Origin of the sequence: Rhodococcus sp. I2R, assembly GCF_020889545.1 — a bacterium.
GTDB lineage: Bacteria > Actinomycetota > Actinomycetes > Mycobacteriales > Mycobacteriaceae > Rhodococcoides.
The window spans coordinates 1-54,662 of sequence record NZ_JAHUTG010000027.1 but is presented as its reverse complement, the minus strand read 5'-3'; the positions used below and the strand labels follow the sequence as shown (position 1 = coordinate 54,662).

Annotated in this window: 27 protein-coding genes and 3 pseudogenes; 15 read left to right on the top strand and 15 right to left on the bottom strand. The window is 63.8% G+C overall.

Translation table 11 applies throughout. The features are described from left to right. Positions 1 to 323 precede the first annotated feature (323 nt). From KVY23_RS21625 to KVY23_RS21615, 3 genes are read right to left on the bottom strand one after another with little or no spacing between them, the layout of a single operon-like run. Positions 324 to 1,685, bottom strand: a complete 1,362-nt coding sequence (locus KVY23_RS21625) for a TldD/PmbA family protein (protein ID WP_230558202.1) — start codon at positions 1,683 to 1,685, stop codon at positions 324 to 326. Then, positions 1,682 to 3,220, bottom strand: a complete 1,539-nt coding sequence (locus KVY23_RS21620) for a TldD/PmbA family protein (protein WP_230558201.1) — start codon at positions 3,218 to 3,220, stop codon at positions 1,682 to 1,684. The genes KVY23_RS21625 and KVY23_RS21620 overlap by 4 nt, the downstream gene beginning before the upstream one ends. Continuing rightward, a complete protein-coding gene (locus KVY23_RS21615) occupies positions 3,220 to 3,987 on the bottom strand; it encodes a TSUP family transporter (RefSeq protein WP_206511626.1) in 768 nt (255 codons plus the stop codon). The genes KVY23_RS21620 and KVY23_RS21615 overlap by 1 nt, the downstream gene beginning before the upstream one ends. A 17-nt stretch (positions 3,988 to 4,004) precedes the next feature. Between KVY23_RS21615 and KVY23_RS21610 the strand changes: the two genes are divergently transcribed. From KVY23_RS21610 to KVY23_RS21580, 7 genes are all read left to right on the top strand, one after another. Then, the gene (locus tag KVY23_RS21610; RefSeq protein WP_230558200.1) at positions 4,005 to 5,180 is read left to right on the top strand and encodes a sensor histidine kinase; all 1,176 of its coding nucleotides are present in this window, start codon (positions 4,005 to 4,007) and stop codon (positions 5,178 to 5,180) included. A gap of 15 nt (positions 5,181 to 5,195) precedes the next feature. Continuing rightward, positions 5,196 to 5,855: a response regulator transcription factor gene (locus KVY23_RS21605; RefSeq protein ID WP_230558199.1), complete on the top strand. Its 660-nt coding sequence runs from the start codon at positions 5,196 to 5,198 to the stop codon at positions 5,853 to 5,855. A gap of 81 nt (positions 5,856 to 5,936) precedes the next feature. Further along, a complete protein-coding gene (locus KVY23_RS21600; protein WP_230558198.1) occupies positions 5,937 to 6,434 on the top strand; it encodes an FxsA family protein in 498 nt (165 codons plus the stop codon). A gap of 17 nt (positions 6,435 to 6,451) precedes the next feature. Beyond that, on the top strand, positions 6,452 to 8,065 hold the full coding sequence (locus tag KVY23_RS21595; protein WP_230558197.1) for an amidohydrolase: 1,614 nt from the start codon (positions 6,452 to 6,454) through the stop codon (positions 8,063 to 8,065). Then, on the top strand, positions 8,055 to 9,650 hold the full coding sequence (gene lnt, locus KVY23_RS21590; protein ID WP_230558196.1) for an apolipoprotein N-acyltransferase: 1,596 nt from the start codon (positions 8,055 to 8,057) through the stop codon (positions 9,648 to 9,650). Before KVY23_RS21595 ends, lnt begins: the two co-directional genes overlap by 11 nt. A gap of 567 nt (positions 9,651 to 10,217) precedes the next feature. Beyond that, the gene (locus KVY23_RS21585) at positions 10,218 to 36,977 is read left to right on the top strand and encodes a non-ribosomal peptide synthase/polyketide synthase (protein WP_230558195.1); all 26,760 of its coding nucleotides are present in this window, start codon (positions 10,218 to 10,220) and stop codon (positions 36,975 to 36,977) included. A 94-nt stretch (positions 36,978 to 37,071) separates the two neighbouring features. After that, positions 37,072 to 37,671, top strand: a complete 600-nt coding sequence (locus tag KVY23_RS21580; protein ID WP_230558194.1) for a hypothetical protein — start codon at positions 37,072 to 37,074, stop codon at positions 37,669 to 37,671. A gap of 82 nt (positions 37,672 to 37,753) precedes the next feature. Here KVY23_RS21580 and pabB read toward each other — a convergent pair whose 3' ends face one another. From pabB to KVY23_RS21565, 3 genes are all read right to left on the bottom strand, one after another. After that, entirely contained in the window at positions 37,754 to 39,814 is a 2,061-nt protein-coding gene (pabB, locus tag KVY23_RS21575; protein WP_230558193.1) for an aminodeoxychorismate synthase component I, read from the bottom strand. Positions 39,815 to 39,823: 9 nt separating this feature from the next. After that, positions 39,824 to 40,138 (bottom strand): chorismate mutase, encoded by a 315-nt coding sequence (locus KVY23_RS21570; RefSeq protein ID WP_075839937.1) that lies wholly within the window; start codon positions 40,136 to 40,138, stop codon positions 39,824 to 39,826. A gap of 289 nt (positions 40,139 to 40,427) precedes the next feature. After that, positions 40,428 to 40,766 (bottom strand): RNA polymerase-binding protein RbpA, encoded by a 339-nt coding sequence (locus KVY23_RS21565; protein WP_075839938.1) that lies wholly within the window; start codon positions 40,764 to 40,766, stop codon positions 40,428 to 40,430. A 233-nt stretch (positions 40,767 to 40,999) separates the two neighbouring features. Between KVY23_RS21565 and KVY23_RS21560 the strand changes: the two genes are divergently transcribed. Then, positions 41,000 to 41,323 carry a hypothetical protein gene (locus KVY23_RS21560; protein WP_187346787.1) on the top strand — a complete coding sequence of 108 codons (324 nt, stop codon included), beginning with the start codon at positions 41,000 to 41,002 and terminating at the stop codon, positions 41,321 to 41,323. A gap of 27 nt (positions 41,324 to 41,350) precedes the next feature. On the opposite strand, the gene KVY23_RS25195 is transcribed toward KVY23_RS21560, so the two are convergent. Further along, complete coding sequence (locus KVY23_RS25195) at positions 41,351 to 41,611, bottom strand: DapH/DapD/GlmU-related protein (RefSeq protein WP_308071108.1); 261 nt, start codon at positions 41,609 to 41,611, stop codon at positions 41,351 to 41,353. Between KVY23_RS25195 and KVY23_RS25190 the strand changes: the two genes are divergently transcribed. Beyond that, a complete protein-coding gene (locus KVY23_RS25190; protein ID WP_308071109.1) occupies positions 41,597 to 41,845 on the top strand; it encodes a hypothetical protein in 249 nt (82 codons plus the stop codon). The two genes, KVY23_RS25195 and KVY23_RS25190, sit on opposite strands and share 15 nt — an antisense overlap. Here KVY23_RS25190 and KVY23_RS25185 read toward each other — a convergent pair. The 3 genes and pseudogenes from KVY23_RS25185 to KVY23_RS21545 form a co-directional block, all read right to left on the bottom strand. Continuing rightward, positions 41,825 to 41,941: pseudogene (locus KVY23_RS25185) on the bottom strand (maltose acetyltransferase domain-containing protein); the annotation flags it as partial. The gene KVY23_RS25190 and the pseudogene KVY23_RS25185 overlap by 21 nt on opposite strands. Continuing rightward, complete coding sequence (locus tag KVY23_RS21550; RefSeq protein WP_230558191.1) at positions 41,938 to 42,966, bottom strand: linear amide C-N hydrolase; 1,029 nt, start codon at positions 42,964 to 42,966, stop codon at positions 41,938 to 41,940. The pseudogene KVY23_RS25185 and the gene KVY23_RS21550, both read right to left, overlap by 4 nt. A gap of 448 nt (positions 42,967 to 43,414) precedes the next feature. After that, positions 43,415 to 44,398, bottom strand: coding sequence for a diguanylate cyclase (locus KVY23_RS21545; RefSeq protein ID WP_230558190.1), 984 nt, complete (start codon positions 44,396 to 44,398; stop codon positions 43,415 to 43,417). A gap of 406 nt (positions 44,399 to 44,804) precedes the next feature. Between KVY23_RS21545 and KVY23_RS25180 the strand changes: the two genes are divergently transcribed. Next, positions 44,805 to 45,950 (top strand): sensor histidine kinase, encoded by a 1,146-nt coding sequence (locus KVY23_RS25180; RefSeq protein WP_230558189.1) that lies wholly within the window; start codon positions 44,805 to 44,807, stop codon positions 45,948 to 45,950. Continuing rightward, on the top strand, positions 45,947 to 46,603 hold the full coding sequence (locus tag KVY23_RS21535; RefSeq protein ID WP_230558188.1) for a response regulator transcription factor: 657 nt from the start codon (positions 45,947 to 45,949) through the stop codon (positions 46,601 to 46,603). Before KVY23_RS25180 ends, KVY23_RS21535 begins: the two co-directional genes overlap by 4 nt. A 102-nt stretch (positions 46,604 to 46,705) precedes the next feature. Here the strand turns inward: KVY23_RS21535 and KVY23_RS21530 are convergent, their stop codons facing one another. The 3 genes from KVY23_RS21530 to KVY23_RS21520 all read right to left on the bottom strand — a co-directional run bounded on the left by KVY23_RS21530 (position 46,706) and on the right by KVY23_RS21520 (position 49,271). Then, the gene (locus tag KVY23_RS21530; protein WP_230558187.1) at positions 46,706 to 47,509 is read right to left on the bottom strand and encodes an ABC transporter permease; all 804 of its coding nucleotides are present in this window, start codon (positions 47,507 to 47,509) and stop codon (positions 46,706 to 46,708) included. Next, entirely contained in the window at positions 47,506 to 48,405 is a 900-nt protein-coding gene (locus tag KVY23_RS21525; protein WP_230558186.1) for an ABC transporter ATP-binding protein, read from the bottom strand. The genes KVY23_RS21530 and KVY23_RS21525 overlap by 4 nt, the downstream gene beginning before the upstream one ends. A 323-nt stretch (positions 48,406 to 48,728) precedes the next feature. Next, positions 48,729 to 49,271 (bottom strand): CGNR zinc finger domain-containing protein, encoded by a 543-nt coding sequence (locus tag KVY23_RS21520; RefSeq protein ID WP_230558185.1) that lies wholly within the window; start codon positions 49,269 to 49,271, stop codon positions 48,729 to 48,731. A gap of 194 nt (positions 49,272 to 49,465) precedes the next feature. Between KVY23_RS21520 and KVY23_RS21515 the strand changes: the two genes are divergently transcribed. From KVY23_RS21515 to KVY23_RS25175, 4 genes and pseudogenes are all read left to right on the top strand, one after another. Next, positions 49,466 to 50,209, top strand: a complete 744-nt coding sequence (locus KVY23_RS21515; protein WP_230558184.1) for a 3-keto-5-aminohexanoate cleavage protein — start codon at positions 49,466 to 49,468, stop codon at positions 50,207 to 50,209. Positions 50,210 to 50,540: 331 nt separating this feature from the next. Beyond that, a pseudogene (locus KVY23_RS21510) lies at positions 50,541 to 50,759 on the top strand (tyrosine-type recombinase/integrase); the annotation flags it as partial. Continuing rightward, a pseudogene (locus KVY23_RS21505) lies at positions 50,756 to 51,092 on the top strand (helix-turn-helix domain-containing protein). The pseudogenes KVY23_RS21510 and KVY23_RS21505, both read left to right, overlap by 4 nt. Positions 51,093 to 51,381: 289 nt before the next feature. Then, positions 51,382 to 51,915: a hypothetical protein gene (locus KVY23_RS25175; protein WP_308071107.1), complete on the top strand. Its 534-nt coding sequence runs from the start codon at positions 51,382 to 51,384 to the stop codon at positions 51,913 to 51,915. Positions 51,916 to 52,429: 514 nt separating this feature from the next. Here KVY23_RS25175 and KVY23_RS21495 read toward each other — a convergent pair. Continuing rightward, positions 52,430 to 53,725 (bottom strand): hypothetical protein, encoded by a 1,296-nt coding sequence (locus KVY23_RS21495; RefSeq protein WP_230558183.1) that lies wholly within the window; start codon positions 53,723 to 53,725, stop codon positions 52,430 to 52,432. Between the two features lie 576 nt (positions 53,726 to 54,301). Continuing rightward, positions 54,302 to 54,662 (bottom strand): ATP-binding protein (locus KVY23_RS21485; protein WP_230558182.1); only part of this gene is annotated, 361 nt, incomplete at its 5' end.

Genomic DNA, 54,662 nt, shown 5'->3' with positions numbered 1-54,662 from the left:
ATCAACGCCCGAGGCTACGGCCACCATTCTGCCGCATCGCTGAAAGCAATGATCTATCTCAACCTCGGCGGAATCGAGGTCAAGCTACCCACACAAAGGTAAGGAGGGGCACGTATGTTCGATTACCGTAAACGGTAGAGCACCCCACCGACAGAAACCTGACGCCGGTTCAGACTGCGCACAGCCGAGAAGTCCGTTGCCTGTGCTGAGGATCCTCGACGAAAACCCCTCGAAGAATGCGACGGCAAAGTGCCTATGCAGCGTCCGACTATCACCCTGCGTAGTTGTCTGCCAGAGACTTGAACTCCTGCCCAAGCGAACAGCTACTGCGCAGCACTCACCGAGGACATGTGAAAGTCCGGAATACGTAGCGGAGGCATGGCCGTTCGGGTGAACCAGTCCTTCCATTCGCGTGGCAGCGTAGGAATCGTTGCCCCGGCCTCGGTCGCACGACGGAGCAGGTCCAGCGGACTCTCGTTGAATCGGAAGTTGTTGACGGCTCCGGTGACCTTCCCGTTTTCGATGAGATAGACACCGTCGCGGGTCAAGCCGGTCAGCAGCAGGGTTGCCGGGTCCACTTCGCGGATGTACCACAGTGTCGTCAACAACAATCCACGTTCGGTGCGGGCAACCATGTCGTGGATATCGGCGTCGCTGCCACCGGTGAGCACGAGATTGTCTCCGGGCACGGTGACTGGGGCGCCGTACTTCTCGGCGGCGAATCGGGGATACGCGAGTGCGTTGACGACCCCATCGCGAATCCAGTCCACCCGGGACGTCTCCAGACCGTTGTCGAACAGAGATACAGAGTTGTTCGAGGAGGCAGTTGTCAGGAAGGGCGAATACTCCAGCCCGGGGTGGGCCGGATCGGAGAAGAGGGTGAGCGGCAACGCGCCGAGCTTCTCGCCGATGCGGGTGCCACCGGGACGGGACAGGGCGGTGTGTCCCTCCTGCGCCCCTCGTCCCTCCATGGTCCACATCAGGTAGATCATAAGGTCGGCAGCTGCGGACGACGGGAGGATCGTCTCGTATTTCCCCGCGGGAAGTTCGACGGTTTTCGACGCCCAATCCAGGCGTGTCGAAAGCTCGGCCAGTAGTCCGTGCACGGAGACGTCGTCGAAGTACTTCGTTCCGGCACCGACCCATGCGCTGGCGTCGCCGCGTTTGCCGTTGATCTCCACCGATCCAGTCGGCTGGGTGAAGCGTCGGCGTACCCCGGTGGAGGTGCCGAGCCACACGGTCTCGACCTGGTGGTGCGCGAAGCCGTACAACCGGTCGGCGCCATCGAACCCGGTCGACAGATCGCTCGACAGGTGAGCGAAAACGTCGATGCTCGTCCGTTCCGATTCCAGATCCCAGTCGACGGATGGGTCGGTCGCCGAGACGAGAGGCATAGCGTCCTCGGCTGGTTCGGCCTCGCGGGCGTCTGCTTCACACTTTCGGACGATCGACTCGAACTCGGCCGGATCGATCGACGTCGACGACGCGGTGGCGACACGCGCACCGGCGGAGCCTCGCACGATCGATGCGACCGCCCACCTTCTCGATGTCGATATCCCGTTAGTTGTCATCGAGTTTCCTGCCCACCGGAGTGAAGCCTCGCTCGCATCGGTGACGATGACGATGGTCTCGTCGGCGGTGGCGAGTGCCAGCACACGCTCGACCACTTCGTATCCGGGTATCACTGGCCCGCCTCCGATCGCGTGTTCAGTACGTTGACACCACGGAACAGTGCAGCGGGGCAGCCGTGGCTGACCGCCGCGACCTGACCGGGTTGTGCTTTGCCGCAATTGAATGCGCCGCCCAGTCTGCGTGTGGACGCGCCGCCGACGAGTTCCATCGACCCCCAGAAGTCGGTCGTGGTCGCCTGATACGCAACGTCGCGCACCTGGCCCTCCAACCGGCCGTTGCGAATTCTGAAGAACCTCTGCCCGGTGAACTGAAAGTTGTAGCGCTGCATATCGATCGACCACGATCTGTCGCCGACTACATAGATGCCGTCGTCCACCGCTGCGATGAGGTCGTCGACACTGCGGTCCACGACTGGATCGGGTTCGAGAGAGACGTTGGCCATGCGCTGGATGGGAACGTGATGCGGAGAGTCCGCGTACGAGCATCCGTTGGACCGCTCGAGACCCATTCTCGGCGCGAAAACGCGGTCGAGCTGGTACCCGACCAGAATGCCGTCGCGGACGAGATCCCACTTCTGGGCCGCGACACCGTCGTCGTCGTAGCCGACGGTGGCAAGCCCGTGTCGCTCCGTCCGATCTGCCGTCACATGCATCGCGGGGTTGCCGTACTGCAACGTCCCCAGTTTGTCCGGGGTCGCGAACGACGTGCCCGCGTATGCCGCCTCGTAGCCGATGGCTCGATCGTATTCTGTTGCGTGACCGATCGACTCGTGGATCGTGAGCCAGAGATTCGTCGGGTCGATGACGAGGTCCGTAGGACCCGGCTCGACCGAGGGCGACTTGATCTTCTCCGCGAGCCAGTGCGGAATCTGCGCAAGTTCGTCGTCCCAGTTCCAGGTGCTGTTCGCTTCGAGATACTCCCAACCACGACTGACCGGGGGAGCGAGGGTCCGCATGCTTTCGAAGACGCCGGCGGACTGATCGACAGCCGTACCCTCGAGCTGCGGATGCACTCGTACGCGCTGCTGAGTGATCGAGCTCCCGGCGAGGTCCTGATAGAAGGTCTGCTCCTTGACCTGCATTACGGACGCAGTCACGTGATCTACCCCGTCGGCGGAGAGTAGGCGGGAGGAGTACTCACCGAGCACTTCCACCTTCTCCTGCGTCGGCACCGCAAAGGGGTCCTTGTCGTAAGCCGACACCCAGGTGGCATCACGGTAGATCGGTTCTGGGGCCAGTTGCACCACCTCACGGTTCAACTCCCGCAGGGCCTTTGCCACGGTCACTGCAGTGCGAGCGGCTTCGGCAGCTGATTCAATGGTGAGTGCCGAGTGCGAGGCGAAACCCCACGTCCCGTCGACAACCACGCGGACGGCTATCCCGATCTCGGAACCGTCGACGACGGATTGGACCGATCCGTCTCGCATGTTCAGGGACTGGGAGAAAAGACGGTGCACACGGAAGTCTGCGTGAGACGCGCCACCGCGCTGTGCAGCGTCGAGCGCCGAATCGGCCAACTCGCGGAGCGGCAGCGCCAGAAATTCCGGGTCGACATGTCGATCTGACAGCTGGGTCACAGCACACGACATTAGCCGAATTGTTGCCAACCGAGCCGAATGACCATGCCGATGACGACGAAGAGCAGGACCACCCGAACGAAGCCCGAGCCCCGCGACAGCGCCGTCCTCGAACCGAGGAGCGCGCCGATGACGTTGCATACCGCCATGACTGCTCCGAGCTGCCACAGCACATGGCCGGTAACGGCGAAGAACACGAGTGCACCGATGTTGGAACCGAGGTTGAGAACCTTGGCCATCGCCGCACTTCGAACGAATTCCGTTCCGAGCAGCGTCGCGAACGCGATGATGAAGAATGTTCCGGTGCCGGGACCGAGAATGCCGTCGTAGAAGCCGAACCCACCTGCGGCGAGAAAAACCACCAGCACGAACTTCGACCGCGTGGGCGGGCGATCCGCTGCGATCGTCCCGATCGTGGGGCGCGCGGTCACCAGAACGGCCACGCCGATCAGAACCACCATGATGATCGGAATGAACAGGTCCCGGTCGATCAGCGACACGGCCGCAGCGCCGCACGCCGACGCAATCGCTGCCGTTGCCCCGGCCGGCGCCATCACACGCCAGTCGAGCGGGATCCTGCGCGCGAACGTGACCACCGCCGCACCCGTTCCGAATACCGCTGTCATCTTGTTCGTCGCCAGTGCGGCCTGGGCACTGAGCTGGGGGGCGACGACCAGGATCGCAGGCAGCAAGATCAAGCCGCCCCCGCCGACGACCGCGTCGACCCACCCTGCCGCGAACGCAGCAACCATCAACAATCCCCAGTCTGCCGCCGCCATACGGCAGACTCAACCACATGCGAAGGTTCAGTCTCTGGCTCAGGGGTAAGCCCTTCGTGGCCGACTCGTTGCTGGCCGTAGCGCTGTTCATCGCGGACGCAATTGCATTCGTGAGCAACTCGTCGATGCACAGTTGGCTGCTTTTCGTCGTGGTATCGATCGCGGTGTGTGTGCCGGTTGCGTGGCGTCGCCGACATCCGCGCATCGTCGCGGTGTCGGTGCTGTCGGCCTCGCTGTTCAGTACGTTCGGCGGAATCGCGGTGGGGGAGACCGAGAATCTGCACCTGTCACTGATTGCGCTACCGATCATGCTGTATACCCTCGTGGCCTACGTCGGACGACGCGATGCGGCGATCTTCCTCGTCGCGGTGACAGTCGACAGCGCGTTGGCACTCTCGCTGTACGCCCAGGAGCCGATCTCGACCGTTCTGTTCACGGTCATGATGTATGCGCTCGCCTGGATCGCAGCAGAGTTCATCGGTGCACGCCGCGCCTACGACGAGGAGGTCGAAGCGCGACTCGCGGTGGCCGAGTACGACCGCGACAGGCGCGCGGAGGAAGCCGTCGCGATGGAACGCACCCGCATAGCTCGCGAACTTCACGACGTCATCGCCCACAGTGTAAGCGTCATGGTGGTGCAAGCGGACGGCGCGTCCTACGCAATTCGCAAGGATCCTGCCCGCGCCGAGCAGGCGGTGGCCAACATCTCGGCGACCGGAAGGCAGGCGCTCGCGGAACTGCGAAGAACCGTCGCTCTGCTGCGCACCACCCCGAACGCCGACGAAGTACCGCTGTACGGAACTGCGGGTCTGGCGAAGGTCGTCGACATGATGTCGAGAGCTGGATTGAATGTCGAGCTCGAGCAGACGGGCAATCTCGACGATATCGGCCCGGCCATCAGCTTGGGCATCCACCGGCTGGTGCAGGAGTCGTTGACCAACGTTCTTCGCCACGGTGGGCATGCACCCAAGGCGAAGGTTGTAGTGGTCCGTCGAGAGGAGGACGTACTGGTCGAGATCGTCAACACCGGTACGACGCCGGCCGAGGCAGGCGGCAACGGCAGCGCAGTCGAGGGAACTGGAAACGGGCTTCTCGGTATGCGCGAGCGAGTGGCAGTGCTTCAAGGTTCACTCGAGGCGGGACGAGTCGACGACGGCCAATGGCGGGTGCGGGCGGAATTACCCCTCGATTGACGTTAGGTTGAACCGGTGCCGATCACCGTACTCATCGTCGACGACCAAGAGCTGATGCGCATGGGCTTGACGATGGTCCTCGATGCCCAGGACGACATCACAGTTGTCGGCGAGGCCGCCGACGGCGAATCGGCCGTGCGGGCCGTGAACGATCACTCGCCCGACGTCGTTCTCATGGATGTCCGGATGCCAGGTCTCGACGGAGTAGCTGCTACCGCAGAGATCACCTCGTCGGAAGCCGGTTCGCGCGTGCTCGTGATGACGACCTTCGACCTAGACGAGCACGTTGTCGGCGCGATTCGAGCGGGGGCCAGCGGGTTTCTGCTCAAGGACACCCCTCCGGACGATTTGGTTTCGGCGATTCGGAGCGTCGCCGCCGGAGATGCCGTGGTCTCACCCAAGGTCACCAAGCGGCTGTTGGCCCGGTTTCTCACCGACAACACCTCGCCGGCCCAGGACCCTCAGCGTCTCGACGCACTCACCGATCGTGAGCGTCAGGTTCTCGAACTGCTCGCCACCGGGCTGTCCAACGCCGAAATCGCAGCTGCGTTGGTGCTGTCCGAGGCCACGATCAAGACCCACGTCGGACGAGTCCTGACCAAACTGGGCCTGCGGGACCGGGTGCAGGCAGTGGTCCTGGCGTACGAGACGGGTCTGGTGCGGCCCGGTATCTGAAATCGTTACCGAAATCGGCCGGTGACGGGAGCAATTGCGCTGCCCCGTTCGTTGTACGTGCAGGCAACGAAAGGAACCACAGTGTTTGCGCTTTTCATTCTCTACGTCGTGGTCGAGGTCGCAGCCCTGATCGCGGTCGGCAGCGCGATCGGCGTCATGTGGACCGTCCTGCTGCTCGTCGCAGGTTCGATCTTCGGTCTCGTCCTGGTTCGTTCGCAGGGCAAGCGAATCATGGAAGGGCTCCGCGCCGCGAGTCGAGGTGAACGTTCTCCTGGCGTCGCAGTGGCAGACGGAGCGCTCTTCGCCATAGGTTCTGTGGCCATGTTCGCGCCCGGACTGGTCTCCTCGCTCTTCGGCATTTTGCTCCTGCTGCCCTTCACCCGATGGGCGCTGAGGCCGCTCGTCATGATCGTGGCTGCGCGGTGGATGCCAACCGTTGTCACCGCAACCTCGAGAATGCGACCCACCGTCATCGACGGGGAAGTCGTTCCGGAGCAGGCCGGCCCGCCTACGAGAGGTGGCGCGTCGAACCTCGTGCTCGAGATGGACGGACGGGATTTCGATAAGCCGACCCGCTGAGGGCAGACTTGTCTCCCGTGCGTACCCAACTTCTTCTCGGCGGGCGGATTTACACCCCGTCTTCTCCTGATGCAACTGCGATGGCCGTCACCGACGGCATCGTCTCCTGGACGGGAGAGGACCGAACAGGGCGAGCCCTGCACCCGGGCGCTGAGGAGATCGACCTTGCCGGCGCGTTCGTCGCCCCGGCGTTCGTCGATACCCACGTCCATACGACGGCTTTGGGCCTCGCTCTCACCGGTCTGGATCTCGGTGGGTGCTCGTCCCGAGTCGAATGCTTGCACCGGATTCGCTCCTTCGCCGCGCAGTCCACGGACGCCGTCATCTGGGGGCAAGGCTGGGACGACGCCGCATGGGCGGACGGAGGCCCGCTATGCACCGCCGACCTCGACGAGGCTGCCCCGGGTCGGAACGTGTACCTCACACGCATCGATTCGCATTCCGCGGCCTGTTCGACGGCTCTGCGGCGCGCCAGTGACCTGTCGGAATCAGCTCGCGGTTTCCATCCGCAACACCCGCTCACCGCCGACGCCCATCACGCTGTGCGCTCCACGGCACGCTCACTTCTGACCGTCGCCGACCGTTCTGCGGCACATCGATCGGCGCTGGACTTGGCGGCCTCTCGCGGTGTGTGCGCGGTACACGAGTGCGGTGGCCCCGACATCGCGGGACTCGATGATTTTCGCGAACTCCTGGCCTTCGAACACGGTGTGCAGGTTCGCGGCTACTGGGGGCAAGCGGTCGAGACGGCTCAAGAGGCACGTCAACTGCTGGCCGCGACAGGCGCGCACGCCCTCGGTGGAGACCTGTTCGTCGACGGTTCGATCGGTTCACACACCGCGTGGTTGACGCAGCCGTACTCCGACGCCCTGGGCACGGGGGACGACCCGGGCACCGGAATCGCGTACCTGGGACCGGATGCGATCTCGGCGCACCTACTCGCATGCACCGAGGCCGGCATCCAAACAGGATTTCACGCGATCGGCGACGGCGCGGTAGGCGCTGTCGTCGAGGCACTGGAGCAGACCGCATCGCTGATGGGTGGCCCAGCTCTCGCCTCGCGCGGTCACCGAATCGAACACCTGGAAATGGTGTCGGCAGCGCAGGCGGACACACTTGCGTCCTGGGGCGTCATCGCAAGCATGCAACCCGCATTCGACGCACTGTGGGGAGGCGAGAGTGGCTCCTACGCCACGCGCTTGGGAACGCAGCGCGCAGCCGGTCTGAACCCGCTCGCACGGCTCGCATCAGCCGGCGTCTCGCTCGCCTTCGGTTCGGACGCGCCGGTGACTCCCGTGGATCCCTGGGCCATGCTGCGAGCCGCTGTCAACCATCGGACAGCCGGCAGCGGCATCTCACCCAGGGCCGCATTCGCAGCGGCGACGCGCGGCGCCTGGCGGGCCGGCGGCGTGCGCGACGGACTCGCCGGCACTCTGGTCGCAGGCGCGCCGGCAAGCTACGCGGTGTGGGACACCACCGAACTCGTCGTCCGTGCCCCCGCCGACACCGTGGCACGGTGGTCGACAGATCCGCGGGCCGGCGTCCCGGCGCTCCCTGCGCTCGAACCGGAATCGACGAGTCCTCGCTGTCTACGCACAGTTCACCGTGGTCGTGTGATCCATGAAGCGTGAGGGCGCCGCAGCACGCTCGAGCAGTGCTGCTGTAGTCGCGCTGCGCAGCGCAGCTGCGGTGGCATCGGGGTTGCTGCTGTTCGCAAGCTTCCCGCCGCGTCAACTCTGGTTCCTCGCACCGATCGGCATCGCCCTGCTGGTTCTGGTGTTGACCGGCGTCGGCGGGCGAACTCCATCGAAGAAGAGCGGGTTCGGCTACGGCTACCTGGCCGGGTTGGGCTTCTTCGTTCCATTGCTTCCGTGGATCGGCGTCTACGTGGGTCCACTCCCGTGGCTTGCGCTCGCCGCAGCAGAATCGGTGTTCATCGGCTTGTTCGGCGTGCTGGCAATTGTCTTGTCGCCGTCACGGTGGTGGCCGCTGTCGATCGCACTGGCCTGGAGTCTGACCGAATGGGCACGATCGACATTTCCGTTCGGCGGGTTTCCGTGGGGTCGACTCGCCTTCGGTCAGCCCGACGGTTGGCTGCTGCCGCTCGCGAGCCTCGGCGGCGCACCGCTGCTGAGTTTCGGCGTGGCGCTCACCGGTTGCGGCATCGCAGCCCTGGTCCACGCTGGGTTGCGCGATCGAACACCCCGGCGATGGCTGGCGGCCGTTGCCGTCACGCTCGCCGCGTCCGTAGTCGCGCTCGCGCTTCTACCGACGCTGGCGTCGAACACTGCTCGGCCGGGCGAGGAAACTGTGACAGTTGCCGCGATCCAGGGGAGTGTGCCGCGGCTCGGTCTCGACTTCAACGCGCAACGCAGAGCTGTGCTGGACAACCATGTCCGCGAGACGCTGCGACTCGCGGACGACGTTGCTGCCGGTCGTCAGCCCGCGCCGGATGTGGTGATCTGGCCCGAGAACGCATCGGACATCGATCCGCTACGCAACCCCGATGCTGCTGCGCTGATCACCGAGGCATCCGAGACGATCGGGGCACCGATTCTCGTCGGGGCGGTGCTGGTCAACGACGATCGCACGACAACCAACTCGGCAATCGTGTGGGACGGTGCGGCGGGACCGGGGGAGCGCCACGACAAGAAGATCATCCAGCCTTTCGGCGAGTACCTTCCGTTTCGGAGCTTCTTTCGTCTGTTCTCCGAATATGCCGATCGTGCGGGATATTTCGTACCGGGCAGCGGCGACGGCGTCGTCCATGCAGCTTCGATCGCCGTGGGTGTGGCCACCTGCTACGAGGTTGCCTTCGATCGTGCTCTGACGGAGTCGGTGCGCTCGGGAGCTCAACTGCTTGCCATACCGACCAACAACGCTACGTTCGGCGATACCGAGATGACATATCAGCAACTTGCGATGTCGCGTGTCCGTGCAGTCGAGCACGGTCGATCGGCGGTGGTGGCCGCGACGAGTGGGATCAGCGCGATCGTCTCTCCACAGGGTGACATTATCGAGCAGTCCGAGCTGTTCGAGCCGGATGCGCTGGTCGATCGAGTTGTGCTCCGTGACGACAGAACAGTGGCGACCGATCTGGGTGGAATTCCGGAGATCCTGCTGTGTGTCGGTGCAGCTGTCTTCCTCGTATCCAAAGTTGCACGCCGCGAAAAAACATTCCCCGAGAATGTTTCTTCGGCAAGAAAGCAACCTTAGTTCCAGCGACGAGCCGGTTTTTACTACTGCCACCTAAAGGTGGTCATTCAGGTGAAGCAATCGACGCCTGGTATTTCAAGTGCGTGCGATTTGTAACGGTCGGTGACGTAAAGTCGATTCCTGCAATAGTGAACTTTATGCTTGTGAACCCGCACTCACAGGTTGGCCGACCTGGTTTCGCAGAAAGCTGCACGGCCAGGAATGTGCGCTACCTGAAAGTTCAGTGGGAGGGGGCGATGCCGAACACCTTGCCCGGCAAACGGGACAGCCACCTGCACCTGAAAACCGGGACCGAGTCCAATTGAAAGCCCGAAACATACGGTCGGTCGGTTAGCGGTTGCGGTGCGCGGCCAATCCACATTGCGTCGCGTAACGAACCATTCGGGTAAGCGCGTTGCAGGCTGCTGGCATACCAGCGGCAGGTTCACGCGGCAGACCACACTCAGCACCGATGACGCACGAACGAGAACGGATTCAACATTGATCGCTTCTGCCATGAAACCTCTGGGAAGAACGGCACCGCGATCGATCGCTGCGTCACCGAATTCGATTCAGAAAGGCTTCTGAATGCGAGCCGCGGTCTCAGGCGATTCTCGAAGCACCCCTTCCCAGGGTCTCGATGCGTCCAAAGCCTTCCCACTGTCTTCGGCTCAGCGCGGAATGTGGTTCGCTCAGCAGCTGGCACCAGAGGTGCCGGTATGCATTGCGCAGTACGTCGATCTGCGCGGCGACCTCGACCTCGAGCTTCTACGCAAAGCAACCCGGCAGGCAGGCCACGAGTTCCAGTCGGCGTTCATCCGCTTGTTGGAGGTCGACGGCGAGCCGATGCAGGTCATCGATCACGACATCGACGACTCGGTCGACTACATGGACCTCCGCGCGGAGTCCGATCCGATGGGCGCAGCAAAGGCGTGGATCGACGCAAACTACACAGCGCCGATGGACGTCATGACCGACCGGCTCGTCAGTGTGTGGGTCATTCACGTCGAAGACGACCGCTATCTCTGGTACAGCAAGATCCACCACGTCGCACTCGATGGATACGGCGCTATGACCGTGGTGAATCGGACCGCCGAGCTCTACACCGCCGAGCTCGAAGGCCGCGAGGCATCACCTGCGAAAGCCGCAGCACTACAGACCCTGTACGACCTGGATCAGACCTACCGCTCGTCGAGCCGCTTCGAAACCGATCGCGAGTACTGGGCCGAGCATGTCGGGAGAGCCCAGGACGGCGCCACCCTGGCGGGAACCTCGGGGGCCACGATTGCGGCCAGCAAGCTCGAGAGTGCGGCACTCCCCGTCGACGTCGTCGACGCGTTGGAGGACTCCGACGCCACCAAGAGTGCCACGGCCGCAGCCGTGGTGATCGCCGCGTTCGCCTGCTACCTCTCTCGCATGACAGGCCGCGAGGAGGTGCTGGTCAATATCCCCGTCTCGGCGCGAACCACGGCAGTGCTTCGCCGATCCGGTGGCATGTTGGTGAACGTAGCGCCGCTGTCGATCAGAGTGAAGCACGGCCAGAACGTCGGCGAACTCGTTCAACAAGTGCAACTCGAACTCATGGGCGCCTTGAGGCACCAGCGGTTCAGCATCGAAGACATACGCCGCGACCTGACGAGTCGAGGCCAGTCCAGCGCTCTCGTGGGGCCCCTGGTCAATGTGATGCTGTTCCACCAGGAAATCCACCTCGGGCCCATCGTGGGCGAATTCAACATCGTCACATCCGGCCCGGTCGAAGACCTCTTGGTCAACGTCTACCAAAGTGGCTCACCGTCGAGGACCTTCGTCGATTTCCGAGCGAACCCGAATCGGTACGAAGACGACGATCTGGCTGAACACCACCGAAACTTCGTCGACATCGTGGGTTCATTCGTAGCGGCAAGTCCCCACGATGTCATCGACGACGTGCATCCGGACAGCGCCGCAATCGGCCGGCTCCGTCGGCTCGAGCGCGAGCAATTGGCATACTGGACGTCAGTTCTGGTCGACGCCCCCGATCCGGTCGGCCTGCCCGGTATCGCGGTCGGCTCACGGCAGGACCAGCCTGCGCCTACGTCTTACACGACCTCGGTGGACGGCGTCCTTCATCGCACGTTGCTCGCTGCCGCCACCGCCCAGAACTCGAGCGTCCTGGTATCGGTACACACGGCATTGGCCGTGCTCCTCGCTCGCATGTCCGGTGAACCGGATGTAGTGATCGGTGCCCGCACCCCGGCCACGCGGGAGAACGTCGTCGCCCTTCGCGGCACGGTTCGTTCGACGGACACCTTCAGCGATATTGCGGCGCAACTTCGTGGCGTCGATGCCGCAGCCCTCGACCATGCCGACGTGTCGTTCCAGTCGGTGTCCGAGGCCCTCGGTGAACACGCAACGAGTAGTTCCGACCTCGTCAGAGTTCTGCTGTCCTTCGGTTGCTCCTACTCGCCCGAAGACCTCGGTCGGGCCGACCTGGTCGTGCACGTCGAAGAGACGTTCGACGCCTTGGGCGTCCCCGCCGGTCTGACCATCGAACTCGCCTACCGCGAACACTCGGCAACCGAGGAAACCATCGCGGCACATGCCCAGCGCCTGATCCGGTTGCTCACGGCATCGGCGCACACCCCGACAGCAATCACGGGCGACGTCGAGTTGTTGTCGGAGGCCGAGCGTGCGGTGTTGGTGCCGGTGCGTGGTGGTGTGTCGGTGGCGGGTCGGTTGTTGTCGGAGGTGTTTGCTTCGGCGGTTGCTGTTGCTGGTGTCGATGCTGTGGCGTTGGTGGCGGGTGATGTGTCGGTTTCGTATGGCGAGTTGGATGCTCGTTCGTCGGAGTTGGCTGGGTTGTTGGCCTCGCGTGGTGTGGGTGTGGGTTCGTTCGTGGCGTTGGGGTTGCGTCGTTCGGTGGAGTCGGTTGTTGCGGTGTGGGCGGTGGCGAAGTCCGGTGCTGCGTTCTTGCCGGTGGATCCGTCGTATCCGATCGATCGGGTGGCGCATATGCTTTCCGATTCCGGTGTTGTGGTGGGTGTGACCGTCTCGGAGTACGTCTCGGTGCTTTCCGAGGCTGGTGCGGGTGTGCAGTGGCTGTTGTTGGACGGCGAATCGGATTCTGCTGCAGATAATTTGGATTCTGTTGTGTTGCCTGTTCCGTCGCTCGATGATGCGGCGTACTTGATTTACACGTCCGGTTCGACGGGTGTGCCGAAGGGTGTTGTCGTCACCCACCGCGGGCTCGCGGACATGGCCACACTCGAGCGCGAACGCTTCGAAGTCGAAGTCGGTTCGCGTACACTGTCTTTCGCCTCGACGAGCTTCGATGCCTCGGTCCTCGAACTGATGTTGGCGTTCTGCGGCGGCGCGACGATGGTGATTGCGCCGACCGATGTATTCGGTGGCGCAGAATTGGCACACCTGCTGGCGGAGCAGTCGGTGACACATGCGTTCATCACCCCTGCTGCGTTGGCCTCGGTGGACCCGTCGAAGTTGACTGCTTTGACAGTGGTGGTGACCGGTGGCGACGCCTGCGGTTCGGAGTTGGTGGAGCGGTGGGCTCCCGGCCGGTCGATGTTCAACGCGTACGGTCCGACCGAGGCAACTGTGTTCTCGTCGGTCAGTGAGGCTATGTCCGTCGGTGAGCCGGTCACCATCGGTTCGCCGATTTCCGGGTCCGCGCAGCTCGTCCTGGACACGAGAATGCGTCCGGTTCCGGTGGGTGTTGCGGGTGAGCTGTATCTGGCGGGTCCCGGTTTGGCTCGTGGGTATCACGATCGGTTGGGTTTGACGGCGGAGCGTTTCGTTGCGGCTCCGTTCGGTGCTGGTGAGCGGATGTATCGCACCGGTGATGTGGTGCGCTGGAACAGCTCCGGTGCGCTCGAGTACGTCGGTCGTAGTGACTTCCAGGTGAAGGTGCGCGGTTTCCGTATCGAGCTCGGTGAGATCGATGCGGTCATCGCTGCGCTGCACGAGGTCGATTTCGTCACCACACTCGGTGTCGATGGGTCGGCGGGGAACACCGTGTTGGTCTCGTATGTGTTGCCGGTCGCCGGCCACGAGGTCGATACCGATGTGTTGCGTGAGCATGTGGCGGGTTCGCTGCCCGCGCACATGATTCCGTCTGCGTTCGTGGTGCTCGAGTCCATTCCGTTGACTCCGGCCGGCAAGCTGGACCGACGCGCACTCCCCACTCCCGAACTCGAACGCTCCACAGCGTACCGAGCGCCACGAACAGATCACGAGCATCGCATCGCTGCAGTGTTCGCAGAGCTCCTCGACGGTGGAGCCATCGGTATCGATGACAGCTTCTTCGAACTGGGTGGAAACTCCCTGGTGGCAACGCGAGTCATCGCGCGGGTCAACGCCGAACTGGGCTCCGGTCTGAGGGTTCTCGACCTCTTCGAAGCGCCCACGGTCGAAGCCCTCGCAGTTCGGGCCACAGACTCCGTTGGCTCTCCGACGCGTCCGGCTCTGGTGCCGATGGAGCGTCCGGATCGGGTGCCGTTGTCGCAGGCGCAGCAGCGGATGTGGTTCATCAATCAGTTCGATACGTCCTCGGCGGCGTACAACATTCCTCTTGCGGTGCAGTTGACCGGTGCACTCGACATCGCTGCCTTGGGTGCTGCGGTGTCCGATGTGGTTTCTCGGCACGAGAGTTTGCGGACGACGTTCCCGACGGTGGGGGAGTTGCCGCATCAGTTGATTCATCCAGCCGAGGTCGGAGTTTTCTCGTTCGATGTTGTCGAGGTCGAGTCCGCTGAGGTGTCGGCGCGGGTGTTGGCCGATGCCTCGCGTGGGTTCGATGTGACGGTGGATCGTCCGTTCCGGGCGTCGTTGTATCGGGTCGTCGATGCGGACTCGGAGTCGCTCGATCGGTTCGTGTTGGCGATCGTGGTGCATCACATCGCCGCTGATGGTGCGTCGATGGCGCCGTTGGCGGCGGATGTGATGGTGGCGTATTCGGCGCGGGTCTCCGGCAGTGCTCCGTCGTGGGCGCCGCTCGAGGTGCAGTACGCCGATTTCACGTTGTGGCAGCGGTCGTTGCTCGGTGACGAGGACGATCCGGAGTCGGTGGCGTCGAAGCAGTTGGCGTTCTGGTCGCAGACGTTGGCAGATGTGCCCGATGTGTTGCCGTTGCCGCTCGACCACCCACGACCCACCCAGCAAACTGTCGACGGCGCCACGACTCGATTCGAGATTCCGTCCGAGATTCGTGCGCAGCTCACGCGTTGCGCCGCTGCACACGATGCCACTCTGTTCATGGTCGTGCACTCTGCGCTCGCACTTCTCCTCTCTCGGCTCAGTGGCACCGAGGACATCACCGTCGGAACCCCCATCGCCGGCCGCGGTGAAGCAGGCCTGGACAACCTCGTCGGCATGTTCGTCGGCACCCTGGTGCTGCGCACCGAGGTCTCCCCGCACGAGTCCTTCACCGACCTCCTCGCCCGCACCCGCGCAACCGACCTCGCCGCCTTCGACAACACCGACATCCCCTTCGAGCGACTCGTCGACGCCTTCGCACCCACACGCTCGACCGACCACTCACCCCTGTTCCAAGTCCTCCTCGAATTCCAGAACAACACCACCGCACACCTCGAACTCCCCGGACTCGACGTCGATCTGACCGAGCTGGACACCAGCACCACCAAGTTCGATCTGCAGCTTCGCGTCGACGAACAGGTATCGGAATCCGGTGCCTCCAGTGCCGCGTTCACCTACGCGACGGCGTTGTTCGACGCGAGGACAATCGACCTTTTCGTCGACCGCTTCCTGCGGCTGCTGTCCTCGGTCGTCGAGGCTCCGTCGATACCTGTGCGCGAACTCAATATCTTGTCGGCGCAGGAACGCGCAACGGTTGTGCGAGTGTGGAATTCCACCGATCACGCCTTGCCGGGCGTAGTGGGTGAGGATCCGACTCTCGATTCTCTCTTCAGTCTGCAGGTCGCTCGCAGCCCGTACTCGATCGCGTTGGTGTTCGAGGACGAGCATGTCACCTACGGGGAACTCGATGAACGGGCGAATCAACTTGCACGGCACCTCGTGTCGTTGGGGGTGGGTCCGGAATCGCATGTGGGCCTCGCCATTCGGCGGTCCACCGACCTACTGGTCGGAATGTATGCGATTGTCAAGGCTGGCGCTGCATATGTTCCGATCGACCCGGATCACCCGATCGATCGGTCTGCGTATGTCATCGACAGCGCACAGCCCGTGTGCATTCTCACCACCAGCCGCGACTGGATCAATGTCCAGGTAGCAACCCCGGTGCTCGCCGTCGACCTCATCGACGTGTCCGATCGCGCAACCGAACCGCTCGCGTCCGATGAACGGCTCGGCGATCTCACCGGACGCAACACCGCATACGTCATCTACACCTCCGGTTCGACGGGTAGGCCGAAGGGCGTGGCCGTCACCCATGGAGCCATTGCGAACCGTCTGCTCTGGATGCAGGACGAGTACTCATTGGAACCGTCCGATACCGTGCTGCAGAAGACCCCAGCCACGTTCGACGTGTCGGTGTGGGAGTTCTTCTGGCCACTCCAGGTCGGTGCCAAGCTCGTCATCGCGGCGCCGGACGGGCATCGCGATCCGCAGTACCTGTCGCGGCTCATCCTCCGCGAGCACATCACGACGCTGCACTTCGTTCCGTCGATGCTGGCGGTATTCGTCGACGGCGCCCATGCCGGGGACTGCTTGTCGCTGCGGTTGGTGTTCTGTAGCGGCGAAGCATTGCCGCCGGCCACGGTGAACGCCTTCGCTGAGTTCTCCGACGCCGCCCTGCACAACCTGTACGGTCCTACCGAAGCGGCCGTGGACGTGACGTATTTCCACTGCGACGAACCGAACCTCACTGCCATCCCTATCGGTGCGCCGGTGTGGAACACACGCGTGTTCGTGCTCGATGCCTCGCTGAAGCCTGCACCGATCGGTGCACCCGGCGAGCTGTACCTTGCCGGCACACAGCTGGCACGGGGATACGTCGGACGCGGAGATCTCACCTCCGATCGTTTCGTTGCCGACCCGTACGGCGCACCCGGCGACCGCATGTACCGGACCGGTGACCTCGTCCGCTGGCGCGCCGACGGCAACCTCGAATACATCGGACGCACCGACTTCCAGGTCAAACTGCGAGGCCTGCGTATCGAGCTGGCAGAGGTGGAAGCAGCGCTCTTGCGTCACGAGAGCGTCACCCAGGCAATCGCTGTCGTGCACACCAATCCATCGACCGGTGAGATTCTCCTCGCGTATGTCGTTCCGAAGCGCGGAGTCTCCTTCGATTCGTCGACGGTTCTCGACTCGGTAGCGCAGTCGTTGCCTTCTTACATGGTGCCGTCCCTGATCGTCGAACTCGACGAGTTTCCTCTCAACGCCAGCGGCAAGTTGGACCGCAAGGCGCTGCCCGAGCCGACGTTCGCATCGACGGACGACGAGATAGTCGCTCCGTCGAATCCGATCGAGGAGATAATCGCCGCCCAGTTCGGTGCCCTCCTCGAAGCCGATCAGATCGGTGTCACGCAGAACTTCTTCGGTATCGGCGGCAATTCGCTGGTAGCCATGCGACTCGTTGCTCGCGTCAACTCGGCTCTCGGTTCCACGCTGACCGTCCGCGACCTCTTCGACGCCCCCTCGGTTCGCGCGCTGGCTGCAATCGTCGAATCGCAGGGAAATCGGACGGATCCGAAGCCGGCGCTCGTGCCTGCCGAACGCCCCGAGTCGATTCCTGTCTCACTCGCGCAGCAGCGTATGTGGTTCATCAACCAGTACGACACGACCTCTGCTGCATACAATGTGGCTTTCGCCATGCGGATGACAGGGCAGCTCGACATCGACGCGTTGCGCAGTGCAATGGGCGATGTGATCGACCGCCACGAATCGCTGCGAACTGTGTTCCCACTCACCGAGGACGGGCCGGTTCAGTCGATTCTGCCGGCGCACCAAGCGCTTCCAGTGCTCGAACCAGTCACGGCCGAGTCCGAGACACACATGCACGAGCTCGTCGCCGAGATCACCACCGCAGGATTCGACGTATCCAGTTCGGTTCCCGTGCGTGTGCGACTTGTCCAGCTCGGAACCGATGATCACGTTCTCGCCTTCGTCGTACACCACATTTCTTCCGACGGTTTCTCCACCGCGCCCCTCGCACGCGACCTGATCGTTGCCTACAGTGCGCGCACGCAGGGAGAGGCTCCGAACACGGCACCTCTAGCGGTCCAGTACGCCGACTACTCGCTGTGGCAGCGCAAGTTCCTGGGTTCGGAGTCCGACTCGTCCTCGCTGATGTCGACTCAGCTCGCGTTCTGGACCGATACGTTGTCCGGCGCTCCAGAGGTTCTCGAACTGCCCCTCGACCGACCGCGGCCTACCCAGGCTTCGTTCCGTGGCGCGACGGTACCGTTCGCGATCGACCCCGACGTGCACCAGCACATGGCCGAGCTTGCTGCAGAACGCGATTCGAGCGTGTTCATGATCGTGCACGCCTCGCTCGCCGTGCTGATGTCCAGGTTGTCCGCCTCCACCGACATTTCGATCGGTACCCCTATCGCCGGCCGCGGCGACGCATCGCTCGACGATCTGGTGGGGATGTTCGTCAACACCCTCGTACTGCGCACCGAGCTGGATCCTTCGGTGTCGTTCCTCGACTTGCTCGCGGACGTGCGGACCGCCGATCTCGCTGCCTTCACTCACTCCGACATACCGTTCGAGCGCATCGTCGACGCTCTCGACCCCGCCAGGTCGACGGCGTACACGCCACTGTTCCAGGTCATGCTCGAGTTCCAACAGACCGAGCCACCGAACATCGTGTTGCCGGGTCTCGATATCGAGGCAGTCGATCTTGCCAACGACACCAGCAATTTCGATCTACAGCTGACCATTTCGGAATCGTTCGACGACAACGGCGTTCAGGCCGGAGTCGAGGGTGTGTTCCGCTACGCCACCGACATCTTCGAACGATCCACCGTCGCCGCCTTCGCCGAGAGGTTCGCGACGATACTCGGCGCGGTGACATCGAGCCCGGCCACGGCAATCGGTGACATCGAACTGCTCTCGCCCGACGAGTACAGCGATCTGGCGCCGGTGCACGGCCCGGACTCGGCCCAGCAGCGGCTACTGCCGGACATCCTGAGCGACGCCGTCGCGCTGGCCGGTCGCGACGCGGATGCCCTGATCTTCGAAGACTCCGTCGTGAGCTACGGCGAACTGGATTCTCGTTCATCGCAATTGGCGCGCATGCTGGCCGACTTCGGTGTCGGCGCGGGAGACGTCGTCGCGCTGGCGCTGCCCCGTTCGCCGGAAACGATCGTTGCGATGTGGGCGTGTGCAAAAGCAGGTGCAGCGTTCCTGCCGGTGGACCCGACCTACCCGGCGGACCGCATCAAACACATGATCGTCGATTCCGGCGCGACACTGGGTCTGACGACGACATCCGACACCGCGGCACTGGCCGCACTGTCCGATGCGATCGCGTGGGTCGTGCTCGACGACGCACATTTCCAGCACACAGCTGCACAGTTCTCCGATGCACCGGTCACCGACGCCGACCGGGTCGAGTCACTGCGCATCGATGATGCCGCATACCTCATCTACACGTCCGGATCGACGGGACTGCCCAAGGGCGTCGTCGTCACCCACCGCGGCTTGGCCAACCTCGCCGCCGAGGAACGAACTCGCTTCGACGTCACGCCTGGCTCACGAACCCTCGCGTTCGCGTCCCCGAGCTTCGATGCCTCGATCCTCGAATTCATGCTTGCCTTCGGCGCAGCAGCAACGATGGTCATTGCTCCGCCTGCCCTGTACGGCGGCCCGGAACTCGCTCGTTTGATCGCCGTCTGCAAGGTCACCCATGCATTCGTCACACCGGCCGCACTTGCATCCGTCGATCCTGCCGGCTTGTCCACGCTGAAGGTGATCGCCACAGGAGGCGACGCATGTCCACCCGAACTGGTGACCAGGTGGGCACCCGGCCGAAAGATGTTCAACGCGTACGGCCCCACCGAAGCAACGATCTTCTCCTCGATCAGCAACGAGCTGATCGCCGGCGCACCGGTCGACATCGGATCGCCCACCATCGGATTCGCTGAGGTCGTCCTCGACTCCCGTCTACGTCCGGTGCCCGTCGGGGTTCCGGGTGAGCTCTATCTCGCGGGCCCCGGTCTTGCACGTGGCTACCACGGACGCTTGGCTCTCACGGCCGAGAGATTCGTGGCAGATCCGTTCGGTGAACCCGGCAGCCGGATGTATCGCACCGGCGACGTAGTCCGGTGGACCCGGTCCGGGGCACTCGAGTTCGTCGGGCGAAGCGACTCGCAAGTGAAGGTTCGTGGGTTCCGCATCGAACTCGGTGAGATAGACAGCGTTCTCACAGCGCACCCCGACGTCGCATTCGTGACCAGCGCTGGTGCCAAGGGCCCCGCGGGCAATACAATCCTCGTCGCCTACGTGGTGCCCACACCGGGTTCCGTGGTGGATCCGCAGCAGTTGAGCGAGTTCGTGGCACAGTCGTTGCCGTCACACATGGTTCCGACGACTTTCGTCGCGCTGGATTCCATTCCGCTCACCCCAGCAGGAAAGCTGGACCGCCGGGCGCTACCGGAGCCGTCCTTCGACCACCGGCCCGTGTCCTCGCGAGACGCGGAATCTCCTGTGGAGAAGCAGCTGGCCGCTCTGTTCTGCGAGGTTCTCCGACTCGACCATGTCGGCGTGGAGGATTCGTTCTTCGCGCTCGGCGGCGACAGCATCATGTCGATTCAGCTGGTGTCCCGAGCCAAGGCAGCAGGACTGGTCCTCACACCGCGGGACGTGTTCGAGCGCAAGACCGTTGCCGCTCTCGCCGAGGTCGCGCTCGCCTCGGAGGGTGCCGCAGTCACCGTCCTGGACGAGTTGTCTGGAGGCGGCGTCGGTGACGTCCCGCTCACGCCCATCGTCGCGTGGATGATCGACCGTACCCACGTCTTCGACCGATTCACGCAGACTGCCCTGCTGACGCTGCCCGGCGACATCACCCGGCCGATTCTCGAACGCACGGTTCAATCCGTCCTCGATCATCACGACATGCTGCGAGCACGCCTGCGGCAGGACGGGGATGTCTGGACCATGGACGTCGAACCGGCAGGCTCGGTTGCTGCGGCTGCGGTCCTACACCACATCGATGTCGAGTCCACCTCGGGTCCCGAGTTCTCGTCGACGGCCGCGGCCGAACTCGACAGGGCTTCGCAGCGACTCAGTCCGTCCACGGGTGTGATGATCCAGTTCGTCTGGTTCGATGCCGGCGTCGAGCCGGGACGTCTCCTGATCGTGGCGCATCACCTCGTCGTCGACGGGGTGTCCTGGCGCATTCTCGTACCGGATCTTGCGACAGCATGGTCGCAGATCAGTGCAGGTGACGACGCCGTATTGCTGCCAGTGGGCACATCCATGCGCCGCTGGGCTCACGGGTTGCATGAGGTGGCCACAGAGCGCCGTGACGAGTTGCCGATGTGGGAGCACACTCTCGCCGGCACCGACCCCCTGATCGGCGCCCGCAGCCTCGATCCCGCAATGGATGTCTATTCCACTGTCGATCGTGTCGAGGTTCATGTTCCCTCCGACGTCACCGAGCATCTGCTGACCACCGTTCCGGAGGTCTTTCACGGCAGCGTCAACGACGGACTGATGGCGGGGCTGGCGCTCGCCATCGCTGCTTGGCGTCGCACTCACGGAGTCGTCACCGAGGACTCTCTCGTCAGCCTGGAAGCGCACGGACGCGAGGACCAGGTGGTGCCCGGCGCCGATCTGGCACGCACGATCGGATGGTTCACCACCATCTACCCGGTTCGGGTCGATCTCCGCGGTATCGACATCGACGACGCTCTCGCCGGTGGCGAGGCCGCCGGCGCCTTGATCAAGTCGGTCAAGGAGCGACTGCTCAGCGTTCCCGACCACGGCATCGGTTACGGTCTGCTCCGGTATCTCGATGCCGAATCTCGGAATGCGCTCTCGCAGTACAGCAGTCCGCAGATCAGCTTCAACTACCTTGGGCGCTACAGCGCCGGCATCCCGGACAACCTGCGGGACGTCGGTTGGTTGCCGGTGGACGACGACGAGATCGGTGACGTCCAGAATCGGGACCTACCGGTGTCGGCGGTACTCGACATCAACGCGGTGACCACCGGTGGTAGCGACGGCGCCGTGCTCGAGGCAACGTTCGCGTTCCCGACGGGCGTACTCGATCGCGCCGACGTCGAAGAGTTGACCACGCTCTGGGTCGCAGCTCTGTCGAGCCTGGCAGAGCACGCGAATACCTCTGCTGCAGGCGGATTCACCCCGTCCGATCTCGAGTTGGTTTCCCTCGACCAGCACTCCATCGACGACATCGAACGTCGCTACCCGACTCTGAGTGACATCTGGTCGATGTCGCCGCTGCAGTCAGGGATGCTCTTCCACGCGGAACTGTCGGATCAGACCGTGGACGCGTACATCGTGCAACTGGTCATGGAACTGACAGGTACGGTCGACGCCGCCCGACTGCATCGTGCCGCGCAAACCCTCCTGGACCGCCATTCGAACTTGCGGACCGCTTTCGTGCACAACCTCGAAGGCGACTCCGTTCAGGTAGTCCAGCGATCGGTACGAGTCCCGTGGCTCGAGCATGACCTGACACAGCTGAGTCAGGCCGATGCGCAGGTCGAACTCGACGCCCTGATGGCCGTAGACCGATCCACCCGATTCAACATGGCGCAGGCACCGCTGCTGCGATTCACCTTCATTGCGGTCGGCGAGGCACGGTGGCGTCTCGTCTTGACCAACCATCACATCCTGATCGACGGTTGGTCGACTCCGCTCATCATCCGGGAACTGCTCACGCTGTATGCGACGGACAGCGACGATTCCGTGTTGCCGCGGGTGCCTGCCTACCGTGACTATCTCGCGTGGATGGCCAGGCGCGACACCGCCGGAGCGCGGACGGCATGGGTCGAGGCGTTGTCCGGGTTGCCGGAACCGACTCTGCTCACGCCGGTCGAAAGCCGCCGCCAGGAATCCACCATCGCCGGAATCGACCGGACCTCGCTGGAGCCATCGGACACTGCGCGACTCCGTACAGTCGCCCGCGAGCGCGGTGTCACCGTGAACACGCTCGTTCAGGCCGCATGGGGAACCGTCCTGGCCACACTGACCGGACGCTCCGATGTCCTGTTCGGGGCGACCGTGTCGGGCCGACCACCCGAGATCAACGACATCGAGCAGATGATCGGTCTGTTCATCAACACCCTGCCGGTGCGTGTCACCGTGGACCCGCACGAAACGCTGGGCGAGTTCATCGAGCGGCTTCAGGCCGAGCAGGCTCATCTGTTGGACTACCACTACCTCGGGCTGACCGAGATTCAGCGCGCGGTGGGACCGGCCGTCGCATTCGATACGTTGACCGTGTTCGAGTCCTACCCGATCGATCGCGCCGGCTTCTCGGACCAGACGGATATCGCCGGGCTGCGCGTGGCCGACATCATCGACGGCAGCGATACTGCGCAGTACCCGCTGACCCTGGTGGCGATGGTCGACGAACGTCTGCACATCGAGGCCAAGTACCTGCCGGAACTGTTCCAGTCCAGCGAGATCGAGACCATTCTCGCGCGCATCGTGCGCGTCCTCGAAGCTTTTGCGACGCAACCGGATCTCAGGGTCGGCCAGCTCGAGTTGTTGTCGGAGGCCGAGCATGCGGTGTTGGTGCCGGTGCGTGGTGGTGTGTCGGTGGCGGGTCGGTTGTTGTCGGAGGTGTTTGCTTCGGCGGTTGCTGTTGCTGGTGTCGATGCTGTGGCGTTGGTGGCGGGTGATGTGTCGGTTTCGTATGGCGAGTTGGATGCTCGTTCGTCGGAGTTGGCTGGGTTGTTGGCCTCGCGTGGTGTGGGTGTGGGTTCGTTCGTGGCGTTGGGGTTGCGTCGTTCGGTGGAGTCGGTTGTTGCGGTGTGGGCGGTGGCGAAGTCCGGTGCTGCGTTCTTGCCGGTGGATCCGTCGTATCCGATCGATCGTGTGGCGCATATGCTTTCCGATTCCGGTGTTGTGGTGGGTGTGACCGTCTCGGAGTACGTCTCGGTGCTTTCCGAGGCTGGTCCGGGTGTGCAGTGGCTGTTGTTGGACGGCGAATCGGATTCTGCTGCAGCTGATCTGGATTCTGTTGTGTTGCCTGTTCCGTCGCTCGATGATGCGGCGTACTTGATTTACACGTCCGGTTCGACGGGTGTGCCGAAGGGTGTTGTCGTCACCCACCGCGGGCTTGCGAACTTCGCGGAGGAGGAGCGAGACCGGTTCGGTGTGACAACCGATGCACGTGTGCTCGCGTTTGCGTCGACGAGCTTCGATGCCTCGGTGCTCGAGATGGTGTTGGCGTTCTCCGGCGGGGCGAGGCTGGTGATTGCGCCGACCGATGTGTACGGCGGCGCAGAATTGGCGCACCTGCTGGGGGAGCAGTCGGTGACACATGCGTTCATCACCCCTGCTGCGTTGGCCTCGGTGGACCCGTCGGGTCTCGATGAGTTGCAGGTCGTCGTGACTGGCGGCGACGCATCAGGTCCGGAGTTGGTGGATCGCTGGGCTCCCGGCCGGTCGATGTTCAACGCGTACGGCCCGACCGAGGCAACCGTGTTCGCCACGCTGAGCGCCCCCATGTCGCCTGGCGTCCCGATCGCCATCGGCGAACCGCTGCGCGGTTTCTCCACGGTCGTGCTGGACACCCGTTTGCGTCCGGTTCCGGTGGGTGTTGCGGGTGAGCTGTATCTGGCGGGTCCCGGTTTGGCTCGTGGGTATCACGATCGGTTGGGTTTGACGGCGGAGCGTTTCGTTGCGGCTCCGTTCGGTGCTGGTGAGCGGATGTATCGCACCGGTGATGTGGTGCGCTGGAACAGCTCCGGTGCGCTCGAGTACGTCGGTCGTAGTGACTTCCAGGTGAAGGTGCGCGGTTTCCGTATCGAGCTCGGTGAGATCGATGCGGTCATCGCTGCGCTGCACGAGGTCGATTTCGTCACCACACTCGGTGTCGATGGGTCGGCGGGGAACGCCGTGTTGGTCTCGTATGTGTTGCCGGTCGCCGGCCACGAGGTCGATACCGATGTGTTGCGTGAGCATGTGGCGGGTTCGCTGCCCGCGCACATGATTCCGTCTGCGTTCGTGGTGCTCGAGTCCATTCCGTTGACTCCGGCCGGCAAGCTGGACCGACGCGCACTCCCGATCCCGGAACTCACCGGCGGGGCTGAGCGACGCGAGCCGACCACCGACACCGAACGTGTAGTTGCAGAGGTGTTCGCGGAGGTACTCGGCATCGAGTCCATCGGCCTGGACGACAACTTCTTCGACCTGGGCGGTGACTCCCTCAGTGCCACCCGGGTGACCTCGCGGGTGAACTCTGCCCTTGGCTCGTCGATCACGGTGCGCGCGTTGTTCGAAGCCCCTACGGTGGCAACGCTCGCCGCCCGAAGCGTGGGCCAGCCCGCCGACGCCAACCGTCCGGCTCTGGTGCCGATGGAGCGTCCGGATCGGGTGCCGTTGTCGCAGGCGCAGCAGCGGATGTGGTTCATCAATCAGTTCGATACGTCCTCGGCGGCGTACAACATTCCTCTTGCGGTGCAGTTGACCGGTGCACTCGACATCGCTGCCTTGGGTGCTGCGGTGTCCGATGTGGTTTCTCGGCACGAGAGTTTGCGGACGACGTTCCCGACGGTGGGGGAGTTGCCGCATCAGTTGATTCATCCGGCCGAGGTCGGAGTCTTCTCGTTCGATGTTGTCGAGGTCGAGTCCGCTGAGGTGTCGGCGCGGGTGTTGGCCGATGCCTCGCGTGGGTTCGATGTGACGGTGGATCGTCCGTTCCGGGCGTCGTTGTATCGGGTCGTCGATGCGGACTCGGAGTCGCTCGATCGGTTCGTGTTGGCGATCGTGGTGCATCACATCGCCGCTGATGGTGCGTCGATGGCGCCGTTGGCGGCGGATGTGATGGTGGCGTATTCGGCGCGGGTCTCCGGCAGTGCTCCGTCGTGGGCGCCGCTCGAGGTGCAGTACGCCGATTTCACGTTGTGGCAGCGGTCGTTGCTCGGTGACGAGGACGATCCGGAGTCGGTGGCGTCGAAGCAGTTGGCGTTCTGGTCGCAGACGTTGGCCGATGTGCCCGATGTGTTGCCGTTGCCGCTCGACCACCCACGACCCACCCAGCAATCGATGCGCGGCAAGTCCGTGTCGTTCCAGATCCCCGCCGAGGCGCACATCGCGCTGGCTCGCATTGCGCGGGAGCAGCACTCGACCATGTTCATGGCGATGCACGCCGTCTGGGCGATGTTGATGGCGCGGCTCAGTGGCACCGAGGACATCACCGTCGGAACCCCCATCGCCGGCCGCGGTGAAGCAGGCCTGGACAACCTCGTAGGCATGTTCGTCGGCACCCTGGTGCTGCGCACCGAGGTCTCCCCGCACGAGTCCTTCACCGACCTCCTCGCCCGCACCCGCGCAACCGACCTCGCCGCCTTCGACAACACCGACATCCCCTTCGAGCGACTCGTCGACGCCTTCGCACCCACACGCTCGACCGACCACTCACCCCTGTTCCAAGTCCTCCTCGAATTCCAGAACAACACCACCGCACACCTCGAACTCCCCGGACTCGACGTCCGAGGTCTCGAGTTCGACGCAGGCATCGCGAAGTTCGATCTGCAGCTGACCGTCGCCGAGAATCAAGCCGACAACGGCACTCCCGCAGGAATGTCCGTTGCCATCACCTACGCCACGGACCTGTTCGAGGAGTCGACGGTCCGCGAATTCGCCGATCGCTTCATCGCACTCGTAGACGCAGTGACATCGAATCCCGACGCAGCCGTCGGGGACATCGATGTACTGTTCGCAGCCGAGCTCGAAGCAATGCAGTCGCAGTGGAACCACCCGGGTACGACACCGGCGGCGGATACCCTGGTCGCCCGGTTCGAGTCAGCTGCAGCGCGGTTCTCGGAATCCACCGCGGTTACGTACGGCGACGAGTCTCTCACCTACGCCGAACTCAATGCGCGTGCCAATCAGCTTGCACGCATGCTCGTCTCGGTAGGCGTCGGACCGGAAAGCCTCGTTGCCGTGGCGATGCCGCGCAACGCACAGCTCGTCGTCGCTCTTCTCGCCGTACTCAAGGCCGGTGGCGGCTACCTCCCTGTCGACGTCACCTATCCGACAGACCGCCTGGCGTTCATGCTCGAGGACGCGCAACCGGTCTGTGTCGTGTCCACGGTGGCGGACGCAGCCTCGGTGCCGGCCGGAGATCTCGTGCAGATCCTCCTCGACGAGCCCCACACGGCCGAGGCTGTGGACGGACTCGCCTCGACCGACCTGACTCCGGCGGACCGACACGGTGACGCCGGCGCCGAATCCATCGCCTACGTCATCTACACCTCGGGAAGCACCGGTCGCCCCAAGGGCGTTCAGGTCAGCCACGCAACGGTCGCCACGCTGTTCGAGAACACCGTCGACAAATTCGAATTCGACGAGTCCGACGTGTGGACGATGTTCCACTCCTACGCATTCGACTTCTCGGTGTGGGAGCTGTGGGGACCACTGCTCTACGGCGGCAAGCTCGTCGTCGTCGACTACTACACGGCACGCTCGCCGGAGTTGTTCCGTGAGCTTCTCGTGGCCGAGCAGGTTACCGTGCTCAACCAGACGCCGACGGCGTTCTACCAGTTCGCCGAGGCCGACCGACACGCGCCTGCCGAGGCCGATCGTCTCGCCCTGCGCTACGTGATCTTCGGCGGTGAAGCGCTCGATCTAGGCCAGCTCGGACGCTGGTACACCCGTCACGCCGAGGACGCTCCGACGCTGGTGAACATGTACGGCATCACCGAAACCACGGTGCATGTCAGCTACCTGCCGCTCACCGCTGAGTTCGCGGCGTCGGCGTCGGCGTCCGTCATCGGGCAGGCAATTCCGGGGCTGACCGTCTCCGTCCGCGACAACCGGCTGCGGCTGGTTCCTCCCGGCGTCATCGGCGAGATGTACGTCTCGGGTGGCCAACTCTCGCGCGGATACCTCGGCCGCACCGGACTGACCTCGACGCGCTTCGTCGCCGATCCGGATGCGAACGGCACACGGATGTATCGGACCGGTGACACCGCACGCTGGAACCGCGACGGACAACTCGAATACCTCGGTCGCAGCGATATGCAGGTCCAGCTACACGGATTCCGCATCGAGCTGGGCGAGATCGAGTCGGCGCTGCTCGGATGCGACGGTGTCGCGCAGTCTGTCGTGTCGGTGCGAGACGACGGTGCCGGTGAGAGACTCGTCGGTTACCTCGTTCCCGAGGCGGGCCGCACTCTCGATACCACCGCGGTCCTCGACGAAGTCAGTGCGTCGTTGACGGCGTACATGGTGCCGGCCGCGCTGGTGGTACTCGCCGAGCTACCGCTGACCGCCAACGGCAAACTCGACCGCAAAGCTCTGCCCGCACCGGACTTCTCGGCTCGGGTGACGCAGAGCCGTCAACCTGCCAGTGCTGTCGAGGAAGCCCTTGCCGCACTGTTCGCCGAGGTGCTCGGCCTCGACAAGGTCGGCGTGGACGATTCGTTCTTCGCGCTCGGCGGCGACAGCATCATGTCGATTCAGCTGGTGTCGAGGGCGAAAGCTGCGGGCCTCGCCATCGCGCCACGTGATGTCTTCGAACGCAAGACCGTGGCAGGCCTCGCCGAGGTCGTCGCCATGGCCGAGGACACCGTGGCAGTGGTCCTCGAAGAGTTGACCGGCGGGGGAGTCGGCGAACTGCCGTTGACCCCCATCGTCCAGTGGATGCTCGAGCGCAGCGAATCCTTCGGCCGCTACACCCAAACCGCGCTTCTCCAGTTGCCGACCGGTATCGAATCGCATGTACTCGAACAGACGATCCAGGCCGTTCTCGACACGCACGACATGTTCCGGGCACAGCTCCATCTGGACGAGCACGGTCAGTGGGTCGAGACCGTTGCTCCGACGGGAACGGTGTCCGCAGCCTCGGTGCTGCATCACGTCAGCGTCGACGACGTCGCCGGTGACGAGTTCTCGGCGCGCGCCGCCGCGGAACTCGACGCGGCGGCCGACCGTCTCGACCCCTCGACCGGCCGCATGATCGAGATGGTCTGGTTCGAGGCGCCGTCGGGTTCCGGTCGATTGCTGATCGTCGCCCACCACCTCGTCATCGACGGCGTCTCCTGGCGAATTCTCGTGCCGGATCTCGCCACGGCGTGGTCGCAGATCGTCGCCGGTGCGCAACCGACACTGGCCGAAACCGGAACATCCATGCGCCGCTGGGCAACCGGCCTGGTGGAGGTCGCGGCCGATCGCAGCGACGAGCTGGCCCTGTGGACCGACATGCTCTCGGGAGTGGACCCGGTCATCGGCTCGCGCGCTCTCGATCCCACAATCGACGTCGATGCCACGGTGGAGCGAATCAGGACGTCGTTGCCGGTCGAGGTGACCGAGCGACTCCTCACGACTGTCCCCGAGAAGTTCCACGGCAGCGTCAACGACGGATTGCTGGCCGGACTTGCTGTGGCGTTGACCGCCTGGCGCCGTGAGCGTGGAAGCGACGTCGACTCCGCGCTGGTCAGCCTCGAAGGTCACGGACGCGAGGACGCCGTCGTGCCCGGTGCGGACCTCTCGCGAACAGTCGGCTGGTTCACCACCATCTTCCCGGTACGCCTGGACATCTCCGGCATCGATATCGACGACGCGCTGCGCGGCGGGCGAGCAGCCGGCGAGACCGTCAAGGCCGTCAAGGAACAGTTGCTGGCCATCCCCGATCACGGGATCGGGTACGGACTTTCGCGGTACCTGACCGAGGAGGGCCGCTCGGTACTCGGCGGCTTTGCGCGCCCACAGGTGAGCTTCAACTACCTCGGTCGCTTCGCCACCGGATCGTCCGAGGGTATGGACGATGTCGGTTGGATCCCGGTATCGGACTCCACACTCGGCGACGCCCAGAACCCGGACATGCCGGTTCCGGCGTTGCTCGATATCAATGCCGTCACCAACACGACCTCGGCGGGCCCGGTTCTCGACGCCACGTTCGCCTTCCCGACGGGTGTGCTCACCGCGTCCGAGGTCGATCGCCTGGTCGAACTGTGGGTCTCGGCGATGACTGCACTGACCGAGCACACGGACGCGCCGGAGGCGGGTGGCTACACGCCTTCCGACCTCGACCTCGTGGCCATCGACCAACAGACCATCTCCTCCCTCGAGGAGCAGTTCCCGCGCCTCGACGACGTGTGGTCGATGTCGCCGCTGCAGGCCGGCCTGCTGTTCCACGCGCGCTTGGCGGGCGAGGTGGACGAGCAGATCGATCTCGGGGCCGGGGAAGACGGCGTCGATGCGTACATGGTGCAACTCGGGCTGGAGCTGCGCGGTGTCGTGGACGCGCAGCGGTTGCGGGCTGCCGCTCAGACGCTGCTCGATCGCCATCCCAATCTCCGGGCTGCGTTCGTCTCGGGCGCCAACGGTGAATCGCTGCAGGTCGTCCAGACAGGCGTCGAGGTTCCCTGGTCGGATGTGGACCTTCGCGGAGAACCCGACGTAGAGGCTGCCCTCGAGGCTGTTCTCGAGGCCGATCGGGCGGCACGGTTCGTATTGGACCGCGCTCCGCTGCTGCGATTCACGCTCATTACCAAGGCCGACGGCGAGTGGCGCCTGTTGATGACCAACCACCACATCCTGCTCGACGGTTGGTCCACACCGCTGCTCATCAAGGAACTGCTGACGCTGTACGCGACGGCGGGCGATGATTCGATGCTGCCGCGCGTTCCCGCATACCGCGATTATCTTGCGTGGATGCATCGGCGCGACGCCGAACTCTCCCGCGCCGAATGGGTCAGAGCACTGTCCGGCGTCGAAGAGCCGACCCTGCTGTCGGACGGTGATCGTGGACGCCAACTGTCGACCAGCTCGGTCGAGACGACGTACTCGCTTTCTCGAGAGGTGACCGCATCGCTGCGTGATCTGGCGGCGCAGCGCGGGTCGACTCTCAACACGGTTGTGCAGAGCGCCTGGGGCGTTGTGCTTTCGGCTCTGACCGGACGCGCTGACGTCGTGTTCGGTGCGACCGTCTCGGGCCGCCCGCCGGAGGTTCCGGGTATCGAGTCGATGATCGGTTTGTTCATCAACACGCTGCCGGTTCGGATCAGTCTGGATCCAGCCGAGCCCATCGGCGATCTCGTCGATCGGGTACAGGCAGAGCAGGCGTCGCTACTCGATCACCACTACCTCGGTCTGACGGACATCCAACGCGCCGCGGGCAACGGCGTCTCGTTCGACACCCTGACCGTGTTCGAGTCGTACCCGGTCGATCGGGCCGGACTGTCCGAGGAGACGGATATCGCCGGCCTCAAAGTCGCCGACGTTCTGGGCACCGACGCGGCGCACTACCCGTTGACTCTGGTGGCGTCGGTGGACGATCAGCTGCACCTCAAGGCGAAGTACTTGCCGGATCTGTTTTCGCAGAATGAGATCGAGCGCATCATTGGGCGAGTGGTACGCGTCCTCGATGCCGTGGTTGCCGACGACCGCACACCGTTGGCGCAGGTCGACCTGCTCGGCGAAACAGAACGCGCTGATCTCGCGCCGGTGCGCGGACGGGAAGGTGGATCGACCCGGCTCCTGGCCCACGTCTTCGAGAGCGCAGCGCTCGCATCCGCGGGTCGAATCGCTCTGCGCTTGGGCGAGGAGTCGATCAGCTACGACGAACTCGATCGTCGCTCGAGCCGACTGGCGCGTGTGCTGTTGGCGCGCGGTGTGTCGGCAGAATCCTTCGTCGCACTCGGGCTCGCTCGCTCGATCGAATCAGTCGTGTCGGTGTGGGCGGTCGCCAAGACCGGAGCAGCGTTCGTGCCGATCGACCCGGGATACCCGCGGGACCGCATCGAGCACATGGTCGACGACTCCGGCGCACAGTTCGGCATCACGGTCAGCAATCATGTCGATGCGCTGCCACGGACACTGTCGGCCGGTGAAGCCTGGATCGTGCTCGACGACCCGGCCACCGCGCACGAACTCTCCGAGGTCTCGGCGCAGCCACTCTCCGAGGACGAACGAGTAGCCGGTGTCGGTCTGGACAGTGCGGCGTACGCGATATACACATCGGGATCGACTGGTTTGCCCAAGGGCGTCGTCGTCACGCACACCGGCCTCGAGAACTTCGCGAACGAACAGGCCGAGCGTTACCAGATCACGCCCGATTCCCGAACGCTGCATGTGTCCTCGCCGAGCTTCGACGCTTCGGTGCTCGAATACCTGCTCGCATTCGGCGTGGGCGCAACGATGGTCATCGTTCCGCCCACCGTGTACGGCGGCGACGAACTCCGCGAGATCCTGCTCGAGGAGGAGGTCACGCACGCATTCATTACCCCATCCGCGCTGGCTTCGGTCGATCCGTCGGGACTGGACGCCTTCCAACACGTCGTCGTCGGCGGCGAGGCGGTACCGGCAGAGTTGGTGTCCCGGTGGGCGCCGGGGCGGAATCTGTACAACGGTTACGGTCCGACGGAGGCGACGATCATGTCGAACATCTCCGATCCGCTCGTCGCCGGGTCGTCGTTGACCATCGGTGGGCCGGTCAGAGGTGTCCACGAAGTGGTTCTGGACGCTCGGATGCAACCGGTTCCCGTGGGTGTGCAGGGCGAGCTCTACCTCGCCGGTGCCGGATTGGCCCGGGGATATCACGCTCGGCCTTCGCTCACGTCGGAGCGGTTCGTCGCAGATCCGTTCGGAGCGCCGGGCGGACGGATGTATCGCACGGGTGACGTAGTTCGATGGACCGAGGACCATACCGTCGAGTACATCGGCCGCAGCGACTTCCAGGTCAAGGTCCGTGGATTCCGCATCGAGCTCGGAGAGATCGACGCGGTGCTGGCAGTGCATCACTCGGTCGACTTCGCCGTTACAGTCGGTGCCCAATCGCCTAGCGGCGCAACTGTTCTCGTGTCATATGTACGTGCCGCCAACGCTGGCGCGAGCATCGACCTGGGCGAGCTGACTGCGCATGCCGCAGCCAGCCTGCCGGGCCATATGGTGCCCTCCGAAATCGTCCAACTCGACGAGATCCCGCTGACTCCCGTCGGCAAACTCGATCGTCGCGCACTCCCAGCACCGGAATTCGGTTCGAGCGCAGGAGAATACGTTGCTCCGCGCACTGCTGCCGAGTCCGCTGTCGCCGAGGTCTTCGCCGAGACACTCGGCGTCGAGCAGGTGGGCGCACTCGATCACTTCTTCGACCGCGGCGGCGATTCACTGTCCGCCACGCGCGTCATCGCGCGGGTCAACTCTGTGCTCGGCACCAGTCTCGGTGTTCGCGCCATCTTCGAGGCACCTACCGTTGCGGGGCTGGCGGCTCTCGTCGGCAGTTCGACGGCGGCTGGGGCGACATCCGGTTCCGCCCGACCGGCGCTACGCGCCGACGCAAGGCCGGAGCGCATTCCGCTCTCGCTCGCGCAGCAGCGTATGTGGTTCATCAACCGGTTCGATCCCGCGTCGCCCGCGTACAACGTGCCGCTCGTGGTGTCGCTGACCGGAACTCTCGATGTGTCTGCGCTGCGGTCGGCGGTGGCCGATCTCCTCGATCGCCACGAGTCTCTGCGCACGACGTTCCCATCCAACGGCGACGTTCCAGAGCAGCACATTCACGAGGCATCGGAGGTCATCCCCGACGTCGAGGTCGTGACGATCGACGACGCCGATCTACTCGGCTCCATCGGACGTTTCGCCGGCCGTGGATTCGACGTGACGAACGAGATCCCGATTCGACTCGCGTTGTACCGGGTGGGCGACGCGGACGAGACCAGGCACGTGCTCGCTGTGGTGGTTCATCACATCGCCGCGGACGGCGCCTCGATGGCTCCGCTGGCACGTGATGTGATGATCGCCTACTCCGCTCGCATCGCGGACACTGCGCCCGCGTGGCAGCCACTTGCCGTGCAGTACGCCGACTACACGCTGTGGCAGCGATCGCTCCTCGGCCGCGAGGACGATCACGAGAGCCTGGCCGGACGTCAGCTGCACTACTGGCAGACCTCGCTGCGCGGCGTGCCCGACCTGTTGCCATTGCCGACGGACCGACAGCGACCGACTACGCAGGATTTCCGCGGCGCTCGGGTGAAGTTCGAGATGAATGCGGATCTTCATCGCCGACTCGTCGAGTTCACACGCACTCGCAGCGCGACGATGTTCATGCTCGTGCACAGCGCGTTCGCCGCGACGCTGGCGAGACTGAGCGGGACCGATGACATCGCCATCACGACACCGGTGGCGGGTCGCGGAGAGGCCGCGCTCGACGATCTGATCGGCATGTTCGTCAATACCCTGGTGTTGCGCACCGTCGTGGACGGGGCCGAGAGCTTCGAGTCGTTGCTCGCTCGTGTGGTCGACGCCGATCTCGAAGCGTTCGACAACACCGACATTCCCTTCGAACGGGTTGTCGAGGTGGTCAATCCGCCGCGGTCGACGTCGTACGCACCGCTCTCACAGGTGGCGCTGTCGTTCCAGAACAACACGAAGGCTCGTCTCGAGTTGCCGGATCTGACTGTCGAGGGATTCGACTTCGACGTCCCGGTCGCCAAACAGGACCTGCAGCTGTTGCTGTCGGAGAACTTCGACGAGGCCGGCGAGCCGGCAGGTATCGAAGGTGCCTTGGATTATGCAACGGCGCTGTTCGATCCATCGACGGTGCAGTCGTTCGCCGACCGATTCGTTCGAATCCTCAGTACTGTCGTTCTCGATCCGACATCCCCCGTGGGCGACGTCGACGTGCTCGGCGCCGACGAGCTCACGGTTCTGGCACCGGCTCGCGGCGAGGAGGGGAATGCGCCGCACACGTGGCCGCACATCCTGGCGATCGCCGCTGCCGCCAACCCCGACGGCATTGCCGTCGAGTTCGGCGACGTCGGTCTGACGTATCGAGACCTCGACGCGTGGTCGACACGGATCGCACGCATGTTGATCGATTTCGGGGTCGGGCCCGAGACGTTCGTCGCGCTCGCGCTCCCGCGGTCGATCGAGTCGATTCTGTCGATCTGGTCGGTGGCGAAAACCGGTGCAGCATTCCTTCCTGTGGATCCGAACTACCCGTCGGATCGCATCGCCCACATGCTCGACGACTCGCAGGCACCCATCGGACTGACCGTGCTCGATCACCGGGATTCGCTGCCCGACACAATCACCTGGCTGGTACTCGACGACGAGGATTTCACCAGGGACGTCAAGCGCTACCCGACCGACACGATCACCGACGCCGACCGCACGGCGACGTTGCACCTCGACCATCCCGCATACCTGATCTACACCTCGGGGTCCACGGGACGCCCGAAGGGGGTCGCAGTCCGACATCGCGGACTCGCCTATCTCGAGGACGAAGTGACGGCTCGGTTCCACCCGACGCGCGAGTCGAGGATCTCGCACCTCGCATCACCGAGCTTCGACGCGTCGATCTACGAACTGACGATGGCATTCGGTGTCGGCGCCACCGTGGTGGTCGTACCACCGGGCGTCTTCGGCGGCGATGAGTTGGCCGAGCTCCTCGAGCGGTCTCATGTCACGCATGCGTTCATGACGCCGGCAGCTCTCGCGTCCATCGACGGTCATCGGCTCCCCGACGTGGGAGTTCTCGCGTTGGGCGGCGAGGCATGCACGCCTGAGTTGGTCGGCCGATGGGCACCGGGCCGGATGATGTTCAACGGGTACGGACCGACAGAGACAACCATCCAGGCGAGCGTCAGTGACCCGCTGGCTCCGGGCAAGGTCGTCGACGTCGGACGTCCAGCCATCGGGTTCCGCTTCCTCGTTCTCGACGCCCGGCTGCGTCCGGTACCGGTGGGAGTGCCGGGCGAGCTGTACATCGCCGGACCGGGCACCGCACGCGGCTACCTGGACCGGTTCGCGTTGACCTCGGAGCGTTTCGTCGCCGACCCGTACGGCGAGCCGGGCGAACGCATGTACCGGACCGGCGACGTGGTGCGGTGGACCGCCGATCACACCATCGAGTTCGTCGGGCGCAGTGACTTCCAAGTCAAGGTTCGCGGTTTCCGAATCGAACTCGGCGAGATCGACTCCGTGCTCACCGACCACGACGCGCTGAGCTTCGCTGCGACAGTCGGGCACACAGCGCCGTCCGGGGACACCGTGCTCGTGTCTTACGTGCGAGTTGCCGAAGGTTGTTCGGTCGACTCCTCGGAGCTGACCGAGCATGTGGCCGCGGTGTTGCCGCGTCATATGGTGCCGACGGCGATCGTGATGCTCGACGAGATTCCGCTGACACCCGTCGGCAAGCTCGATCGCCGTGCATTGCCGGTACCGGAACTCGCCACCAGCACCGCGGCGTACCGCGCACCGTCCACCGCGACCGAGCACGCGGTCGTGGAAGTCTTCGCCGACATACTCGGAGTGGAACTGGTCGGCGTCGACGACAACTTCTTCGACCTGGGCGGTACCTCACTCGTCGCGACACGGGTGGTGCCCGCGCTCGAGACGGCCACCGGGGTGCGGGTGCCGTTGCAGTCGCTGTTCCTCGATCCGACGGCCGCAGGCTTGGCGGCGCGTATCGACGGTGGCGACGCGGACGCTGCGGCAGGTCTGACCAGCACCTTCGGGGTGGTGATTCCGCTTCGCGCGGAGGGTACGGCAAGTCCGCTGTTCTGCATTCATCCCGGAATCGGCTTGTCCTGGGGATATGCCGGCATCGTTCGCCACGTGGCCGAGGACCGGCCGGTGTACGGCATACAATTGCCGAGCATTTCCGAGGGTGGAACATTCGACTCGATCCAGGCTCTGGCGAGCCGGTATGCAGCAGAGATCCGCCGTGTGCAGCCGAATGGTCCGTACAACGTGCTCGGCTGGTCGCTGGGTGGGGCCATTGCACACGCGGTGGCGGTGGAGCTACGTCGGGCGGGTGAGAAGGTCGATTCGCTGACCATCATGGACAGTTATGTCGATAGTTCCGATGCAATGCCGCAGGGCAAGCTCAGTGTCGAGGAGCTACTGGCAGGGCTGGGCCTCGACGTCACCGGTGCGACCGGGGGAGCGCCGCTGACATACGAGGGCGCCGTCGAGTTGCTGGACACCTCGTTCGGGCAGCAGACGGGTCTGACGCCGGGGCATCTCGAACGCATCAACGATGGCTTCGCGAATTCGACGGCCATCATGAGCAGTTTCGAGCCCGACGTATTCGACGGCGATATTCTGTTCTTCGCGGCAGCAAAGGGGTCCGGCGACGGAATTAGGCGCGATCCGGAAAAATGGAATGAATTCGTGACCGGAAAGCTTGCGATTCGTTCGATCGATTGTGCGCACAATCAAATGATCGAACCCGAGGTTCTCGCCGAAATCGGAACCGCACTCGAGAACTATCTTTCGACATGATGTTTCTGCAATGTGAAACCGTCAGCCAGGGATATCATTGGCCTGAAAATGCACCTGTTCGTTCGCCTACGGTCTGGGGATGCCTGTGAGAAAAATGAAGTCAGTGACAACGATGGCAGCCACGGTGCTGGCGGCTGCCTCGGTGACCGTCGCAGTGGGTGGGGGAACCGCAGCTGCCGAGCCGGCAGAGTCGATCGGCTACCAGACCACCGTCGAACTGGACGGTTCGACGAAGACCGTGCTCGATGCAGGTGCGTTCCGCATCGACACCACAGCCGACACGGTCTCCGTCGTCGGTGATTCCGGGGCCGTGTTGGCAACACTGCCGCTGACCTACTCACTGAACGGCGCCACTTACTCCATCGCGCCGCTGCTCGAGGGCGATCGGGAATTGCTTCTGACACCTCAGCCCGCGGCGCTGCTCACCGAGGTCGCCGAACCTGTCAGCAAGCAGGCCGCATTCGACAACATGATCAACCAGCTCGCGATCGGCTACACCAACGGCGGTGCCATCGGCACAGCGGTCGGCGCTGGCTTGGGCTTCGCGATCGGATGTGTGTCGATCTTCCCGAACTTCATCTCCGGCTGCATCATTGGAACGGCTATCGGCGCGGTTGCAGGCACGATCATCGGTACTGCGAACGCCAACCCCGAGGTTCAGCCCGCAGTGTTCGAGTACTTCACCACGCCCTGACCGATCCCGTCGGTGTGTGAGCCGGAAGGACACCTCGGTGTCCTTCCGGCTCTCGCCGTTCTGTTGCTGGTTCTCGCGATCGCTAGTTGTCGCGGTTGCGCGCGCGCGTCGGTGCGGCGAGGGCTCGTCGCATCGAGACGGCCTTGACCATCGTCTCCTCGAATTCTTCTTCGGGATCCGACATTGCGACGATGGCACCGCCGACTCCGAAGGTCACCTCGTGCTCGGTGGCAACGATGGTGCGGATGACGATGGAGAAGTCGGCTGTTCCGGTGAGCGAGAAGTAGCCGATCGCCCCCGAATACACTCCGCGAGGGCCGTCTTCGAGTTTGTCGATGATGGCCATCGTACGGAGTTTGGGTGCACCGGTCATCGATCCGCCGGGAAATGCGGCGCTGATGCAGCCCACTGCGGACGCGTCGTCTCGAAGCCGTCCGCGGACCGTGGATACCAGCTGGTGCACGGGCGCGTAGGTCTCGACGTCGAACAATTTCGGCACGTGCACCGATCCCGGCACGCATACTCGCGCAAGGTCGTTGCGCACCAGGTCGACGATCATAAGATTTTCGGCTTTGTCTTTTTCGTTGCCGACCAGGTCAGCGCGAAGTTTCGCATCCTCTTCAGCTGTGGCGCCGCGGGGACGAGTGCCCTTGATCGGCTTGGATTCGACGACGCGGTCGGCGTCGATGCGCAAGAACCGCTCCGGTGATGCGCTGCAGATGGACAGGTCGGTGAAGCCCAGGTACGCGCTGTACGGTGTCGGATTGATCTCGCGCAGCGTCGAATACGTCGAGAACGCGTCGATGGATCCGGGGAAGGTGGCGGTGTTGGTCAAGCACACCTCGTAGGTTTCACCCGATCGGATCTCGGCAAGGCATTGCTCGATCAGCCCAAGGTACTTCTCACGCTCGTGTCGCAGCGGCAAGTCCGCCTCGAAATACGGTGCGAGAAGCGGCCTTTCCTGAGGAGGAGGCGCCTGAACGCCATCACGCATCGCCTCGAGCGAGTCGACGACGGTATCGAACCACGCTGCTGTCACCGGATCCGCATGATCGACGACAAGTGCCATGACATAACACGTTCCGGATTCGTGGTCGAACACGAGCGCGCGGTCGGCGAACACCATCGAGGCATCCGGCGTCGCTGCCGTGTGTACCAATTGCCCACCGACGTCCGCTTTCAGCTCGTAGCCGAGGTATCCCACGTAGCCCAGCGAGAACGCGAAGGGCAGATCATGGCGCGGGGGAGTGGCACGCTCCTTCAGCTGACGATCCAGGTAATCGAAGAACGTCGATTCCTCCGATACGAGGGAGCCGTCGGCGCGATGGATGTCCACACGCCTCTCGGCGACCCGATAGGTGACGTATTCCGCGAGCGGACCCGAGCAATCACCCATGATGGTGAAACGAGAGTTCGGTTCGACCGCCGCGCTCCCGTCGAGCCAGAAACTGTTCGGACCGGCAGCGAACAGCGTCCCGAACACCTGCTCTGTATCGAACTCACCGACAACAGAGCGTGTCTCGATGAAATACGGCGATTGCGACGGTGCGGGGCCGGCCGTCGAGGTCACTCTGGTCAGGTCACGAAAGTTCGACAGCAGCTCTCGACCGTACTCGGTGCTGATCGACTCGGGATGGAATTGCACGCCCCACATGGGTCGGCTGCGGTGCCGGACGGCCATGACGATGCCGTCCTCGGTCCACGCGCAGGGCTCGAGCTCGTCGGGCAAGGAGACTGCGGTGAGCGAGTGGTAGCGCACAACCGTATGCGGCGAAGGAATTCCCGCGAAAAGGTGTTCACCGGTGTGGGAGATTTCGGAGAGGCGGCCGTGCATCGGCACGGGGGCCAGATCCACGTTGCCCCCGAGCAGATGGCACATGGCCTGGTGCCCGAGGCACACACCCAGAATCGGAATATCTGTTTCCAGGATTGCGCGGGCGCTGATCCCCAGGTCGCGGGCTGTGCGAGGACTGCCAGGCCCCGGCGAGACGACGATGTTGTCGAAACTGTCGATATCGAGCGAAGCCCAGTCGACGTCGTTCGCAACCACAGTGGGTTCGACCCCGTTGACCTCGCACAGCAGGCTGTAGAGGTTGTAGGTGAATGAGTCGTAATTGTCGATGAGCAGCGTGCGTACAGCCATTACGGTCACCTACCTGCGATCGCCCGCGGTCGATTCAGCGTCGATAATGAGGTCCTCGACGCGGCATGCTTCGCCGATGAGGAGGTCGTAGAGCGCAGCGAGGAAGTCTTCGGACATGTTGTGAGCGCGGGCGAATTCGCGCGCACGCTCCTGTACCACCCCGACCCGTCCGGGCTGCATCATGGGAATGTCGAACTCACGCTTGACCGACGCCACACGTGTGCAGACGTCGATTCTCTCGCGGACGCTCTCGAGCAAACGACGATCGATGGCGTCTAGCTCTCGGCGCAGGGAGGACAACTGATTCTCGGACTGTTCGCTCATGTGCAGTGGCCCCCTCGTTGTGCAATCCACATAGTGCTTGTCGTGCTCAAAGGTGCTGACGAATTCATCGCATGTTCACGGTGAATTGTTACCAAACGTGCCCACCGAACATGATCCACAATAGTTGCATTGAGACCCCACCTTCGTCATCTCGACGAAGGGCTTTGCACAATTTTTTTTACGGCACCGTCTGCCGCATTGAAAAAGGAACCGGAAGTTCGAAAAGGAATAAAAAACTGCGCCGGACGATTGTTTCAATCGTCCGGCGCAGTCGTGAAGTCGGCGGGGTTCAGGCTCCGCGCCGCTTGACCTTCAGCAGGTCCATTCTTTCCTTGAGCAGTTCTTCGAGCTCCTCGACCGAACGTCGTTCGAGCAGCATGTCCCAGTGGGTACGCGGAGGCTTGACTTTCTTCGCTTCCGGCGCGGTGCCCTCGATCAGTGAGCCCTCGAGGCCGTTGCGGCACTGCCAGGTGCCGGGGATCTCCGCCTCGTCTGCGAAAGGAACATCAAACTCTTCGCCGTTGTCGCAGCGGTAGCGCGCGGCGCGCCGCGGCGCGAGGTCGTGGTCGCGGTCGGTTTCGTAGCTGACGGCACCGAGCCGGCTACCCCGTAGAACGCGATCTGCCATTGTGAAGTCCTCTCCCTCGATAATGCATGTCCGCCGTCAGACCCGTGGATCGCTCCTCGGTTCCGCTGGTGTGCAGCGCGCCGACCAACCGCGCGAACTGCACTTCCTACACGACTGTCCAACGCTTCGCCGACATGATTCGTTCCCGACGCATCTCGGCGACACGGATGGTTCCGCGCACACGTGCGTTCATTCTAACGCCATGCACCCGTAGTCTCGAGACCATGTCGGTGATGTCGCGTCGGGTTCACGCATGTGCATGGTGCGGGCGGGAGGTACCGGAGGCCGGAATGGGTCGTCGGCGCCGTTACTGCAGGCAATCGTGCCGTCAACGGGCCTACGAGCACAGGACCGCGGTGAAGGGGACTTCGATTCCGGAGAACGCCGTCGTACTCTCCGCGGACGAGGCCTCAGCACTCATGGACCGCGCGTTCGAGGTCAGGTGCGCAGCGGAAGATGTAGCCACAGCCGTGTCCGAGGGCGCGGACACAGCCGAGCTGGAGCGTCTGTGCCACGACATGGTGACCCGTGCGAGAGATGCCGAACGACTGCGCTGAGTTGCCGACGCATGCTCGGGGGTGGCGTCACGGGGGAGTGCTCACATCCGGTTCGACAGGGGTGTGGCGAATGACCCTCGCCGGGGATCCAGCAGCGACTACGTGGTCGGGAATATCGTGCAACACCACACTCCCGGCACCGATGACCGTGTTGCGCCCGATCGAGACGCCGGCGCCGACTGTCACAGAGGCTCCGAGCCAAACATTTTCACCGATGTGGATCGGGGCAGCACGTTCCCATCCTTCGCGGCGTCGACGATGATCGTCCACCGGGTGCAGCGCCGTCATCAGCTGCACACCTGGGCCGATCCTGACGTGCGCACCGATCGTGATGGGCGCATCGTCCATGAGAAACCCATCGGCATTGATGAACGTATCGTCTCCGAGACGAATGTTGCAGCCGTAGCTGCATCGAAATCGCGGCACAACCAGGGCCCCTTCGCCAACCACGCCGAGAAGTTCCGTGAGAACCTGCGTCCGAACCTTTTCGTCGTCGGCGGCGGCAGCGTTGAACGAATCTAGCTTCCGCCGACATTCGAGACGCCGCTGACGCAGCTCGTCGTCATCGAGGTACCAGTCACCACGAGCAAGACGATTCGCCTGGGACTCATCCGTCACGAGCTTGTGGACGTGTCTGCGGTGTCCATCTGTTCGACAAGCACGAGCGACAGAAAGTTCATCGGCCCGGAGTCTTCGAACTTGTCGCTCACGTCGCCGGCGATACCACCCTCCAGCGTCAGCTTGCTCTGCAGGTCGAGCTTGAGCTGCGGGCTGCCCTCGCTGAAGTCGAGGTCGGCCAGATCCACCCACACGATGTTGGGTTGAGTGGTCGACTCGTAGACGTATCGCTTGTTGGTCAAATCCACCACCACTTGCCAAATCGTCTGCGAGGCATCGGGCTTGCCCGGGTCTGGGATACGGAAGGGCTGTGCGGTGTTGCGCATGACGCTGAACATGCTCGCGATTGCTTCGACCTTGCTTTTCGGTTTGGGAAGTCGCTGCGCGTAGTAGGCGGCGCGCGCGAAGCGGGCCTCGGCCAGTGTGCTTCCGGGCAGCGGCTGGTCGCCACCGAGACCCTCCCAGCGCTCGAGTAGTTCGAGCTGCTCGCTGTAAGGCGGTGAGTTGGTCATCACGCGGTAGTCGGCGCTGTGGTGAACATGTGGCTGGCCGTCGAAGTACTCGATGATCGCCGAATCACCGGTAGCGTCATCGAGCGCGAGGTGAATGGTCGGAGGGTTGCCACCGGTCGGATCTGGCATCTGCACGACCTGGACGTTGGTGTCATTGATCCAGTCGACGGCCTCGGCGACGGTCGCAAAGTTGTCGAGGAAATACTGCAGCCAGACAGCCTGACTCAGCGCGGTACGGCTCTCGTCGTACTCGCCATAGGTGGATTCCGCCAACCACAACACGTGCCCACTGAGCCCGGCCTCGTTCAAGCCGTCGACCGAGATGAGGTCGAACGACGCGACTATCAAGCTGCCATATTTCGAGGTCCAAGTCAGCGTGCCCTTGACTCCGTCGTCTCGAGAAATCCCCCGAGGCTGCGTCCACATGTTGGTCGCCAAATCCTTGTGGAAGTCCATATTCCGGCCGACCAGCACGGAACCGTTGGCATCGGGCCACATCACGCGAGTGCACATCGTCGGAAGACCCCTAATCTGGTGACGCGTGACGTCGCACGCGAGTGGATGTCAAGTTCGAACTGTAGTCCATCTTGTTGGTCTCAACAGACCGTTTCCCCTTCTTTTCGAAGCGCGCTCGAAGGTCTCGGGGGAGTCGCCGGGAGGACCAATGTCTACCGCATGCTCCTCCTGCAGAACCGGGCCCGTGTTTCGACGAAACACGCGAAATCCGTTCTGTGCTAGGTATTTCGATCTACCAATAACGATCGCGACGAGTTGCACCCGAAGGTCACCGAGCAACAGGTTGAGCCTGAGCAGGACGCCGCCACGAGATGCCCGACTCGGCCCCGACGATCACCGCAACCACAGCGATTGTTCCAAGCCGATCCGACAGTCCAGCCCCCTGGAGACGACCCCATCAGCTGAAACCTGGGCGAAGGCGTCAGATTCGCGGTACAGGCACTATTCAGCGGTATGCCGTGTCGTTGTGACCCCGAATTCGCTTGCGGCTGCTTTTCACGCGATACATCTCGGCGTCGGCCAGTCTGAGCGCGTCGCGCACCGACTGCTGTTCATCGACTCCGGCCGAGATGTCTACAGTGGCCGCACCGACGCTGACGGTGAGTCCAGAGATCATCCGAGCACTCGCGACGTTCGACACGAGCTCATCACTGCGAACGGCGATATCCGCGGGTTGGCCGATCGAGACGCACGCAAACTCGTCGCCTCCGAGGCGAGCGACAACCCACCGGTTGACGGCGAGCGCACGCAGGTGTTGGGCCAGGTCGACGAGCACTGCGTCGCCAGTGTGATGTCCGTAGGTGTCGTTGACGCCTTTCATCCCATCTACGTCGATGGCGACGGCGCACAGGACGGTCGGTTCGATTCTCTGCATCGTCACGGTGATCGCAGTAACCGCAGCAAACAACCCGCGTCGGTTGTGCAAACCGGTCAGAGAATCCACCAGGGATTCGCGCGCACGTGATCGGAGTTCCCTCACGTAGACCATCAAGATGAGCGGTGCCGAGAACATCAACAGCATGGTCAGACTGTGAGCGGCGACGACCCATCCGCTGGCGGCGTCGGAGCGGACAGTCATCAACGCCACGACGCCGAGAACGACGGCGCTGTACAGCATGTGAAGGAGGCAGGGGAGGAGCGGCACCGCCACCACGGCCAGAGTGGTAACCACCGCGAACAGCACCGTTCCGCCGATCGCCGTTATTTCGGTATCTTTCAGAAGGAGACACACAGTGATCGACACGTCCGAGTAGACGATGAACGCAATCAGCCAACGAGGGCTCGGCCACCCGCCGACGAACCAGCGCACAGCAACCGGTAGTGCAGAAATACTGACGGCGACGACGACCACAACGCGCCCACCGCTGTATTCCTCCGACGGCGCGCTGAGCAGTCCGATTGCGCCGATCGCCAGCACACCCAAACCCACAAAGAATTGTGTGAAACGGGTACGACGCACATTGAGGTCCAAGAGCCCCGGAGGCAGGGACCGAACCGCCCCGATACCGAGGCATGGACGATCCCAATGTGGAGAATCGGGAACGCACGGCGAACATCGAAAACCTCTGGATGGAAAGTTGGGCCACAAGCACTGGCTGACTCGGAGCGTAACGGGCCGCACGACGTTTACATCGGCGAATACTCGACCAACTTACTGGTTCTTGACGCTGTACAGTCGATAAACCCGACTGCCCTTCGTCACTGTGACGAATTGCAGTCGGGTTTGCGGCGGCTATGCCGGGTGAGGCCGTAAGGCTCGGGGCCGATCGCGCCTTCGGCTGGGGGTCAGACTTTCGGCCGGTCCGCTGGCGGCACTCAATGCCTACGCTGAGGGGGTGAGCAATCCACTGCGGTCCCTGCTGGAGGAACCTCGGCCCTCGGCCCCACCGGTTCGGGTATGGCGGGACTGGGCGCTGCTGGCGTTAGTGACGGTCTCCGGGGTGCTGGAGGTTGTCCTGCGTGAGGACATGCCGCTACCGGGGCTGTCGGTGGTGCTGGCGGTCGGACTGGCGCCGCTGCTGCTATGGCGACGTACCCACCCGCTCGCAGCGGTCGCGACCGCCTTCGGCGTCGTCGCTGTCGTCGACATCGTCCTGATCGCATCCGACGCGCCGCCGCTCGACGTGTACACGATGGTCTACTTCCTGCTGCTGCCTTACGCACTCTTCCGATGGGGTTCCGGGCGAGAGGCGGTGGCGGGTCTGGCGATCATCCTGTTCGCGGCCACCATGGGGTTCATCGTCGGCTGGACCGGGGTCGCCGACGCAATCGGCGGGGTCGCTGTCCTGATGTCCGCCTTCGCCCTTGGTTGGGCCGTGCGTTCCCAGCACGACGCCCGGGAACGGGGACTCGAGCAGGTGAAGTCGGAGGAGCGCGTCCTGTTGGCGCGCGAGCTGCACGACACGGTGGCCCACCACGTCTCTGCCATCGCCGTCCAGGCACAGGCAGGGCGCGCGCTCGCGGCCACCAGCCCGTCGTCGCCGCTCGAGGCGCTGGAGGTGATCGAGGCGGAGGCGTCGCGCACGCTCGCGGAGATGCGGGCGATGGTGCGCGTGCTGCGCAACAAGGCGCCGGCAAACTACGCCCCGCAGCCCGGTGTGGTCGACCTCGAGCGGCTGTCCGGGGCCTCGCCAACCGGTCCCCGAGTGAAGGTGACGGTCACGGGTGACCTGGCCGCACTCCCGCGGGCGGTCGACGCCGCCGTGTTCCGGATCGCCCAGGAGGGGGTCACGAACGCGCTGCGGCATGCCAGGAACGCCACCCTGGTCGACGTGCGCGTCGCAGGGGATCAGTCAACCGTCAGTGTCACCGTCCGCGACGACGGTGACGCCGGTCCGGGTGACCCCGACCCGGACGCAGGCTTCGGCCTCGCAGGGATGGTCGAACGCGCTCTGCTTGTGGGCGGCAAGTGCCGGGCGGGCCCGTGCCCCGGAGGTGGCTGGGCCGTCGTCGCGACGCTCCCGCGGCGGGTACCGACATGAGTATCCGGGTCCTGGTCGCCGACGACCAGGATCTCGTGCGGACCGGACTGCGGCTGATCCTCGGCACTTTGGACGGCATCGAGGTCGTGGGGGAGGCGCGCGACGGGCAGGAGGCGGTGCGGCTGGCCCGCGAGCTCCGGCCCGACGTGTGCCTGATGGACATCCGAATGCCCGTCCTCGACGGCGTCGAGGCGACCCGTCTGCTGGCCGGGCCGGGTGTCGAGGACCCGGTCGCGGTCGTCGTGATCACCACCTTCGACCTCGACGAGTACGTGCACGGCGCGCTGTTGGCCGGCGCCACTGGCTTCCTGCTGAAGGACGCCGGACCCGCGCTGCTCGGCGAGGCGATTCGGGCGGCCTCCCGAGGTGATTCGCTCATCTCACCCGGCATCACCCGCCGGCTGCTGTCGACGTTTGCGGGCACAGGTCGGGCGGCACTTCCCGCCCAGCCCGTCGACCCGCTCACTGAACGCGAGGAGCAGGTGCTGCTCACCATCGCGCGGGGTCGCACCAACGCAGAGATCGCCGCCGAGCTGTACATCAGCATCAGCACGGTGAAGACCCACATCGGCAGCCTCATGGCCAAACTCGGCGCCCGTAACCGGGTGGAGGTCGCGATGTGGGGTTACGAGACCGGCCGGGTCCGAGAGTAGAGGCCGTGCAGGGTCACCTGTTCCCACGCTGCGCCGATCCACCCCGAAACGGCGGTATCCGGAACGCACAGATGAGTTCCGGGTACCGCCGCCTGTGTGTGACTACTTGACCTCGGAGCGGCGCAGGAACAGCACCCCGACGACGAGAGGAATGACGATCCAGATCATCGTGGTCGAGCCGAGCATCGCCCACTCCTCACCGGTGTTCGTGGCGCCCTCGAAGAGCGCCACCTGCGTTTCGTTCCAGTCGATCCACGGCTGCAGGTCCTCGAACCACGAACGCACCTGGGCTAGGAGGACGAGGATGCCCGGCATGACCAGTGAGACGACGAAGTAGCCCACGATCGCGGCCGCGGAGTTGCGGAGCACGACACCGAGGGTGAAGCCGATCGCCATGCCGACCAGGTTGCCGAGCACCATCTGGGGCGCCATGGACAACGAAATGTTCCACACGGTGTCGACGCCGGCGAGTGCGGAACCGGCCACGTTGCCGAGGGCGCCCACCGCGAAGGCGACGGCCACGGAGCCGAGGCCCACGAGGAGCGTCGCGACCGCCTTGGCGCCGATCACGTGCCCGCGGCTAGGCACCAGCGTGAACGTCGTGAGCCCACTGCGCTGGCTCCACTCGCTAGTGACGGCCAGGATCGCGATCATCGGCAAGATCACCGACATCGGGAACCCGATCGCCGTCGCGAAGCTCGCGTAGGTGATGTCGGTGTCGGGAGCGAAGATGATGACCGCCCCGGTAGCGATGACCGACAGGACGCCGATGCTGATAAGCATCCAGAATCCGGAGCGGGTGTTGAACATCTTGCGCAGTTCGACCTTGACGAGTCGGGTGATGGGGATGGGCTGGGCGGCCCGGCGGGCCGTGGCGGTAGCCGGGGGGACGATCGTGGCGGTCATGCTGCAACTCCTTCGCGTTGGGTGTCGGCAGTGAGCGAGAGGAACATGTCTTCGAGGCCGGCGCTCTCGGCGGACCGGAGCTCGGTGAGGGCGATGCCAGCGGTCAGGGCCACGGCTCCCACACGAGCGGGATCGACATCCGTGCGGACCGAGCCGTCGCCGGCGATCGTGCTGGGGATCCCGGCCTGTTCCAATGCGTGTGCGAGGTCACGCGGTGACGTCGACCTGGCGAGCGTCCCCGAGGCAGCCAGCAGCTCTTCCTTGGTGCCGGCCGCGACGATCTTGCCGTTGCCGATCACGACCAGGTCATCGGCAATGACCTCGATCTCGTGGAGCAGGTGCGAGGACAGCAGCACGGTGCCGCCCTGGCTGGCGAAGCCTGTCAAGAGGTCGCGCATCCACCGGATCCCCGCGGGGTCGAGCCCGTTGGCGGGCTCGTCGAGGATCAGCACCTGGGGGTCTCCGAGGAGTGCTGTGGCGATGCCGAGGCGTTGACGCATCCCGAGGGAGTAGTTGCGCACCCGGCGCTTGGCCTCAGCGGGTGTCAGACTGACCAGCTCGATCATCTCGTCGACCCGGGTGCGGGGCAGGCCCATGGTGTCGGCGGCGACGGTGAGGATCTCGCGGCCGGTGCGGCCGGCGTGCTGGGCTGAGGCGTCGAGGAGGACGCCCACCTCGAGGCCGGGGTTGGGGAGGTCGGCGAACCGTTTTCCGTTGATGGTTGCCGAGCCGGATGTCGGGACGGTCAGACCGACCATCACGCGCATCGTGGTCGACTTGCCGGCGCCGTTCGGACCGAGGAAACCGGTCACGCGGCCGGGCTGGGCGGTGAAGGAGACATTGTCGACGGCGGCAAAGCCGGCGTACCTCCGGGTCAGGGACTCAACTGTGATCATGGGTTCAACCCTCGCCGCATCGCCTCGTGCGCGTATCGGTTCGATGGCCAGTCTTGTCCCAACCGAAAGTACGAGGCCGAGACCGTGCCATGGGTCGACTCGAGTACCTCGACGGTGCCATCAAGCCTGCCCCGCAGTCGGTTTCGACGACCACGGGGTTGCGCCGGCACTTGAATTCGGCGAACCGAAGCGATATGAGCCAACGGCAATGGGGAAGTCGATGGCTATTGGAATCATCAGTACCGGGACAGCTCTACTGTCACGCGTGGTGGGATTCTCGCGAAACTCGACGCGATCGGGCGCTTCAGCTGAGGCAGGCCGCGTTATTCACGTTGCTTGCGTGCTCGGTAGTTCCTCGACTTGGCCGCCGCTCCGCACCCCCTGCCGCCGGGTGCAGGATCCATCGCACACCACCGACGGCGGTTGTTGCGCGATGAATCGTAGAACGCCCAACCACAGTCACCGCAAGTACGCAGACGCGGCAGGGTTCGATCGGCTGCCGCAGTGAGTACCACCGCGATCGCAGTGTCACTGACCGAGTGTTCACGGCGGGCAACGAACGTGACGCCAGCTTCGTCTACGACTATGCCCGGTGGCTGATCCGCGACGACCACCTCTAGTCCGGCGAAGTCACCGGACAATGCCGCCCGAATCGCGTCACGTACCGAAGCCAGCGCTTCGTCATCTCCAGGTTGCGGCTCAGGAAGAAACCGAAACCGAGTTCTCCAGTTCGTGCGGTCGGCGATCCAATCACCGAGCTCATCCTGCGCGATCCTGGTCTCGTTCGGGATGCTCCAGCTGTTGACCAGCGTTCTGACGTCCTCCAGTGCGCCGGGAGCGCCACTTCGATCTGTGTCATGGACCATTGCGAACACCTCCAAGATCACCATTCATATGTTTGAATAGTAACGGAAGGGTGAGGGTGCATGGGACGACACCGGATCGGGCCGGTGCCGTATCCGCAGCAGCCATCTCAGTGATCGCGGCGTTCGAATGGCATACCCGACGCACCGCGACGCCCAGCACACGTTCGATTGCCAATGAATCGAGGAGAAGAGAAATGCTGCAAGCCTGCCTGAACGGCGATCGCGACTCAGATGCCCACGCTGAGTTGCCCACTGACCCCGCATCTATGGCCAGCGCAGCTGCGGATGCCGTTGCAGCCGGTGCCGACAACGTGCATCTCCATCAGAAAAACCGAGACGGAACCGACAGCCTGGCAGCCGAAGACGTCGAGCGCTGCGTCTCAGCAGTGATGTCCGCGGTGGACGTGCCGGTCGGCGTGACCACCGGCGCGTGGATCGAGCCCGATCCACGACGACGCGTGGAGCTCATCCGATCCTGGCCGAGCACTCCGAGCTTCGCGTCCGTCAACTGGCACGAAGAGGGCGCAGTCGATGTCGCGGACGCACTCATGCACCTCGACATCGGCGTCGAAGCCGGGCTTTTTAATCCGAACGCAGCACGGGCATGGGCGCGGTACGCCGAAGCAACGAACTGCCTGCGCGCCTTGATCGAGTTGCCCGACGATTTAGACGACACCGAGGTACGCGACTGCGCCGACGAAATGATCTCGATCGTCGAATCCGCGCATCCGACGGTACCGATACTGCTACATGGATCGGGGCCTAGCTGCTGGCCGGCGCTCCGCTACGCCGCCGAGCGAGGTCTGCACACTCGGATCGGACTCGAAGATACATTGCATCTGAGCACTGGTGATGTTGCACAGGACAACACCCAACTGATAAGCCACGCTTGTCGTCACATCGCGGCCCGGGCATCCGAAACTGCAGCCAGCCTCTGATGGCAGGGTGCGCGCCTAACAGACGAGACTCGTCCCCATCAATTCGTCACTGTGACGTTTTCAGGGTATCGACGGACGGGGGTCAAGGCCGGCGCGGAATCGCAGGCGGACCCAAGCAAACCAGCATCAGCATCTCGTCACCTAGTAACGAGACATGGCCGTCGATGGTGAAACGGGGCGACCAAGCGAACCAGCTGCGCCGACGTAGCCATCGCTCAGAGCTGCGAGTCCTTGCATCCAATGCAATTTGCATTGAGATTGATTGCCGATAATCTACATTATGTCAGATGACGGTGCTGCATGTTGCATCCGATGAAGCTGCAGCTCTCCCCCCGGGCTGGACCTGCACTCACTGCGTCGCTCGTACGCCACCCACCTGATCGAAGGCGGCTGGGATCCGTCGTCCGTACAACAGCAGATGGGCCACGAGCACGCCAGCACCACCTCCCTCTATACCTGCGTGTCGAGCGACTTCCGCACTCGCACCTTGCGGCAAGCGTTGGATGCGACCGTGAGCGACGCTCTCAGTATGGAAGGGGAAATCTCGTGAAACGCATCGTCGACTACACCTGGCGCCTTCCCGAGCTGATGGCCGCGCACGGCATGCACAACAGCACCGACCTATCCCCGCCTGCTCGAACGCGGAATCTCCCTCTCCCGCCCTCAGGTCTACCGTCTCGTCGCGCAACGACCCGAACGTGTCTCGCTGCAGATGATGGCGGCGCTCTGCGACATCTTCGGCTGCGGAATGGAGGACCTGGTCACCGTCACGGCAGCTGACGAACGAAAGAAGCGAACTGCGACGTCATCGGCACCGAACGTCGCCGAGCTCAACAAGACAGTCCGACCGCGACGCGCACGAGTGATCCGCGATGACCATTGAGATCCGACCCCGCAACACAGTTCGGGGGCGACCGAGAACCGGTGGCGGATTCACCTGCGATCGCTGCGGCGTGAGGCCAACAAACTGCGCGCGCGCTGGCCCGACGGCAAGATCTGCGGAACGTGCTTCCACGCTGCCGTGAGCACCTACGGATACTGCGCAGCATGTGGATTCGAGCGCATGCTCCCCGGACGAGTCGGAGACTCAGCTGTCTGTGTCGACTGCGCCGGCATTGCTTTTGTGCCGTGGACCGCCCGAAAGCATCCAAATCTGGAAACGATCCATCAAGTTGCATGAGCTGTTGCGCCAGCTGGCATCCGGCCGCATTCCGATGACCCACGAGGGCCTCGACGGCGTCGGCGACGATCGACGCACGATGCACCTGCGGGGCATTGTCGAACATCACCAACTGATTTCGCCGCGTGACCGCTACCTCGCCCTCTTCGAGGGCTGGATCGCTGCAAAGATGACCGCCATCGATGACGGCTCGGTTCGGCGCTACGCTGAACAGTTCGCGACCTGGCACCATCTCAAACGAGTCTGCGCAATCGCGGCCGCAAGCAAACCCACCCGCGGACCTGTCCACGCCTCGAAACAGGACATCACCGAAGCCATCAAGTTCCTGACCTGGCTCCACGACACCCACGGCCGCGCCGACGCGACATGCCGCCAACTCGACGTCGACGAATGGATTCCCGCCGGACCCACCACCCGGCAGCTGATCCGAACGTTCTTCGTCTGGGGCAAAGACAACGCGCATCAACCGGTCGGTGGCAATCGCGCACCGCTCCCCTGCCCCGACAACCACCTTCACCCAAGATGAGCGACTGCACTGGATCCGTGAACTCCTCACCGGTAGCGATGAATCTCTCCCGTATCGGGTGGCCGGCATTCTTCTCCTGCTCTACGCCCAACCGATGGTGAAAATCGCCGCACTACGCACCGATCAAGTAAGTGCCGGCGACGATGGGCTACGGATCAACCTCGGTCTCGAACCAGCCCCAGTACCTGAACCCTTCGCAGATCTTCGTCGACGCCACATCGACTCACGAAGAACGCAACTCACCGGGACTGACACCGGCTGGCTGTTTTCCAGCGTCTGTACCGGCCGGCACCTGCACCCCAACACGATGATGGACCGCATCCGATCATTGGGAATCTGCTCGGCGCGCGCACAACATCTCTCCGCACCTTCGTTACCCAGGTGCCACCGCCGCTCGCCGCGGAAATGCTCGGATACAGCTACTCAGTCGCCCACCGCTACGCCGAACTGGCCGCACAACCGTGGATGCAGTACTCCGCACAGCGGAAGTAGTCTCCAGCTCGGGTGACCACCGTCAAGCTTGCCTGTTTGTGGATCGGCGACGTGGGCGCTGCCACATAAAATGAAATTCACCATCGCCTGCGATTGCTTTCACGAAGGTCGGCGGAGCGGGTACTCGGGCATTTGGATTTGGGTTGTACTCGAGCGTGTAGATGGTGTCGGACTTGAGAGCCATGCGGTTGGGTCTGTGATGCAGCACCCCAGACAGCCAGGCGTATCGCGGATTCGCCCACATCCGTTTCTCGATCATGAGGCCGAGAAGGTCCCAGGTGTCAGTGAATTCCCCAGACCCAGTGGAAATTTTGGGTGCAGTCGATGCAAGTGCCAGAAAATGCGGTGAGGCGGGGTCGTGCTGTCGTTTCTTTCGGTCAATTGATTTGCGAAGCGATTCGAAGGCGGCGGCACGGTCATCGTCGTTGAAGCAAGGGTTAACGGAGTACCCGAAGGCGTGGCCGATGGACGGGCCGGAGGTGAAGGGTAGCCCGCCGTTAGCGTCGACTGCGTCCCAGTCGATGTTGCTGTCGTCTGCGAAGTGGAGCATGGGGCGCCAAGTCGCCCGGATGGGTCTTTCGGCCGCGTCAGGGGTCGTCGTAATCTGACCAGACTCACTGTCGCACACCATGTCGCAGAACTCATGGCTCCACAGTGTCGACACCAGGTCCTGGGGCGATCCGATCGGCAGTTCGACACGAATGTTCCGGACAACATCACGTTTGCGCATTCGCGCGGAGAGCGTAGTACTGATCATGTTGCTCATCCGCTGCCAAGCCGCGTACGCCTCCCAGTGCCACACGGTCACTTCTATCGTGACAAGACCTTCAGGCATCCGAACGCCGTAGTCAGGGGACATCGGCTGGTTGCCGTGGCTAGGCCTCCAATCGCTCGGAACCAGTGGCTCGAGCAACACCGGAGTCATGCGTAACGCGAGGACACTGCCAACCTCAAGTTCCGCAAGCGCCTCCTCGTACCCGTGGTCATCAACCGGGCGGAGCACGCTCCTGATGCGCTGAACGATAGTTCGCCCTACCCCCGGCGAGACGTTCCCAGCGAGACGTTGCAACATGTCGGCGATATTTATCAAGTAGTTCGTTGATTGTCCGTTTCCAATACCCCGCCAATGGTTGCCGAGCGGACCCACCGGGTCCTCCGCCCAAGCCACATCATCGACGAACTCGAGAACTTGCCGGTAAAACTGCTGTACTTGCACGACTTCTTCTGGGCCACCTTCGCCCAGGTTTGCTGCCCCGGCGAGCGCCACAGGGTCGCTGTTGTGGAAGTAGGTGTGCGCCGGATCTTCTGTGGTGATCACGGACGGTGGGTCTACGGAATCGGCGTCTGACGGCATGCTGAAGGCTACCGGGATTCCTTCGGATGATGCACTGCGACCGGGGCCGCGTGTCGGGTCACTGCGTTGCAGCGAGTCCGCCCGACCTTCGTGGTGAGCGACGGCTCTACTTTCGTAGCCGTTGCGCACCCGGTCCCTTTCGGCCCAGAACATCGGCGGGGTTCGAGTAAGGGCACGGGGTCAAGGACAGACATCCGCAACCGATGCCGCTGGAGAAGTTGTCACGAAGCGCGGTGAGTTCTTCGATCTGCTCGGTGAGGTCATCGCGGCACTGCCGCGAAATCCAGGCCAAGATGCGTGCCGTTCTCGACCTCGAGTGCGCTTCATGTTGTGAAGTGTCGTCATGAACATATCCAGCATGGGCACTGGCGACATCGATAAACTGATTTCCCTTGTGGCAGAACTCGAATGTCAATGGACATCGGGAAGTGCCCGTAGGCGGACACGAAAACTGCCCGTGGGTGGTCAATAAGAACTGCCCAGTGGCGGACATGAATCTGCCCATTCGGGTGTGCCCGCCACCGGTGGAAGGGGGGTGTGTCAGGTCAAGGGTTTGACCCCCTGACCGTGCAGTGCTTGGGCGAGGCGGACCGAGTCGCCGCTGGTTTGGCACAGGTGTGCGTGGTGGAGCAGTCGGTCGACCGTCGCAGTTGCGAGGGTTTTCGGCATCAGTTCGTCGAACCCGCTGGGATGCAGGTTCGAGGAGATCGCGACGGATTTGCGTTCGTAGGCTGCTTCGACGATCCGGTAGAGCCCTTCGGCGGCATCGGTCCCGACCGGCAACAGCCCGACGTCGTCTATGACGACGAGTTCGGCGCGGACGATTTTCGCGATCGCTTTGCCGAGAGAATCATCGGAGCGGTGCGCGCGAACGAGGACACCGATTTGTTCGAGGGTGAAC

Coding starts and splice junctions, on each gene's coding strand:
- KVY23_RS21570 (WP_075839937.1), bottom strand. CDS start 40,138: ATGAGCGAACAGTCCGAGAATCAGTTGTCCTCCCTGCGCCGAGAGCTA.
- KVY23_RS21565 (WP_075839938.1), bottom strand. CDS start 40,766: ATGGCAGATCGCGTTCTACGGGGTAGCCGGCTCGGTGCCGTCAGCTAC.
- KVY23_RS21530 (WP_230558187.1), bottom strand. CDS start 47,509: ATGACCGCCACGATCGTCCCCCCGGCTACCGCCACGGCCCGCCGGGCC.
- KVY23_RS21615 (WP_206511626.1), bottom strand. CDS start 3,987: ATGGCGGCGGCAGACTGGGGATTGTTGATGGTTGCTGCGTTCGCGGCA.
- KVY23_RS21610 (WP_230558200.1), top strand. CDS start 4,005: ATGCGAAGGTTCAGTCTCTGGCTCAGGGGTAAGCCCTTCGTGGCCGAC.
- KVY23_RS21515 (WP_230558184.1), top strand. CDS start 49,466: ATGCTGCAAGCCTGCCTGAACGGCGATCGCGACTCAGATGCCCACGCT.
- KVY23_RS21535 (WP_230558188.1), top strand. CDS start 45,947: ATGAGTATCCGGGTCCTGGTCGCCGACGACCAGGATCTCGTGCGGACC.
- KVY23_RS21525 (WP_230558186.1), bottom strand. CDS start 48,405: ATGATCACAGTTGAGTCCCTGACCCGGAGGTACGCCGGCTTTGCCGCC.
- KVY23_RS21550 (WP_230558191.1), bottom strand. CDS start 42,966: ATGTGCACTCGCGTGATGTGGCCCGATGCCAACGGTTCCGTGCTGGTC.
- lnt (WP_230558196.1), top strand. CDS start 8,055: ATGAAGCGTGAGGGCGCCGCAGCACGCTCGAGCAGTGCTGCTGTAGTC.
- KVY23_RS21620 (WP_230558201.1), bottom strand. CDS start 3,220: ATGTCGTGTGCTGTGACCCAGCTGTCAGATCGACATGTCGACCCGGAA.
- KVY23_RS25195 (WP_308071108.1), bottom strand. CDS start 41,611: ATGACGGCGCTGCACCCGGTGGACGATCATCGTCGACGCCGCGAAGGA.
- KVY23_RS21585 (WP_230558195.1), top strand. CDS start 10,218: ATGCGAGCCGCGGTCTCAGGCGATTCTCGAAGCACCCCTTCCCAGGGT.
- KVY23_RS21580 (WP_230558194.1), top strand. CDS start 37,072: ATGAAGTCAGTGACAACGATGGCAGCCACGGTGCTGGCGGCTGCCTCG.
- pabB (WP_230558193.1), bottom strand. CDS start 39,814: ATGGCTGTACGCACGCTGCTCATCGACAATTACGACTCATTCACCTAC.
- KVY23_RS21520 (WP_230558185.1), bottom strand. CDS start 49,271: ATGGTCCATGACACAGATCGAAGTGGCGCTCCCGGCGCACTGGAGGAC.
- KVY23_RS21560 (WP_187346787.1), top strand. CDS start 41,000: ATGTCGCGTCGGGTTCACGCATGTGCATGGTGCGGGCGGGAGGTACCG.